This is a genomic window from Polaromonas sp. (genome assembly GCF_039930745.1).
In the GTDB taxonomy this organism is placed as follows: Bacteria; Pseudomonadota; Gammaproteobacteria; order Burkholderiales; family Burkholderiaceae_C; genus Polaromonas.
In genome coordinates, this window is sequence record NZ_JBDTTH010000001.1 from 1 (window position 1) to 57,671 (window position 57,671).

Genomic DNA, 57,671 nt, shown 5'->3' on the forward strand with positions numbered 1-57,671 from the left:
GCGACGTGCCGGTGATGCACCGCCTGGCGCAGGAAGAAGTGTTTGGCCCGGTGCTCTGTGCCATGAGTTTCCGGAACGAAGACCACGCGGTGGAACTCGCCAACGCCACGCAGTTCGGCCTGGTCGCAGGCATCTGGACACGCGACGGCGGGCGCCAGTTCCGCATGGCCAAACGAGTACAGAGCGGCCAGATCTTCATCAACAACTACGGCGCCGGTGGCGGCGTGGAACTGCCCTTCGGCGGCGTCAAGTCATCGGGGTATGGGCGTGAAAAGGGCTTTGAGGCGCTGTATGGATTTACGACGCTGAAGACGGTGGCCATCAAGCACGGTTAGATTCCATACAGATGCCGCGCCATCACACCAAAGAGGAGGCCGTCCTGCCCAAGGCCCCGGCCGAATTACCCCAACACATCCCTGAGTGCGCCCTCGTACAGGCCCGTCAATCTATCCATAACTTCCAGCAGGCGTTCGCTGGCTGTGGCGATATTTTTCAGCCCCGACTCATCGGGTTTGTTGCGTAAGGCCGCCTCAAAAAAGATCCATTGCTGCTCGCCAAGAGTGAGTTCGTTGCGGATGTTTGTGGTGGTGATAGGTAGCTTGACCAGACTGGAAAGGGTCGATTGGAACTCCACTACATCGGCATTCATTTGCTGGCGAGTGCTTGTCTCCTCCAGTTTGGCTGCAACCAGGAAATAGTTTTTCGCCAGCCGCTGGGACAGCATGCGCTGACGCCCTACTGTGTTGATCAGTCTGGCGGGGCCGGCCTTGGAAAGTTTTTCAATCGCCTCGGTGGTGGTGTTCGCGGTGATCAGGATCTTGTCTACCTGCAGAGCCACGGCTCTGACGGATTCGCGTGTAGGCGGCATCGTAAGAACACTGTTGAGAACATCAACATGTTTCTGTATCCCACCGAGCAGGGCAGCAACGTCCGGCGGCCAGGGCCCCGTGTTCAGGCCTCGGGCCAGCTCCTCCCCGCCTGTTGCAACCAGATGTCGGGCTGACAGCAGCACATCGCGGGCCAACGCCGGTTGCACATTGAGGTACAACTGACAATAGGCTTTGGCAATACGCTGCGACAACGCACGGAACCGAGCGGTTCGGTTGATGGCGCTGGCCAGCGCCATCTGGGCTTGGGCCGACGAATGAAAAAGGGACATCAACATCACGCCGGCAACCCCTCGAACGACGGCACGGCGATTTTCTGTGTGGCCCCGGTAGCGTGAGTTGACATGCATAAGCAATAATCCGGATTGATTGAAGTTGCCACGAGTATTGCGCTGCAGCATGCAGCCGACTGTGACGAACATCAACAAACGGTTGAAGAGTCCGGGCAAATGTGCCCGGCCCGGAACCAGAGCGCAAATACGCCACAGCGCCAGGAAAGCCCCCATACCCTGCAAGGAATACAGTCATGCGCCTCAAGGACAAATCCATCATCGTCACCGGCTCCGGCGGTGGCATCGGCGAAGGCATTGCCAAACGGCTGGCTGCTGAAGGCGCAAAAGTCATCGTCAACGACATCAACACCACGCTCGGCGAAAAGGTCGTCGCCGAGATCGTCCAGGCCGGCGGCACCGCCTCCTTCTTCGCGGCCGACGTGACCAAAACCGTCGAGGTCAAAGCACTGGTCGCCGCGGCCGTACAGCGCTACAGCAAGCTCGACGTGATGGTCAACAACGCCGGCTGGACGCACCGTAACCAGCCCGCGCTGGAAACCACCGAAGAAGAATTCGACCGCTGCTACGCGATCAATGTCAAAAGCATCTACCTCTCGACCATCCATGCCACACCGGTGTTCCGCCGCCAGGGCAGCGGCAGCTTCATCAACATCGCATCCACCGCCGGCGTGCGGCCGCGCCCCGGCCTGACCTGGTACAACGGCTCCAAGGGCGCCGTCATCACCACGTCAAAGTCGCTGGCGGCGGAACTAGGCCCGGACAACATCCGCGTGAACTGCATCAACCCGGTGTTCAACCCCGACACGGCACTTTCCGCCCAATTTGCCGGCGGCACGGTCACCGGTCCCGAAGGCGAAGCGCGCCGCGCGAAATTCCTGTCCAGCATTCCCCTCGGGCGGTTTTCAACGGCGCTCGACGTCGCGAACGCCGCGCTCTACCTGGCCAGCGACGAAGCCGCCTTCATCAGTGGTGTGTGTATCGAGGTGGACGGCGGGCGGTGTGTTTGAATAGTGCCCCCACGCTTCCCCACTGCGTGTGGGTCGCTGCCCCCCGAGGGGGCGCTGCGCCTGCGGGCCGGCGGAGCCGGACCCGCGGCCCCTGCTTGAAACCGTGATGCAAGAACGCGCTGCGTTTGGGGACAAAGTCTGCTGATTCCCGCCTCCGCGGCCTGATGGAGTAAATTCAGGAGTTGGACGTCCCATGACCCACAAAGTAATCCCCCTCGCCGACATACGCTACGCAGCGCGCGTGCCGCATATTCCTGCGCAACTGCAGGCGCCCACCGGCCTGTTGGCCGACACGCTGGCGCGGCCGCTGCGCGACCTGCGCATCAGCGTGACTGATCGCTGCAACTTCCGCTGCAGCTACTGCATGCCCAGCGAGGTCTTCAACAAGGACTACGCGTTTTTGCCGCAGACTTCCTTGCTCAGCTTTGAAGAAATCACGCGCCTCACGAAGATTTTTGTTGCCCACGGCGTCGAGAAAATCCGTCTCACTGGTGGCGAGCCCCTGTTGCGCAAACACCTCGAAGTGCTGATTGAAATGCTGGCCAAACTCCAGACGCCGCAGGGCAAGCCGCTGGACATCACCCTGACCACCAATGGTTCGCTGTTGGTCAAAAAGGCCCAGGCCTTGAAAGACGCGGGCCTGCAGCGCGTCACCGTGAGCCTTGACGGACTGGACGACGCAGTGTTCCGGCGCATGAACGATGTGGATTTTCCGGTGGCCGATGTGCTCAAGGGAATTGAGGCCGCCACCAAGGTGGGCCTGGCACCGCTGAAGGTCAACATGGTGGTCAAGCGCGGCACCAACGATGCGGAAATCCTGCCCATGGCCAGGCATTTCCGCAACTCGGGCGTGGTGCTGCGTTTCATCGAATACATGGACGTGGGCGCCACCAACGGCTGGCGCATGGACGAGGTAATGCCCTCGGCCGAGGTGATCCAACGCCTGCAGCAGGAGTTTCCGCTGGAAGCGATCAACGCCAACTACCTGGGCGAAACGGCCGAACGCTGGCGTTATGCCGACGGCGCCGGTGAAATCGGCGTGATCAGCAGCGTCACCAAGGCTTTTTGCGGTGATTGCAACCGGGCCCGGCTCTCGACTGAAGGCAAGCTGTTTTTGTGCCTGTTCGCTAACCAGGGCCACGATTTTCGCGCGCTGCTACGCGATGGGAATTATTCGGACGAACAGATTGCAGGCGCCGTCGCTCACATCTGGCAGGGCCGTGACGACCGTTATTCGGAGCTGCGTGCCGCGCTGCCACCGGACACCTCAGTGCCCGGTGCCGAGGGAAAAAAGCGGGTTGAGATGAGTTACATCGGTGGCTAGAGATTTGGCCCCCACGCTCGTCGCTTCGCGTACTTCGCTGCCCCCCGAGGGGGGCGCTGCGCCTGCGGCCCGGCGGAGCCGGTTCCGCGGCCCTGGCTGGCAGGGGATATCCGTGGCCGTTCGAGACCTCGCCATCAAGATTGGAAGTACATGATTGACACGATAGACGGCGCTGAAATCACCGGGGTCATCCTCGCCGGCGGACGCGGTTCGCGCATGGGCGGTGCCGACAAGGGCCTGCAGAATTTCAATGGCGTGCCGCTGGCGCTGCATACCCTGCTGCGGCTGCAGCCGCAGGTCGGCGAAGTGATGATCAATGCCAATCGCAACCTCGCTGCCTATGAATCCTTTGGCGTGCCGGTCTGGCCCGATGCAGCAGGTCTGGGCGAATTTTCCGGCCCTCTGGCCGGTTTCTTGACAGGCATGGAGCGCTGCGAAACCCCTTACCTGCTGACCGTTCCCTGCGACACGCCGCTGTTCAGCGAAGACCTTGTCGCCCGACTGGCGCAAGCGCTGGGGCGCGATGAGGCCGACATTGCCGTGGTGGCAGCGCCCGAGGAAGACGGCCAGCTGCGCGCGCAACCGGTGTTCTGCCTGCTGCGCACCCGCTTGCTTGAAAGCCTGATGCTCTTTACCACCGGCGGTGGACGCAAGATCGATGCGTGGACGGCGCAGCACAAGACCGTGCAGGTGCCTTTCAACCTGCCGGGCGATGACCCACGCGCTTTCTTTAACGCCAACACGCTGGCGGAACTTCACCAGCTTGAAGCTCTGCGCCCGTGACGCCTGTACGAAAGTCGATTGCCCAGATAGCGGCCGAACTGCAAGGCTACGACCCGCAGGCCCTGCCTGCCAGCGACGTGTTGCGCTTTTTGTCGCAGCTGGTCGAGCCGGTGCAGGACATCCTTGAGCTGCCGTTGTTCGAATCCCTGGGCCGGGTGCTGGCCGTGGATGTAGTCTCGCCTTTCGACGTGCCGCCGCATGACAATTCGGCCATGGACGGCTACGCCTTCGACGGCAGCCAGCTCGCGTCAGGCACGGCATTGACGCTCAAAGTGGTCGGCACGGCGCTGGCCGGCAAAGCCTGGCAGGGGCAAGTAGCGGTGGGCCAATGCGTCAAGATCATGACCGGTGCCATCATGCCGGCCGGGCTGGACACCGTGGTGCCGCAGGAGTTTGTCAGCGTCCAGGCTGACGCCATCGCCCTGCCCGCCAAGCTCCTGCAGCTCGGCGACAACCGCCGGCTGCGCGGCGAAGACCTCATGCAGGGCCGCCCCGCGCTATTGAAAGGCGAGCTGCTCACGCCCGCCCGCCTTGGGCTGGTGGCTTCTTTGGGCCTTGAAACCGTGCGCACGTGGCGGCCGCTGCGGGTCGCCTACTTCTCCACCGGCGATGAAATCCTCTCGCTGGGCGAGCCGCCGCGCGAAGGCGCGGTGTACGACAGCAACCGCTACACCGTGTTCGGCATGCTCAGGCGCCTGGGCTGCGAGGTGATCGACCTGGGCGTGGTGCGCGACGACCCCGCGCTGCTGGAGGCCGCGTTCACCAGCGCAGCCGCGCGGGCCGATGCCATCATCACTTCGGGCGGCGTCAGCGTGGGTGAAGCCGACTACACCAAGGCCATGATGAAAAAACTCGGCGACGTGGCTTTCTGGAAGGTGGCCATGCGCCCCGGCCGTCCCATGGCCGTGGGACGAATTTCTCAAGCCAAATCGGCATCCAGCCCAATAACTGCGGTCGCCAACAGCTCCCAAAACAATAGCAAATCACCGACCATCCTGTTCGGACTGCCCGGCAACCCCGTCGCAGTGATGGTGACCTTTCTCGCCTTTGTGCGCCCGGCGTTGCTGCAGATGATGGGCTGCAGCACAGCCCCGTCGCCGCTGCTGAAAGCGCGCAGCCTCGAGTCCATCCGCAAGAAACCGGGCCGCACCGAGTACCAGCGCGGCACGGTCAGCAGCGCTGCCGACGGCTCGCTGCAGGTCAAAACCACCGGCAACCAGGGCTCGGGCGTGCTCAGCTCCATGGCCCAGGCCAATGGCCTGATCGTGCTGCACCATACCCAAGGCAATGTGGCAGCCGGCGACGAGGTAGACGTGATGATGTTCGAGGGTGTCCTGTGAACCTGTGCAGCTAACTAGCGCGCGTCCATCGACCACGGCGCCGCATCAGGAAAACCCATGTATTCCATACTGCCCGCCATCGTGTCGGCCCTGTTTCTGGCTTACGGGTTGTATGTGGTTGCGGAGAAGGGCTTCACCCGCGTCAGCACCAGCTTTTTCATTCTCTGCATTACCACCGTCGTCTGGCAAGCCACCTGGGCGGTGCTGTTCCAGATGCAGGACCCGCAATGGGCGGGCATCCTCGTCAAATCCGGTTACCTGCTGATTCTTTTCCTGCCGACCAGTCTCTACCAGTTCCTCACCGAAATTTCCGGCCGCAAGAGCGAGCGCCGTTTTGTCTTCGCGTCCTATGCCCTCGCCACCGTGCTGGGCATCCTCGATATCGCAACCAACTGGCTCGTCGACGGCTATCACGACTACTTCTTTGGCTACTACCCCAAGGCCGGCCCCATCCACCCCCTGCATGTATTGCAGACCGTGGTGGTGGTAACGCGGGGCCTGTACATCACCTTCCGGCAGCAGCAGCTTGCACCGCCGGGCCAGCGCCGCCAGTTGCGCTTGTGTATCACCAGCGTATTCATCTACTTTTTTGCGGCGGTGGACTACCTGTGCAACTACGGCGTGGAGTTCTACCCGCCCGGCGTTGTGTTCATCGCGATCAGCCTCGGGTTGATCGCCGTCGCCGTGATGAAGTACGACCTGATGAGCCCGGTGGTGGTTGCCGCCAGCGTGGCTCACGAAATGCGCACGCCGCTGGCCACCATCCGCCTGCAGGCGGAGGCGCTGGCGCAATTCCTTCCGGAGTTGCACAAGGGTTATGAGCTGGCGGTGGCGCATGGGCTGTGCGAATCCACCTTCAGCCCCGGGGCCGCGCAGAAAATGGCCGAATTGTCGCAGGCCATCCGGCACCAGGTAGACCGCTCCAACGCAGTCATCGACATGATGCTGGCTTCGGCCCGGATGGAACAGATAGACACCAGCACCTTCAGGCGCCACCGGGCCAGCGCGTGCGTGGAGGAGGCGCTGGAAACTTATCCCTTTGCCAGGAGAGAACGCGAGCGGGTGGACGTTCATATCGTGGAAGACTTCGAGTTCCATGGCTCCAGTCCCCTGCTTGTTTTTGTGCTCTTCAACTTGCTGAAGAACTCGCTGTATGCACTGAAGGTGGCGGACAAAGGGGCGATCACCATCACCCTCGCTGCTGGTGCGACCATGCACACCCTGAGCTTTGCCGATACCGGCACCGGCATTTCTGCCGCGACCTTGCCGAAAATTTTCGACACCTTCTTCACCACCAAAAGTTCGGCGGGCGCCGGCATCGGGCTGGCCTTCTGCAGGCGTGTCATCACGTCTTTCGGCGGCAGGATGCGCTGCGAATCCGTTGAGGGGCAATACACCCTGTTCGTGATGGAGTTCCCGGCCGCGCTGCCGGAAGCCGAGCCACGCAACACGCGCCCAGGGGCGCTCGCTGCGTGACGGCGGCGGCTGTCAGTTCCTGATGGCGGCAGCGGGCAATTCGTACTCCCTCACCTTGCGCAGGATGTGCTCAGGCAGCCGCTGGATGCGTTTGTCATGGCTGGCAAACACCACCTGCTGGTAGCCGGTGGACACTACGCCGCCGCCCACCATGAACTGGAACAACAGGTAAAACGAGCATTGCTTGACCTCGAAGGTGTTGAGCTGGCAATCCACCTCCTGGAACGGAAACGTCTCGTGCACATATTCCTGGTGGGCACACTTGGTGATGAACACGCCGGCCGTCTGCAGCATGTCGGCGGAAATGCACCGGTGAAACCAGCGCTCGCGGCAGACGCCCTGCCACTCGAAGTAGCGCGAGAAATAGGTGTTGGCATAGGCATTGGAATCCTTGAGATAGATGTCGATGGTGTGGTGGAAGGTCTTTGAAGCCTCCACCAATGGCTGCGGCAGCGGCGTGAGTTTCGGTTGAAGCTGAACCTGCAAGGCGGTTTGTTTAAGCAACATGGTGTTTCCTGGTCTGTAGTACAAATCGGCTGCGAAGGCAACCGGCGCTGTGCCACCCGAAGGGCGGCACAGCCTGAATCTACAGAACAGGTATCTGCAGCATGCGCAGCCGAGAGGCTGCGCGGCAGAAGGCGTGGAAACCGCGCAGGCTCCCGAGCCTATTTGGCGATGAGTTCGCCGTGGTGGCCTTCGGCGGGCTGCTCTTTCGCCACGGCCTTGTTGGCGCCGGGAATGGCCTTGCGGGCAAACAGCGCGTACATCGTGGGCACCACAAACACGGTGAGCAAGGTGCCCAGCGACATGCCGCCCACAATCACCCAGCCGATCTGGATGCGGCTCTCCGCGCCCGCGCCCGTGGCCAGTGCCAGTGGCAAGGCGCCCAGCACCATGGCGCCGGTGGTCATCAGGATCGGCCGCAGGCGCTGCGAAGAGGCCTTGATCAGTGCCTCGAGCATGTCCATGCCCTGCCCGCGCAGCTGGTTGGTGAACTCAACAATCAAAATGCCGTGTTTGGTGATCAGTCCGACCAGCGTGATCAGGCCGATCTGCGAATAGACATTGAGCGAGCCCCCCGACAACTTGAGGGCCAGCAGCGCGCCTATCATGGACAGCGGCACCGACAGCATGATCACCAGTGGATCGACAAAACTTTCAAACTGCGCGGCCAGCACCAGAAAAATGAACACCAGCGCAAGCACAAACACAATGGCCAGCGCCCCCTGCGAATTCTTGAACTCGCGCGAGGTGCCGTTAAGGTCGGTGCTGTAGCCCGGCTTGAGCACCTTGGCCGCCGTCTGGTTCATGAAAGTCAGGGCCTGGCCCAGCGAGTAGTCGGGCGCCAGGTTGGCCGTGATAGAGGCCGCCCGCCGCTGGCCGAAGTGGTTGAGCTCGCGCGGCGAAACTGCCTCACGCACCGAAACAAGGCTGGACAGCGGGATCATGGCGTCGTTGCGGCCGCGTACGTAGATGCCTTCAATGTCTTCGGGCGTGCTGCGGCCACTGGCCTCGGTCTGCACGATCACGTCGTATTGCTCGGCATCCCGTTTGTAGCGCGTCACATTGCGCCCGCCCAGCATGGTCTCAATGGCCTTGGCCACCACTTCCACACTGACGCCCAGATCAGCCGCTTTTTCGCGGTTCATATCAATGCGCAGTTCGGGCTTGTTTAGCCGCAAATCCGAAATGGGGGACTGGATGCCTGGGTTTTTTGCAATCTCGGCAAGCATCTGCTCCACCACGAGGTTGAGGTTTTCGTAGCTGTCCGAGGTCTGGATCACAAAGTTGAGTGGCCGTTCCCGAAAGCCCTGGCCCAGCGACGGCGGCGTGATGGGAAAGGCCGTGACGCCCGGCAGGCTGGCGAATTTTGGTTGCAGTTCGCGCGCCATTTCCAGCGTGCTGCGTTGGCGCTTTTCCCAGTCCACTGTGCGGTAAATCACGCTGGCCTGCGACACGGTGGGGTTGCCGATGCTGGCAAAAATCCGGTCAAACTCCTTATAGGGTTGACCCATTTTTTCGAGCGCCTCGGCATAACGGTTGGTGTAGTCCAGCGTGGCGCCATCGGGCGCATTGACGGTGGCCAGGATGGTGCCGCGGTCTTCCAGCGGCGACAACTCCTGCTTCATCGTCGGGAAAAGCAGCAAAATCGCCAGCGCACTGGCCAGCATCACGCCCACCACAATCCAGCGCGCCTGCAACACCAGCGCCCTGGCCTTTTCGGCTGGCCCTGGAGCAGCACCTTCCGCAGGCCGGTAACGCGTGCTCAGCACCCAGCGCAGCACGCGGCCGTAGCTGTCTGACAACGCTTCGAGAAAACGCTCCATGCTGCGGTCAAACACATTGGGCTTCGGGTTGTGCTTGAGCAGCTTGGCGCAGAGCATAGGCGTGAGTGTCAGCGCCACAAAACCCGACACCACGACAGCGCCGGCCAGCGCCAGCGCAAACTCCACAAACAGCCGCCCGGTGCGTCCCGGCGTGAACGCCAGCGGTGCGTACACGGCCACCAGCGTCGCCGTCATGGTGACCACGGCAAAACCGATTTCCCTGGCCCCCTTGATGGCGGCGGAAAACGGGTCCAGCCCCTCCTCGATATGCCGGAAGATGTTCTCCAGCATCACGATGGCATCATCGACCACCAGGCCGATGGCCAGCACCAGCGCCAGCAAGGTCAGCGTGTTGATGGTGAAGCCTGCCAGCGCCATCAGTGCAAACGTGCCGACCAGGCTCACCGGAATAGTGATGATGGGAATGATGGATGCACGGAAAGTGCGCAAGAACACAAAGATCACCAGCGCCACCAGGGCCACAGCTTCCACGATGGTTCTGTAGACATTGCTGACGGAGCGATCAATAAACACCGAGTTGTCGTTGGCGATGTCGACGTTGACTTCGGGCGGCAGATCGGCCTTGAGCTGCGGAATCATGTCGCGCACGCCCTGCGACAGGTCCAGCGGGTTGGCCGTGGCCTGGCGGATCACGCCGGCGCCAATGGCCGAGCGACCATTCAGCCGCACCCCGCTGCGTTCGTCGGCGGCGCCTTCCTCGACACGGGCCACATCGCGCACCTTCACCGGAAACCCGTTGACGTTTTTGATGACCACCTCGGCAAACTGCCCGGGTTGCATCAGTCCGGTTTCGGACGTCACGCTGAACTCGCGTTGCTGAGACTCGATGCGGCCGGCGGGCACCTCCAGGTTGCTGCGGCGAATGGCGTCCTCGACATCCTGCGTCGTCAAGCGGTACGCGGCCATTTTTGCGGTGTCCAGCCAGACGCGCATCGCATATTTGCGCTCGCCGAAAATTCGTACATCCGCCACACCAGTGACTGTTTGCAGGCGCGGTTTGACGATGCGGGTGACCAGGTCGTTGATCTGGAGCCGGCTCAGGCTGTCGCTGGTAAAGGCCAGCCAGATCACCGGAAACGCGTCGGCCTCGACCTTGGCAATCACCGGTTCTTCAATGGATTGCGGCAGCTTGTTGCGTACGCGCGAGGTCCGGTCGCGTACCTCGGCGGCCGCAGCATCGGCGTCTTTTTCCAGTCGGAAACGCACCGAGATCTGGCTTTGGTCGGCGCGGCTGATGGACGTCAATACGTCCACTGCGTCAATGCCGGCAATCGAGTCTTCCAGAGGTTTGGTAACCTGCGACTCGATCACCTCGGCCGATGCACCCGGGTAACGCACGCTCACGGTCACCACCGGCTCATCGATCTTCGGGTACTCGCGCACGGTCAGGCGCTGGAAGCTGACCGCGCCTACCAGCACAATCAGCAGGGAAAGCACAGTGGCAAACACCGGCCGGCGTATCGAAATTTCTGCCAGTTGCATCAGGTGGTCCTGTCTGGGGTGGCCCGGCCTCAGGCCGGTTTGCGCGTGGCCCGGGCCTTGGCTTCCGGCATGGCGCCGGGTGGCGCAGGCGCGACCCCGCGTCGCGCGGCTGCGGACGCGGTGGACGTAGCGGGCGACGCCACACCGGCCTCGCGCATGTCTGCCAGACAAGGGTTGCCGGCGGCGGCTGATCGTGCCTCTGTTGCCGGTGCGGCAGCATCGGCAGTCGGGGCTGCAGCAACGCCATCAACCGGCCGGGCGCCTGGCTGGCTGAGATCCACCACGCGCACCGACATGCCATCGCGCGTAATGCGTTGCTGGCCTGCGGCGACAACCGTATCCCCGGCCTGCAAACCAGCGACGATTTCGACTTTTCCAGGCCGGCGAATGCCCACCTGCACCGGCACGCGCTGGGTGGTCCAGGTCTGCGCCTCGGCCCCGGGCAGAAGCTTGATGACAAACTGTTTGTCGCCCTGGGGAATCAGCGCCTCTTCGGGAATCACCCGGGCATCGTCCCGTTCGCCAAACACGGTGTTGACGCGGGCAAACATGCCGGGCCGCAGTTTCAACTGCCGGTTGTCGATGCAGGCCCGCACCGCCACAGACCGGCCGTTGGCGTCGATCAGCGGATCAATCGCCTGCACTACCGCGCTGTATTTGAGGCCGGGCAATGCATCAATGTCCACCCGCGCCGCCTGGCCGCGCCTGAGTTTGCTTTGAAAACGCTCAGGCAGGCGGAAATCCACAAACAGGGCGTCGATGTCCTCGATGTTGACAATGTCAGCCCCGTCCTTGAGATAGTCTCCGCTATTGACCAGGCGAATGCCCGCAATGCCATCAAAGGGCGCAACAATCTTGAGCCGTGCGGCCGTGGCCTTGGCCAGCGACAGCTTGGCCTGGGCCACCTGCAGATTCGCGGCGCTTTCATCCAGAGAGCGCTGGCTGACGAAATTCTGTGCGACCAGTTCCTCGTTGCGCTTCTGGTTGGCCTGGGCAATCGACAGTTCGGCCTGGCTTTGCTGCACCTGAGCCAGCGGCAACTGGTCATCAAACTGCACCAGCACCTGCCCCTTGCGAACCCGCTGGCCGTCGGTGAAATTGAGCTGGGTGATGCGGCCGCTGACCTCCGGGCGCAGCACCACGCTGCGGCGCGATCGCAGGCTGCCGACCGCCTGGGCGTCGTCCACGAGTTTCATGAGCACCACCTTGCCGGCTTCGACGGTGGGAGCACCCCCCGCCACGGACCGGGTCTGGCCAGCACCTGCAGGCCGGGCTGGGCTGGGCGTTTTGTTCTGGTACCACCAGGCCGCCCCCGACAGGCCGGCAATGCCAAGCACAGCGACGACTGAATAAATTGCTTTGGAGGCCATGTGGAAAGGCAGTGGGTTTTATGGAAATTCGAACAATTTACCAATGTAACAGCAGGTTGCACCGCTGGCATGAAAGGGGGCTTGCCTCAAGCAATTTACCGGCCGAATTTACGCCGGCTTTACATTAAGCGGCCCGACGGGACCGGCAGCTCAGGCTTTCGACAGCGCCAGCACCACGCCCTTGTTGGCCAGCGCATCGGCCCGCTCGTTGCCGGGATCGCCGGCATGGCCCTTGACCCAGCGCCATTCGATGGTGTGGCCGCTACCGCTGACCAGCGCATCGAGTTTTTGCCAGAGGTCAACGTTTTTCACGGGCTGTTTGGCGGCAGTGCGCCATCCCCGCGCTTTCCAGCCCCCTATCCATTCGGTGATGCCCTTTCGCACGTATTCGCTGTCTAGGTAAAGCGTCACGCTGCACGGACGCTTGAGCGCGGCCAGGGCTTCGATCACCGCCGTCATTTCCATGCGGTTGTTGGTGGTCTCCATTTCTCCACCGAACAGCTCCTTGACCGTACCACCACTGGTCAGCATGGCGCCCCAGCCGCCGGGGCCGGGGTTGCCCTTGCAGGCGCCGTCGGTATAAATCACCACATGTTGTGCTGCGGTTTGCGGAAGATCAGTCATGCGTTGCGGAAGTCCATGGTTGTTGTTCTGGAGAAAGAGGAAGTGATGAAAAAGACCCCGGGTGACGGAGCTGATTGGCAATAGCTGCCGGCGCGGTGGCGGCTGCCCTTTGCGCTTTCCAGTTCGGCTCGAGCAGGCGCATGCCGCGCACCCGCTTGACAGCCACCAGGAAATACAGTGCACCAAAAATCGGCCACCAGCGCTCGCCGGCCTTGTCCATCCAGGCAAAACGTTCCAGCGACGCCGGCCGGCTCACGGCAGGCCGGTAGCAGCCAAACTGCCCCGATTCCACCTCAAAACTCAGCAGCCGCAACCAGTCGCGCAGGCGCCAGTAACCGATGAACTCGCCGGCCTCCGGTAAAAACAGCTCGCCATAGCCGAGGCGCCGGTAGAAATGGGCACGCCGCTGGCGCAGGCCCCACAGGCTCGCGGGGTTCATCCCGCTGATGACCACCCGGCCTTCGGGCACCAGCACACGTTCTACTTCGCGCAATGTGGCATGCGGATCGCTGCTGAGTTCCAGCGTGTGCGGCAGCAACACCAAGTCCAGGCTGTTCTCGGGAAAAGGCAAGGCCGCCGAATCGGTGAGCAGGGCCACGCGCGGGGAACTTGCCAGGGGGTTGGGGGTCGCACTGCCGTCCCCGGCTTCAGGCTGGCCGGCCAGCAGCGCGGCTTCGGGGCCCTGCAGCGCCAGCCATTTGTGCGGCATGCGGTTGCTGCGCAGTGCATCGAGTTCGGGCAAACCCAGCTGCAGCGCGTGGTAGCCGAACATGTCGGCCACGGCCTGGTCGAAGCGCTCACGCTCCCACGCCAGCAAATACTCGCCGGGCGGGGTCTTGAACCAGTTTGTGAAACCTATAATTTGTGAGCCCATCGAGACCGCTGTATGTACTTGATTCCCATCCCCGCGTTTAACGACAACTACCTCTGGCTGTTGCACGATGGCCAGCGCGCCACGGTTGTTGACCCGGGCGATGCCCAGCCTGTGATTCGCGTGCTGCAGGAAAACGGGCTGCAATTAGAGTCGATTCTAGTCACGCATCATCACCCCGACCACATCGGTGGTGTCGACACCCTGCGTGATACGACCGGTGCGAAAGTTTTCGGTCCGGCCCGCGAGCAGATTCCCGAGCCGTTCCGCAAGCTCCGGGAGGGCGACACGGTGCAGGCAATGGGCCTGGACTTTGAAGTGATCGACGTGCCAGGCCACACCGCAGGCCATATTGCTTTTTACACATCGGACATGGACGGGCGGCCGCTGCTGTTTTGCGGTGACACTCTTTTCTCGGGGGGTTGTGGCCGCTTGTTCGAGGGCACGCCCGCGCAGATGCTGGCCTCGCTGGACCGCCTCGCCACCCTTCCAGGCGACACGCGGGTGTGCTGCACCCATGAATACACCATGAGCAACTTGCGTTTTGCCCTGGCGGTAGAACCTGACAACATCGATCTGATTGGTTACCATGCACGCTGTGCCGCCCTGAGGGAAAAAGACCAACCGACCTTGCCAACCTTGATGGCCCAGGAGTTGCTGATTAATCCTTTTTTGCGTACCCGACAGGCCACTGTCATGGCCGCCGCCCGCCGCTTTGATCCAGCGGCGCATGACGACAACTCCGTATTTGCCGCCATCAGGCAGTGGAAGAACCAATTCAAATGACCGAGCCACAGCCAACGTTTCCATCTTCTTCCCCCCCCCTGCTTCCGTCGGTCGCTGCACGGCCGACTTCCCCTCTGAAAATTCTTTTCCTTGCCGCCACAATGGCGCTGCTTGCCGGCTGCGCCAGCACCAGCCCGCCCGGCATGCCCGGCGACCCGGTCCTGAGTACCAGCTCGGCGCCGGTCCCCGCGCTCACGCCGGTTTTTCCCAGCGGCCCCCTCTCGCCCATTGACCCGGCGCAGGCCACATCGCGCACAGTCGTGACCCTGCAGCCACCGGCCGATTTATGGGCCCGCATTCGCAGCGGCTTCGCCATGCCCAACTTGCAAAGCGAGCTGGTCACCGACCGCGAGCAGTGGTACGCCAGCCGGCCGGACTATATCCAGCGCATGACTGAACGATCCAGCAAATACCTTTTTCACATTGTTGAGGAACTCGAGCGGCGCAACATGCCGACTGAGCTGGCGCTGCTGCCCTATATTGAAAGCGCCTTCAATCCGCAGGCGGTCTCCACGGCCAAAGCGGCCGGCATGTGGCAATTCATGCCGGCCACCGGTAAATACTTTGACCTGAAACAAAACGCTTTCCGCGACGACCGCCGCGATGTCCTCGCTTCGACACGGGCCGCGCTCGACTACCTGCAAAAACTCCACGGCATGTTCGGCGACTGGCACCTTGCGCTGGCGGCTTACAACTGGGGCGAAGGCAGCGTGGGCCGTGCCATCGCCAAAAACCAGAAACTGGGGTTGGGCACCAGCTACCTCGACCTGCGCATGCCCGATGAAACACGGCTGTACGTGCCCAAGCTCCAGGCCGTCAAGAACATCGTGGCCAATCCCCAGGCCTTTCAGACCGATCTGCCACTGATTGAAAACCATCCTTATTTCCAGCAGGTCCGGATCACGCGCGATATCGACGTGGCGCTCGCCGCCAGGCTGGCCGACGTCGAGATTGCCGATTTCAAGGCGCTCAATCCTTCCGCACACCGCCCGGTGATCATTGCCGCAGGCACACCGCACATCCTGCTGCCCTGGGACAACGCCAAGATCTTCCAGCGCAACTTTGAGGCCTACACCCAAGGCCAGTATGCGAGCTGGACAGCCTGGACCGCACCCTCCACACTGAGCGTCGGCGATGCCGCCCGGCGCGTCGGCATGAGCGAAGCCGACCTGCGCGGGATCAACAACATCCCCCCGCGCATGCTGATCAAGGCGGGGTCCACCCTGCTCGTGCCGCGCGGCGCCAAAATAGACGATGACGTGGCTGTCCACATTGCCGACAACGCCCAGATGGCCTTTGCCCCTGAAATTGTCACACGCCGCAGTACGGTCAAGGCGCGCAAGGGTGAAACCGTCGGCAGCATCGCCCGGCGTTACGGCCTGAGCGCGGCCAGCGTGGCCGACTGGAACAACGTCAAGGCAACGGCCGCCTTCAAGCCCGGCCAGCACGTGGTGGTGTTCCTGCCGGTGAAGGCCAGCGGTGCCCGCAAGCCGTCCGCGCACAGCAACATCAAGGCCGTGCGGCGAAATCCCGGAAAAACCGTGATCAAGAGCAAAAAGCGCTAGTGCAGCGCTGTACCAACCTGTTAAATCCAAGCCAGATCGTGCTCAAGTCCTTACCACTCCTTCGCTGACAGCTATCGAATCAATAGCAAACCCGATAGCGCACGCCATGGTCACCCGCACGCCAGACAACACGACCCCGCGCAGTACCCGTTATCTGTTTGTGCTGGGGCTGGTGGCCATGGGACTGGGCTTCCTGCTGTTGCTGCTACCGGTCACGGACGCGGCGATGCGGCCCGTGGGTGCGGTGGCACTGCTCTTCGGCATCCTGCTCGTGGGCAGTTATTTCCTGGGCAGGCTGAAAGCCGAGATGTCTGCCGACAACCGGGCAGCTGAACCCACCTGGCGCAAACCCGCGCATGGCTCGGCCGGTTACGGCAGCCTGCCCGTGTCGGACGCGCCTGTGGCGGGAGCGCGCGGCGCCCTGGCCAGACCGGCTGTCGCCGCGCCGGCCCAGGTGCCCCAAGCTGCCTTGCTTCCCCTTCCCCCGGCACCACCGCCAGCCGCGCCGGCTATCGCTGTGCCCGCAAGCTGGACGCTGGCACTGTTTGACCGGATGTCGGCACAGCAATTCGACGCCGTGTGTGAAGCGCTGTTTGCCCAGAGCGGTTTCGAAACCCGCTGCCAGTCTCATGGCGCTACCGGTGGTGTGACCATCTGGCTATATTCGCGCCACGCGCAACAGGGCAAGGACAGCCCGGTCGCCGTGGCGCTGTGCAAGCAGTGGCCGGGCCAGCCGGTGGGCGTGCGGGAGCTACACCCCTTGCTGGAACTGATGGCCTCGCGCCAACTCAAGCGCGGCACCTGTGCAACCTCTGCCATTTGCACGGACAACGCGCGCAAATTTGCGAAGTACAACGGCATCAACCTGCTCGACCGCCAAGCCGTACTGGACCTGATTGCCAGACGCAGCCCGGTGCAGCAGCAAGCCCTGCTGGCGTTGGCGCAGGGAAGCTGACAGGCCGTTTGGCCGCGTGCTGGCGGCCGGCGTCTTACAGTTTCAACGAGCCCGTCCCAAACAGTCCCAGCAAACCGATGATGATCAGGTAGATGGCGACGATGAAGTTGAGCAGGCGCGGCATGATCAGGATCAGGATGCCGGCGATCAGGGACACAACAGGGCCAATGGTGAGGTGAAGATTCATAGGTTTCCTTGCGGTAGTGAGAAGAAATGCCGCCAGCATCTCAAGTGTTGCGGCTGGTCCTGCAACCTGGAAGTAGCGCAACAAGATGAAAGTGATGGCTTCGCGTCCAGGGCAAGGCGCAAGCCGCAGCGAAGGCTGTGCGCCTTCGCAAGGATTGCAACGCCGCCATGGGCGTGAAGACGCGCTTACATGTTTCGATGTTTTCGGGTTGCAGTGTTGGGGCTGGCACCAATGTAGCGAGCGGCCGCCAGCGTGTATGTAGGACGACACGAACAAATGAATCCTCAGGGCTGGCCCGCCAGCAGGGCCAGTCAGCGGGCCGGCAACAGGGCAGCCAGGAACGCTGGCAGCGGCCGGCTCTGCGACAGCAGGTAGACCGCCATGGCCCCGGCCACCTGCCGCACCGCCGGCCTTTGGGAAATCCGCTCGCGCCAGGCCAGCAGGCGCGGCGTAGTCGCATCCATGGCAGCGCCCATGCGCTCGCCGAACAGCTGCGCCATGTAAAAGGCAATGTCTGCAAACGAGTATGGGCCGGCAAGATAGTCGCGGTCGGCCAGCAGGAGATCCATCTTCCGGTAATAGTTCATCGAGGCCTCGCGCGCGGCCACCGCCACCGGATCCTGCGGCTGGTCCTGCAAGCTCATCAGCCGGATGATGGGCGGAAAATACACTTCGTCCGATTGATGCTCGAGCAGCCGCGCCCGCGCTTTCGCCACCCGGCCTGCCGGCCACAGCGGCGGCTCGGGCTGCAGCTCTTCCAGGTATTCGAAGATCTGCGTTGAATCAAAAATTTCCAGCTCGCCATGCACCAGCACCGGCACCTGCTGCTTGGGGTTGATGCGTGCCACCTCGGGATGTTTGGGCTGGTAAAGGCGCGTCATCTCAAAAGGCACCATCACCAGTTCGACGTCCAGGCCTTTTTCGAGCGCGGCAATCTGCACCTTGGCGCCAAACATGCTCAGCGGTCCGGAGTAAAGAATCATGGGTTGAGGATTTCCCATCAGAGTTTCTCGGTTTCACCAGTGCGCGGCTGCCATTTCATGAGCCGCTTCTCGATACGTCCGACGATACCGTCGAGGACGAGCGCAAACGCCGTCAGCACCACAATGCCGGCAAACACCGTGTTGACGTCAAACGTGCCTTCGGCCTGCAGGATCAGGTAACCCACACCGCGTGCGGAACCCAGGTATTCGCCCACCACAGCACCGACAAAAGCCAGGCCCACCGATGTGTGCAGGCTGGAAAAAACCCAACTGGTCGCACTCGGCAAATACACCGTGCGCAGCAGTTGCCTTTGATTCGCGCCCAGCATCCTCGCGTTCGCCAGCACCACCGGGCTGACTTCCTTGACGCCCTGATAGACGTTGAAAAACACGATGAAAAACACCAGCGTGACCGCCAGCGCCACCTTGCTCCAGATGCCCAGGCCGAACCACATGGCAAAGATGGGCGCCAGGATCACGCGCGGCATCGAATTGGCCGCCTTGATGTACGGGTCCATGATCGCGCTGGCCATGGGCGCCAGTGCCAGCCACAGCCCGAAGGCCAGGCCCAGCACCGTGCCTATGCCGAAGGCCAGCACGGTCTCCAGCAGCGTGGTGCCCAGATGCAGATAGATGTCAGCGTTGCCAGCCAAGCCGTCGGGGAAAAACAGGCTGGGGCCGAATCCAAAGGGCATGAACCAGGACCAGATGCGCCCCGCTACCTTGATCGGTTCGCCGAGGAAAAACGCCAGTTGCTGGTCGCGGGAAGCCAGCTGCCACAGGCCGAGAAAAGCCACCAGCAAGCCAAGCTGCCAATAGCGCAGATTGCTGCCGGAAGGTTTGAGGACTCGCCACATGCCGTTCATGCCTTTGTCAGCTGTTGCGCATAACCTTTGAGCACTTCATCGCGCAGCACGTCCCAGATCTGGGTGTGCAGTTCGATGAAACGTGGCTGGGTGCGCACCTCGGCCACATTGCGCGGTCGTGGCAGGTCAATCGCAAACTCACCCATGGGCTGGGTGGCGGGTCCGGCCGACAAAACCACCACGCGGTCGCTCATGGCAATGGCTTCGTCGAGGTCGTGCGTGATGAAGAGCACTGCTTTTTTCTTCGCCGCCCACAATTCGAGCACCTCGTTTTCCATCAGCTGGCGGGTCTGGATGTCGAGCGCCGAAAACGGTTCGTCCATCAGGATGATGTCCGGGTCCAACGCCAGTACTTGCGCCAGCGCCGTGCGCTTACGCATGCCACCCGAAAGTTGATGCGGATAACGGTCACCGAAACCGCTCAGGCCCACGCGCTCCAGCCACGCCTGGGCCTGCGCACGCGCTTCGGCATCCGGCATACCGCGATACTGCAGGCCGACCATGACGTTGTCGATGGCGCTGCGCCAGGGCATCAGTGCCTCGGTCTGGAACATGTAGCCGGCCCGGCTATTGATACCGTTCAACGGCTGGCCGAATACCTTCACGCTGCCCGATGTGGGAGGCAACAGCCCGGCGCCTATGTTAAGCAGGGTGGACTTGCCGCAGCCGGTCGGACCGACGACGGAGACGAACTCGCCAGCGCGTATGCGCAGTGTGGTTTCGCCGACGGCGGTGTAGGCCTCGCCCGCGTCGTCCCGCGACCGGAAGGTACACGTGACGTCCAGCAGTTCGATTGCGTGATCAGCGGCGTGATTTTCGGCGAGGTCCGTCATGGATGCATTGTCGCCGCGAAACTTGACGATCTGCTCTTGGCACCTGCCGGGGCCGCGGAACCGGCTTTGCCGGGCCGCAGGCGCAGCGCCCCCTCCGGGGCAGAGAGCTACGCGAAGCGTAGCGAACGTGGGGGCCCTATTTCTAGGCTTTGAATTTGTCTTTCGCGCGCTGGGAAAACTCGTTCGTGTAGGTTTTGCTGAGGACAATCTTGTCGGCCTTGATGCTGGGGTCAAAACTGGCCAGGGCCTTCAGCGCCGTCCTGGCGCCCTCGTCGGGAATGATGCCGTCCAGGGCAATCGCGTCGCGGACCTTGTTGAACGATGCCAGGTACAAACCGCGGTCACCGAGCAGATAGTTCTCGGGCACGGTCTTGATGATGTCGCCCGGGCCGGCGGTCTGCAGCCACTTCAGGCCATGCACGATGGCATTGGCCAGCGCCTGGCAGGTGTTGGGGTTTTTCTGGATGAAGTCTGCCGGCGCGTACAGGCAAGCCGCAGGCATGGGGCCGCCGAACACATCAATCGTTCCCTTGAGCGTGCGCGTGTCCGATATGATTTTCACCTCGCCTTTTTGCTCCAGCATGGTCATCACCGGATCGGTGTTGCTCATGGCATCGATCTGGCCCGAGCGCAGGGCCGCCAGCGCACCAGCCGACGTGCCGACACCGATGAAACTCACGTCCCCGGGCTTGATCCCTGCGCGTGACAGCACCAGATTGGCCATCATGTTGGTCGATGACCCCGGCGCCGAAACGCCAATTTTCTTGCCACGCAGGTCAGCCACCGATTTGTACTTGGGCATGTTTTTGGTGGACACGCCAAAAGCAATCTGCGGTGCTCTGCCCTGCAACACAAAGGCCTGGAACATCTGGTTTTTTGACTGCAGGTTGATGGTGTGCTCGTAGGCACCAGACACCACATCGGCAGAGCCGCCCACCACCGCCTGCAACGCGCGCGCACCGCCTGCGAAGTCGCTGATTTCCACCTCCAGGCCTTCGGCCTTGAAATAGCCGAGCTGCTCCGTGATGGTCAGCGGAAGGTAATAAAACGCGGCTTTTCCGCCAACAGCCAGGGCCACTTTTGTTTTTTCCAGCTTGCCCTGCGCACGCAGAGCCGGAAAGGCCAGCGTGGCTGCCCCCAGAGCAGCAGCACTGGCGAAAGTTCTTCGATTGATGGTGGTGTGTTTCATGCCTGGTTTCTCACTCTCTGATTTTTTTGATGTCCAAAAAGAGCATAGCCAGCCGATAAAAAACCCGCATCGGTATCATCCCGTGCGGGTTTGTACGGAACGGGTTACCAGACGTTACCGATAACCCAGAAAAAGAATGCCGACATTCACCAGCAGCGCCAGGAACCAGATCACGCTACGGCTTTTGGCCATGTCGGCTACGTACATCATGATGTAGGCGATGCGCAGCACCACAAACACAAACGCAAACACGTCCAGCCGAACCTGGGAGGCATGCAGCTGGTGCGCAATGATGACGGCGGCAAAGAAAAACGGCAGCGCTTCAAACGTGTTGGCCTGCGCGCTGTTGGCGCGTGCCCGCCAGTCGGTCTGGCGCGCCAGCCAGGCGCGTGGGTTCTTGTTGTCGTAACCGCCCTGGCGCGGGGGCACCTGCAACATTCCCCACTTGGCCAGAGCTGCGCAGGCCAGCGGAAGCAGGGCCGCAGCCAGCAGGCACCAGTAAGCCACGGTAAAACGTGCGTATGTCATTGTCCAAATGCCTTTCTGGCTTGCAGTCGTTGATAAAGGGTCGTGGTCAGCTATAAAAAACCATTGAGGGCCGCGTGTTAACGCCGGTCCACCAGCGCGTGCGCGATGGTGCCGAGATCGACGTACTCCAGCTCGCTGCCCACGGGCACGCCGCGCGCGAGCCGCGTGACCTGCACGCCGCGGCTTTTGAGGGCTTGGGCAATCACATGCGCAGTGGCCTCGCCCTCGGCCGTGAAGTTGGTGGCCAGGATCACTTCCTGGACCTCGCGCTCCCCCGCCGGCGCTGGCTCGCCTTGCGCGTCCCTGGGCAGCACGCGGTCAAACAGTTTTTGCAGGCCGATGTCATGCGGGCCAATGCCGTCGAGCGGACTGAGTTTGCCCATCAGCACGAAGTACAAACCGCGGTAAGCCAATGTGCGTTCCAGGGCCGCCTGGTCGGCCGGAGTTTCCACCACGCACAGCTTGCTGCGGTCGCGCCCCGGGTTGGCGCAGGTGCTGCAGATGTCGAGCTCGGTCAGCGTATTGCAGAGCGCGCAGTGTTTGACGCTGTGCACCGCATGCTCCAGCGCGCGCGCAATCTGCAGGGCACCGGGCTTGTCGTGTTGCAGCAGATGAAAGGCCATGCGCGCCGCCGACTTGGCGCCCACACCGGGCAGCCGCCGCAGCGCCTGGGTCAGGCCTTCGAGCGCATTGGAATCAGCCATGCTGGACGGCTAATGCGACGCAGGCGTACGCGGGCAGCAAATCAACCGGGGCCGCGGAACCGGCTTTGCCGGGCCGCAGGCGCAGCGCCCCCTCGGGGGGCAGAGAGCTACGCATAGCGAGCGAACGTGGGGGGCCAAAACTTTTAGAAGGGTAATTTCATGCCGCCGGGAAGGCCGGGCATCCCGGCCGTGAGCTTGCCCATTTTTTCCTGGCTCAGGTCTTCGGCCTTGCGCACGGCGGCGTTGAAAGCAGCGGCCACCAGGTCTTCCAGCATGTCCTTGTCGTCGCCCAGCAGGCTGGGGTCGATCTCGACGCGTTTGACGTCGTGCTTGCAGGTCATGGTGACCTTGACCAGCCCGTTGCCCGACTCCGCCGTGACTTCGATGAAAGCAAGTTCATCCTGGGCTTTTTTCAGGTTGTCCTGCATGGCCTGCGCCTGCTTCATCAGGCCGGCGAGTTGTCCTTTGTTGAACATGTCTTTTTTCCTTTACAACTGGGTGGTGGTGAGGTGCGACACCGCACCGGGAATCATATCGGTTTGCCCGCAGCGGGTGCCAGAGGCTTGATGCTGCCGGGCACGATTTTCGCGCCCCACTCGCGCATCATGTCCTGCACAAACGGGTCGTTGTGAATGGTTTCCTCGGCCTGGCGCTGGCGCTCCTGCGCGGCAGCCGCATTGCGCCGGGCCGGCGAGTCGGCGACGGGTCCCAGCTCCACCGCAAGCCGGGGTGCCTGCCCGCCGTCCTGCAGCGCGGCCTGCAGGGCCAGCTGGAGTTTTTCGCGCGCTGCGGGCTGGTTCAGCGACTCGCGCTCCACGCGCAGGGTCCAGACACCGTCTGCCTGCGAGCGCAGCTCGGACTGCAACGCCAACTCACGCGCCAGCGCACCTATCATCTCCGCGACCACCATGCGGTTGACCAGCGCCGTCCAGGCATCGCCAAGCGGGCTGACACCAGCCGCTGGAACGGGCGCTGCCAAGGGCGCGGGAGCTGCGACAGGCGCCGCAACCGGTACAGCGGCCGGTGCCTGAGCTGCGGCCGGGAACGCATCTTCCCAGGGCTGAGGCATGGATGGCTCCGGGTCCGCTACAAAATCAGGAGCTGGTGGCGCCCGGCCAGCAAGGGCTGGAGGCCGATTTTGTTCAACGGTCGGGCGGCTGACCGGTACCGGCGGCACGGCGGCACGGGCCGCAACAGCAGCCGGGGCCCTGTCAGGCGGCGGCTTTTTTGGAGGCTCGACGGCGCCTCCCGCAGCAGCAGTCGCCGTCGTTGCGCCGGATGGCTTGAAGGCCAGCAGGCGCAGCAGCACCATGGTCAGCGCCGCGTAATCGTCGGGTGCCAGGCCGAGTTCGGCGCGGCCGTGCAGGCACAGGCTGTAAAGCAGCTGGGTTTCGTCGGCCGGCATGGTTTGCGCCAGCCGTGCCGTGGCGGCGATCTCCGGATCGGAATCGTCGTCTCCCGCGCCTATGCCGGGCACGGCCTGCAACACCGCCATGCGCTGCAGCACGGTGGCCATTTCTTCCAGGGTAGATGCGGCGCTCAGGCCATTGAGGCGCAAGACCTCGGAGGTCTCGACCACACTTTTCCCATCGCCGCGCGCCAGCGCATCCAGTAGCTGGAACACATAGCTGCGGTCCACGCTGCCCAGCATCTGGCGCACGCTGGCTTCCTGCAACTGGCCCGAGCCAAAGGCAATCGCCTGGTCGGTCAGCGACAGCGCGTCGCGCATGGAGCCGCGCGCAGCACGTGCCAGCAGGCGCAGGGCCTGCGGTTCGGAAGACACTTTTTCTGCGGCCAGCACCTCGGTCAGGTGTTCAAGAATCGTTTCGGGCGCCATGGGCCGCAGATTGAACTGCAGGCAGCGTGACAGCACGGTGGCCGGCACCTTCTGCGGGTCGGTCGTGGCCAGCACGAACTTCAGGTATTCGGGCGGCTCCTCCAGCGTCTTGAGCATGGCGTTGAACGCCGTGTTCGTGAGCATGTGGACCTCGTCGATCATGAAGACCTTAAAGCGCCCCACCACCGGCTTGTAAACCGCCTGCTCCAGCAATTGTGCAATTTCGTCGACGCCGCGGTTCGATGCCGCATCAAGCTCGGTGTAATCAACAAACCGTCCGCTGTCGATGTCGGTACAGGCTTGGCAGACGCCGCAGGGCGTGGCGGTAATGCCACCCTGCCCGTCCGTGCCCAGGCAATTAAGCGATTTGGCCAGGATGCGCGAGATGGTGGTCTTACCGACGCCACGGGTACCGGTGAACAGGTAGGCATGGTGCAGACGCTGCGTGCCCAGTGCGTTGCTCAGGGCCTGCACCACATGCGACTGCCCAACCATTTCAGAAAAATTCCGGGGGCGGTATTTGCGGGCAAGGACGAGGTAGGACATTCCCCGATTCTACGGTTGCGCCAGAGCCCCTCAGGGCTGGTAATCTGCCGAACCCGGTGCAAAACTGATACGCCGGGTCTCCACCAGGCGCTCGGGCGTACCCGGTGCCTTCAACACACGTCCCTCGACCAGCTCATAGCCCAGCAGGGCAAACACCCGGTTGCGCAAGAAAATGGGGCGGGCATTGCCATACCAGTCCACGCAGGAGACGCGGCAGCCATCGTCCTTGCCGATCCCCCGGCGCGAGGCAAGGCTGCCGACACCGCTGAGCTTCAGGCGGTTGTTGCGCAGGTAAAGCATGCCGGCGGGCTCGTCCCACAGCTGGCGGTAGCCGCCCTGCCCGCTGCCGCGCACCGGCAAGCCGACCAGGCCGGAATCACCGCCCTCGGGTTTGTAGAAAAAACCGTGGCTGCGCGTTTCGCCCTGCGCAGCCTGCGCCTGTACAAAACGCCCGACCACCCGCGCCTTGGCTGCCAGCTGCACGCTGGAAAAATGCAGGTCTTGCCCATCCGTGCCCACCGCAATCGCATCGCTGCCCAGCGCCTCGATACGGTCCAGCCCATGCGGCAACGCCAGCGTTTCGGTCCGGGCGCGGTCGGCAAAATGCACCACCTGCAACTGCCCCAATGTTCCCGGTGCAGGCCGGCGCCAGCCGCTGCCCGCGCCATAAAGCAGGCGCTGGCCGACAAAGCGGTTCTGCAGGCTGCCTTCGCCCGCAGCCGGCAAATGCGCGTAAGCCTGCGCGGGGGCACTGGCCTGGTCATCGCCGAAGTCACGCACCGCAACACGCAGCAGGGACAGGTTGCCGCCGCTGCCTTCGCCGCGCCACATGCCGTCACCATTGCCATTGGCACGCAGCAGCACATTCAGGTACCCATCGTCGCCCTCCAGGAAGGACATCTGGTCGATCGGGCTGCCCTGGGTCTTGAGCATGCTGGGCGCCGCGCCATCGAGCGGCAGGCGGAACACCGCTGATTGCGAAACCACGCGCCCGCTGGCTGCGTCGCGCTGGTTGCGCGTGGTCCAGACATACACCGCCCGGCTCGACACATAAAACACCCGGCCGGCCGGCCCCAGCACGGCGCTGGACCTGCAATCCAGTTCGGGCTGGGCCAGATCGCAACGCACGATGGTGTGCAGGGTGGTGCCTTCCTGCGGATTCAGGGCCTCATCAGTCCGGTAGATGCGCGTGGCGTCGGCAATGCGTTTGAAGTCCGCGGGCGTGGCGCCCGGCTGCCAGCGCCGCAGCGCCGGCAGGCGTGCCGCCGGGTCGGCATGCCAGAGGTTGAGCGGAATGGGGGTGTACAGGATGAGCTGGCTGCCAATCAGGCGGCTCGCATAGTTGCGCGAGGAGTAGTAGTCGCTGGAGCGCAGATGCCAGGTGGCACGGTAGCTGAGCTTGCCCGCTTCGTCGATGTTGAACAGGCCCAGCTCGGTGCCCCCGCGCGCATAGCTGTAGCCGATCACGGCCACCGTGTTGCCGGCCACAATCATCTCGTCGTACCAGGCACCCGATGGGTTGACGTCCGGCGCATAGGCATTGATGGACGACACCGGCAGCAGTTGGTAGCGGTCCACGTCCACCGTGAACAGGCGCCCCCTGCGCAGGATGACCAGGTGTTTGCCGTGCACCTTGACAATGCCGCCTTCGTCCACACCGGCTGTCTGGTTGTTGGTGATGTACTCCGCTGCGCCGGCGGCAGCAGGCGCAGGCGGAGGCGCGGCCATGGCCACCGGGACGGGGTAACTGGGCGCAGGCGCCCAGGTCTTGCCGGGGTTTTCGGCCTCCCATTTTTTTCGGACTTCTTCCTGGCGCAGCCGCCGCTCTTCTTCCTGCTTGCGGCGCTCTTCTTCGCGGCGCTTGCGCTCCACCACAAAGGGTTCGAACCAGGCCTGCAGCGCTGCCTCGTCTGCAAAGGCAGCCAGCGTTTTAGCTGGAACGAAGGCCTCGACATCCGCTTGCGCTTGCGCGGCATTCAACACCATACAGGCCGACACACCCGCTAGGGACTTCAACAACCAGGACATGGCTTTTCCCTTCTTTTTTATGCATGCGCCACTTTCCTGGGCGAGCGGTCCGCGGCCTTCCCCAAACAGAAAGGCCAGACTATTTTTCAGCTATTGGATGATATTCGTCCGGGCCAGCCCGCGCCTCGCATAAAATAGTGAGTGACGGGCCTTCCCGCATGGTGAAGCGGCCAACCGGGTCAGATGGGGAACCAAGCAGCCCTAACTGCCGAGCCAGTGCCGGGGTCGAGGTCCGTCACCTTATTTATGAAACAGGGCATGCGAGCATGCCCTGTTTTTTTTCGCCCGCACCGCACAGGGCAGCACCTCCCTGACACTCAGGGCGGCGTGACGGGCCGGGACGAATCGGGCAACACGACCAGCGTGAGCCAGTAGCCGGCAAGCTGGCTGATCGCCTGGACAAAGTTGTTGAAGTCGATCGGCTTGGTGATGTAGGAGTTGCAGCGAAGGCTGTACATCTGCTCGATGTCCTTGGCTTCATACGACGTGGTGAGAACGACCACGGGCAGGTGCCGGAGCCTGTCGTCCTTGACGATTTCAGCCAGCACCTCGCGTCCGTCCATGATGGGCATGTGCAAGTCCAGCAGGATCAGGTCGGGGGTGGGGGCATTCGCATAGGGACCCTGCCTGCGCAAAAACTGCATGCACTTCTCGCCGTTATCGACATGGTGCAGGTTGACGCGCAGGCGGGCCGCGTCAAAGGCCTCACGGGTCAGGAAAACATCGTCTTCGTTGTCTTCAACCAGCAGGATTTCGGCAACCCTGCTATCGGCAAGCGGTCTGATCATGAGGAACTGCTCTCTCCGGCCGAGGCCGGGATGGTGAAGCGGAACGTACTTCCTTTGCCAGGCGCCGATTCTATCCAGATTCGGCCCCCATGGCTGATGACGACACGGCGGCAAATGGCCAGCCCGATGCCCGTCCCGGTGTATTCCTGCTGCGTGTGCAGGCGCTTGAAGATCTCAAAAACGCGCTCGTGGTGCTTCGGCTCCATGCCTATGCCGTTGTCCTTGACCGAAAACACCCACTCCCGCTCGTGCAACTCCGCAGACACATGCACTACCGGCGGGCCGTCGCAGTACTTGATGCCGTTGGCCACCAGGTTGAGCAGCAGCTGCACCAGCTGCGTCCTGTCGCCTGTGACGGTGGGCAGCGGCCTGGCAGTCACGCTAGCGCCGCTAGCGCTGATCGGGGCGTCAAGCAGTTGCAGCACGTCCTCGAACACTTCGCTGCAGTCAACAGGGGTAAATGCCCGGCTGCCGGAGCTGACCCGTGCATAGGAAAGCAGGTCATCGGTCAGTTGCTCCAGCCTGTTGGCTGCCGCAGCCGTCCGCCGGATCAGGGCAATGGCCCGCTCGTCGAGTTTGTCGGCGTAGTTTTTTTCCAGCAACTGCACGAAGCCGCCTATGGAGCGCAGCGGCGTCTTCAGGTCATGCGAAGCCACATAGGCGAACTGCTGCAGGTCCAGGTTGCTGCGCTCCAGCGCTTCGTGGATGCGCAGCCGCGCCGTGATGTCGCGCAGGATGAGGGTATGGACCTGGCTGCTGCCGGCGAGAACCTGCGGAAACGAGATTTCAACCGCAAACTCGTCGCCGTCCAGGCGCATGGCGGTGGCCACCTCGATGGCGGGAGCCTCCCGATCCTGGAGATCCAATTCCCGCGGCGCCAGCAACTGCGCCGAAAAATCGCCGCGCAGGCGCTCCGGAATAAAGCGGATGAAAGGTGTGCCAATGGCCTCCTCGAGCGGACAGCCGAACATCGTCACCGCGGCAAAGTTGAACAGCACAATGTTCCAGCTGTCGTCCAGGATGACGATGGCGTCCGTGGCCGATTCAACAATGCCGCGCATGCGCGCCTCACTGTCGGTCAGCGCCTTGCTGGCGTCGGTCAGCATCAGCGATGCCCGGTTGATGGCCTGCCCTACCTCGTCAACTTCCCGTATCTCCAGCGCCGGCACGGCCGCCACGCGCCCGTCACCCAGCGACAGCGCGGCCGACCGCAGCGCCCGCACGGACTGCACGATGCGCCCGCCCATCACCCACGCCAGGCCCAGGCTGCTTGCCAGCAGCAAGGTGGCCAGGCCGCCCAGCAGCCACAAGGAGTGGCGCAGTTCCCCGGTCAGCGATGCGATGGGAATGCCGATGGCCACGCCCCAGCGCGAGGTGGGGGAACGCGTGAAAACAGAGAGCACCGGAATGCCCTCGCGCGAAACGGCCTCCAGCGAGGCTTCATCCACTTCTGTCAGGCGCTGCGTCAGGTCCGACCCCAGGGGCTGCCCGATAAATTGGTGGATCTCGTGCGTGCGGGCCACGATGACGCCGGACGCATCAAAAATCGTGGCGATCCGGTCCGACGGGAAGCGGTAGTCCGAGAGGATTTTTTGCAGATGCTCGGGCAGCACTACTGCCACCAGAGAGTGGCTGACGGCATTTCCGCTGTACACCGGAACAGCCACGTTGATCAGCGGCCTCTTGAGGACAGGGCCGATGAAGAGGTCTGAAATATCAGTGCGCCCGTTTTGCAGGACGCGTTCGAGTTGCGCCATGTTGGTGGCCTTGGGCAGCGCCTGGCCGTAGGGCCTGGCCGTATTGATGCGCTGCTGCCCGCTGGCATCGATCAGGACGATGTTGTTGGCATAGTGCCTGTGCAGCAGGGCCGTGGCCTGTGCCTGAAAAGCCGCAAAATCCCGGCTTTGCAGGGACGGCGAAGTCGACAGCGAGCGCAAGGACATCTCGGCCCCTGCAAACTCTCTGTCTACGGCATGCATCAGCGCGCGGGCGTGGGCCACCGTGTCCCGCACAAGCTCGGCTCGCTGGCGCTGGTAGTCGTAAGCCAGCAGCAGGGCCGCCGTCAACGTCGCGGGAAACAGGCAGGCCGCCACCAGCCAGGCCAGGCTGGACCGTATGGAGGTGATGCGTGTTTTTTTCAAAAAACCCTGGCCAGCCTTCTCGTGGTTCGAAGAGCGTCGGGGCAGGGTCTGGCTGCAAAATGAAAGGACTCTGCGCGTGCTTCGGTCGATCATAGGCTGCGCCATGGGCCGCGGCAAGGGGACATTCCATTTCTACATCATCCGTGCACTTTGTCGGCTTCGCTAGCCGTACGTCTGTACTGTCGTCGCTTCGCCTTCGCGTTCACGAATGATGTAGAAATGGAATCAAACCCGCGTCAGGCGCTGGTCAGGAGCTGACCTCTTCCATCGCCATCGTGGTGTTCAGCGCGTGCTCGGCAATCTGCGCAGACGCCAGCGCCAGCGTGGCCAGCGGGTAGGTGCCGCTGATGATGCTGCGGTAAGCAATCTCCGCGCCCACGGCATCGCGGCCCAAGCCCTCGGTCGCGGCGACGATGCAGGCCTCGATGCTGTCCAGGCCGGCGTCGCTGAACAGCTCTTCGCTCTCGTAGCTGACGCGGTACTCGTACTGTCCCTGCTCCAGGGTGTCGATGTGGAAACGCACGATCATGGCAAACCCCTTCCTTCTATGAATGCTTGCGTGACATGGGAGTATGGGAAGCCGGATGCTACAGAATCAATAGCTATCTGCGCCCGTATCCATTGGGCTACAACCCAAAATGATTCAAAACACCCTGCCCGGCCAGGCGCCCGCTGGCAAAACAGGCCGTCAGCAGGTAGCCGCCGGTGGGCGCCTCCCAGTCCAGCATTTCCCCGGCGCAAAACACCGGCTGCGGGATGTCTTTCACGCTGGCCAGCCGCAGCTGCGCGTCCATGGTTTCAAACATCACGCCGCCCGCGCTGCTGATGGCTTCGTCGATCGGCCTGGTGGCCACCACACGTACTGGCAGGCCCTTGATCGCATGAGCCAGCCGGACGGCGTCGTTCATCGCCTCCTTGTCCAGCAGCTCATGCAACATGGCGGCCTTGATGCCCTCCAGGTGCAGGCGGCTCTTGAGGTGGCTGGACAGCGAGCGCGAGCCGCGCGGGTGCCGCACTTCAACCAGCACCTGCTCGAGCGACTTGTCCGGCAGCAGGTCGAGCTGGAAGGTGGCGCTGCCGTGCGCGGCAATCTCGTCACGCAGCAGGGGCGAGGCGGCATAGATCAGGCTGCCTTCAACACCGGTTGCGGTGGCGACAAACTCGCCCTTGCGGCTGAAGCTGCGGCCCTGTGAATCGGTAAAACTGATCGCCACCGACTTGAAAGGCTGACCGGCGAAACGGGTGGCGAAATGTTCGGTCCAGCCCGACTGCTGCGACTTGCCTGTGCCCACCAACTCCTTGAAAAACTCTCGGCGGGTTTCGCCCTGCTCTGCTGCTTCCAGCGCGTGCGGCTCGGGGCCGACGTCGAAGCCACAGTTCGAGGGCTGCAAGGCCGCCACAGCCACGCCGCGTTCGACCAGCAGCGGCGCCCAGGTGCCGTCAGAGCCCAGCCGCGCCCAGCTTCCGCCGCCCAGGGCCAGCACCACGGCATCGGCCTGCACCTGCACCGGGCCGGCCAGCGTTGAAAAACTTAAAGCGCCACCCTCCATCCAGCCCAGCCAGCGGTGCCGCATGAAAAAAGACACCCCGGCGCCGCGCAGGCGATGCAGCCAGGCGCGCAGCAGCGGCGCGGCTTTCATGTCCTTGGGAAACACGCGGCCAGAGCTGCCGACAAAGGTCTCCACACCCAGACCCTGGGCCCATGCACGCAATTCAGCGGGGCCGAAGGCAGCCAGCAACGGCTGCAGTTGCGCGCTGCGCTCGCCGTAGCGGCTGAGGAAGGGCTCGGCAGCCTCGGCATGCGTGAGGTTCAGCCCACCCTTGCCTGCCAGCAGGAATTTGCGCCCCACCGAAGGCATGGCGTCGTAGAGTTCGACTTTCAGCGCGGGACCGACAGTTGCCAGCATCTCGGCGGCCATCAGGCCGGCGGGGCCGCCACCGATGACGGCAACGCGCAGCGTGTGTGACGGGTTTGGAGCAGAAGTTGAATGAGTCAAGGAAAGGTCCGTCTGCACAAAATTGCGAAAGTGGCGAAGTGGCGAATTGGAAAAGCTCAGGAAGCGGGGTTGGGCCGGCAGGCCCATCCGCTCTCATTTTTATAGCTGGTAACGCCCGCTGTTTAAGGGCTAGAAGGCAAAAAGCTTCGAAGAAAGTGTGCAAGCCTGCCTCGGGCGGGTTTGCACATGCCCTGATTATTGCAGCTACATGGGTGGAGCAAACCCGTTGCGGCCGACGATCATGCGAAGCGCTGTCGGCTTGCCGTCCCTCACCTGGGCGGTGATCATCACCCTGGCGCCAGGCACCACGAGTGCGTTTTCATCTTCCTTACCGGGCTTGAAGGTCACCACCGGTGCGGTCGGCGGCACGATGATTGTCTTTTCCCCGTCTTTGTACCGCAGTACCAGCTTCTGGCCACCCGGCACGCTGGCAGGCGCGGCCACCAGATCAGCCACCGTGGCATTGGTCATGGTGCTTTGCGGCTGCAGGTCCCAAGGGTAATGGCCCTCACCCGTGCCGCGGGCGGCTTCGGGGAACACCAACACCTCCAGCGCCAGCTGGGTGCCGTCAGCCTGCGGCATGGCCGCTGTGCCGACGTAACTGCCGGGCTTGATATCGGCCAGCTTGAGCGGCAACACCTCGGACACCGCCATATCGGCCGGCCGTACCAGCGTGATCACTTCGCCGCTGCGCTCCCTCACTGTGATGCTTGCGGGCTCGACTTTTTCAATCGTGCCGCGCACGCGAACGGTGGGGTTGGCCGGCGCGGGCGTTTGCGCCCATGCCAGGGGCAAGACAGCCAGAAAGGCCAGCGAGGCAGCAAGTTGCTTGAACATGGAAATGTCTCCTTGATTGAGGTCAGCGGGTGTCTTCGGGCGTGTGAGATCAGTTCAGCTCGACCACAGTTCCCCGCCCTGTCAGGAAAGCCGCTTTCACCGGCGCGCCGGGGTAGATCAGTTGCACTGCCGCACGGTAGGCCTGGAGTTGCTCCACCAGCGCGGGTTGCAGCTCCGGCGCTACGGCCGATTTGTAGTCGAGTACCCACCAGTGGCCTTCGTGGCCGGTGTCCTTGCGCTGCACGAGACGGTCCAACCGCAGAGCCTGGCCGGCATAAACCAGATCGACCTCGTTGCTCTGCCAGGCCACAGACTCCGGGCTCCAGGCCCAGGCGCCCTCGCCCGCCAGGATGCGCCTGGCCAGCGCAGCAGCCTCGGCCGCCTGCGCTGGGCTCAGGCGAAACTCGCGCGCCGCCGCCGTGACCTGCGGCGCCGACAAGGCACCGCCCCACTCCAGCAGGCGGTGCATGGCCTTGCCGATGCGCGCCTTCAGCGAATCTTCATCCACCCGCTCCACGGCAGGCACAGCGGGCGCCAGGGCTTCGGGCAAGGCCGGCAACTCGGGCAGGTAAAAAATGCCGGTGTCCACCAGGTCCGGCCGCGCCGCGGCGGATTCGTCGGCCACCGGCGCGGGCAGCTCGCCCACCAGTGCGTACAGGCGCTGCCACCAGCTTTCGGTGGTCACGCGGTGCGGCTCGATGGAAGAGATCACCAGCGTATGGCGGGCGCGTGTCAGCGCCACATACAGGGCGTTGAGTTCTTCGCGCTTGCGCGCGGCCTGCTCACTGGCCAGCGTCTCGGCAGCGCAGGCCGGCGGCCGGCTTTCGCTAACCAGAAAGACGAACTTGCGCGGCTCGGTCGCCTCGCCGGGCCAGTCGACCAGCACGCCCATGCTGTCGGCGTTGCGCTCCACCGTGTCGGTATCCAGCAGCAGCACGGCTTCGGCCTCCAAGCCCTTGGCCCCGTGAATCGTCAGCAGCCGGACGGCCTCGCTACTGACCGCTGCCGGCGCCTGCGTGCCCCCAGCCTTGAGCGCGCGCACAAAACCGTAAGGCGTGGCGTAACGCCCGCCGTCCAGCGCCAGCGACACACCGAGCAACGCGCGCAAATTGGCAAGCACCGCGCTGCGCTGCGCCGCCGGGGCGGCCGCGCCAAAGCGTGCCAGCACGTCGCCGTCGTCATAAATACCCTGCAGCGCATCGTGCGGCGGCAGGCGGTCCAGCCAGCGCTTCCATTTGGCAAAAACAGCCCCCAGCCCTTTCAGGCCGGGCGCAAGCAGCTCCTCTTTTTGTAGCAATCTGTACCACGGTAGGTGGTGCTCGCGCTGCAGCAGGGCCAGTTGCACCAGGCTTTCGTCGGCCAAGCCAAACAGCGGCGAGCGCAGTGCCCGCGCCAAAGAAAGGTCATGCTGCGGTGACACCAGCACGTCAAGCAGGGCCACGATGTCCAGCACTTCGCAGCAGTCGATCAGCTCCGTTTTCTCACCCACCTGCGCAGGGATATGCAGTGCGCGCAGCTCGTCTTGCAGCGGCAGCAGACCAGCGCGTTTGCGCGAGAGCACCATCACATCCTGCGGCCGCAAGCCGGCGGCGATTTGTTCGGATATCCACGCTGCGGCCTGCCGGGCTTCGCGCGTGCGCAGGGTTTCTTCGGGCAGCTCGCGCGGCATGGTCAGACTGTCACGCCAGCCTGCGGCCAGCGGCGAAGCTTCTTCTTCGTCCTTGTTGCGCGCAATGGGCGGCAGGCGGCCGACAGCGCCGGCCAGGCCCGAGGCCGTGGTGTGCTCGCGAAAGCCGTCATAGCCGTCGGCCTCACGCGCGGTGGCCATAGCCGAGTTGACGGTGTCGATCACCGCTTCGGCGTTGCGGCGCGTGTGGTCGCAGCTGAGCAAATCGCCGCCCAGGCCGTGCACCACAAAAGCCTGCGCGGCGCGAAACACCTGCGGCTCGGCACGGCGGAAGCGGTAAATGCTTTGTTTGGGGTCACCCACCAGGAACACGCTGGGCGCCGTACCCGCACCCGAATAGCCGATGAGCCAGGCATACAGCGCCTGCCACTGCAGCGGATTGGTATCCTGGAACTCGTCGATCATCAGGTGGCGGATGCGCGCGTCCAGCCGCTCCTGCACCCAGCCCGACAACACGGGGTCGGCCAGCATCAGCAGTGCCGCACGCTCGACATCGTTCATGTCGACCCAGCCGCAGTCACGCTTCAAGGCGGTGAACTGGGCGATCAGCACGCGTGTGAGCCGCGCCATGCGTTGCTGGTACAGCCAGGCGTCGTGCTGCTGGCGCGCCGCCACCACGCGCAGCACCAGGTCCTGGGCAATGCGCACCTGCTCAATGCCGACGATTTTTTCGCCGAACTTGCGCGGCGTGCCTTTTTCGGTCAGCAGGGCCGCGATGGCCGCCGGGAAGTCGCCGGCCGTCAACGCCTGTTCGAGCTCCACGCCCTTGGCTGAGAAAGTCGGCGCGCTGGCGCGGCCCAGCGCCAGGGCGGCGTCCCTCAGCGTTTGCCTGTGAAAGCGGTTGGTGCTGAGAAGCTCTTCCGGTTCATCAAGGCCGCCAAATTCGGTGAACTGCGCGCTGAAGGCTTGCACCGAGGTGTCGATCACGCCTTTTTCATCGGCCAGCGTGAACTCGGTGCGCTTGTCGAGCGCCGCCTGCAAGGCCTTTTCGGCCTGAAAACGGCCATACGCCAGCACCACCGCTTCAAAGTCCGCCTTGAGCGAGGCATCAACCGAAACCGCCGCATAAAACCGCCGCCACACCAGCGCGCGGGCCGGCGCGTCGTCTTCCAGCAGCTCGTAGTTCACCGGCAGCTCCAGGCGCTGGAGCACCGCCACTGGCGCGCTGCGCAGCAAGGCCGCAAACCAGCTGTGGAAGGTGCGGATCTGCACCGAGCGGCCGCTGGCCAAAATGGAGCGGTATAAATTTGATAGCTGCTCGCGCACGGCCTGTGCGGACTTCAGACCTTTTTGGCTTGCAAAATCGACGCTGACGCCGCGCATTTCGAGTTCGCGCTGCAGGGTCTCGTCGTCGGCATGGGCAAAGGCCTTGAGCCAGTCGTCCAGCCGCTCGCGCATTTCGCCGGCAGCTTTTTTAGTGAACGTGATGGCCAGGATCTCATGCGGCAAGACCTGCTGCCCCGGCACGGCCGTGGCCCCGTCAAGCAAGGCCCGCACAATGCGCGACACCAGCATCCAGGTTTTGCCCGCGCCAGCGCAGGCCTCCACCGCCACGCTGCGCCGCGGGTCACAGGCAATGGCGTAAAACGCATCGGCCGAAACCGGCTCGCCGTTGCATTCGTAGGCTGCGGTGTGGGCGATCAATCTGTTGACCGGTGGGTTCATGCGCCCTCCTCCCCGGCCGTGGCTTGTTCGCCCAGACTCCAGAAGTCCTTTCTGCAGAGACCTCGGGCGGCGCAGTAGTCACAAGCCTTGCCTTCACCCAGCGCCGGCAGTTTGGCTCCGCGGTCGATACGCGCCATGTCGGTCACGATGCTGTCGATCAGTTCGTCGCGCAGGCCGACGATGTCGGGCTGCTCGTAGGTTTTGGTGGGCTCTTTTTCGCCCAGGTTGACATACGCCGCGCCCAGCGTGTCGTCGCTCATCAGCGCGGCATAAAACGCCAGTTGCGTGTCTTCCTGGCCGTTCTTGATGCGCTCGGCCGTGGTGGTGCGCGGCTCGGCCTTGTAGTCGATCACCAGGGCGTGCCCGTCGGGCTGGCGGTCGATGCGGTCCAGCTTGCCGAGCAGCGTGAGCGTGCCGACGGGCACTTCGCGCCAGACTTCGGCTTCGTCAAATACCGCGCCGGTGGCTTCATGGTCGGCCAGCCATTTCAGGTAGCCCTCGCGCACGCCGGGCCAGGCCGCGGCAAAGGGCAAAAACTCGCTGTCGCTGAGCGCCAGCTCCTGCGTGGCACGCTCGGCCGCCGTATTGATCATCGCTATTCGCGCTGTTGCATCGGGCGTTGGCGCCGCCTTGAGCGCTTCGTGGAAGTACCGCAGCAGGCTGTGCAGCCAATTGCCAAAGTCGCGCTTGCCCAGTTCGCTTTCGAGCTCTTCGGGCTCCTGCAGCCGGAGCTGGCGCAGCGCAAAAAAGCGGTAGGGGCAACGCCGCAGGTCTTCATAGGCGCTGGCCGAAAGCCGGTTGACAGGCAAGGCCTCGCCGGTTGGAAAGGGATGCGGCGTGGGCTGCGTGGCCACGGCTCGCAGGCTGCGCGGGTCGGTGGCCATGCCGGGTGCGGCCTCCTCGCCCTGGTCATGATTCTGGTCCAGCAGCAGTTCCTGCACGAAGCCGCTGGGAATCAGGTGTTCGCCGGATTCACTGGTGCGCCAGAGCACATCGAGATGCGGCATTTGCAAAGCGTATTGCCAGGCCTGGCGTTGGGCGGCGGCGAGCGTTTCCCGCGACGGCAGGCCGAGCAGCTCACGCTGGCCTGGCGTCCAGGGGCCGGCAGGCTCCGGCGACACCGGCAGGCGGATTTCATCGCAACCGGGCAGCACCACGGCCTGCATGGGACGGCCGAGCAGTTGCGCCAGGGGCAGGATCACCACCTGCTCCGCAGGGGGATGCAGCGGGGAAAACTTGCCGCCTTCGAGTGCCTGGTTGGCCCACTGCGTGAAGTCATGCTGCCGCATCACCGGCGTTGCCTCGAATTCGGTCTCGGCGCCTTCGTGCAGGCGCAGCACGTCCAGCACGGTCTGCCCGGCCTCGTCCTGCGCCAGCGCGTCCCACTGTCCGGCCGATTGCAGAAGGCTGCGCAGGTCGCGCAGCCACATCGCCAGCGGACGGGCACGGCCGAATGGGCTGCGCAATGCGTTCACTTCTCGCGCTAGGGGGCCCGTGGCCGCAAATGCGGGCGGCAAAATATCTTCTTCCGGAAAGTCCGGCAGGTCGCGCCAGGCGCGCACGCCGGTCTTGCGCAGTTCGGTTTCGGCAGCGGTGACCAGGGCGGCATCAAACGCCGGTGCGTTTTTCAGCCAGTCCAGCACAGCATCCGTCGATGCGTCCCAGGGCATGGCGCGCAGCAGGGTCATCAGGCTGGCGGCCGCGCGCGTGGTCGAAAGCTTCCAGCCGGTTTCATCGCGCATGGCAACACCGCGCTCGGCCAGCATGGCGCCGACACGGCGCGTGAGCTGCCGGTCCTGCGCAATCAACGCGACCGGGCTGCGGCCTTGCGCCAGGTGCGCCAGCACGCAGGCAGCGGCGCGGCCGGCTTCGTCTTCGGCGTCCTGTGCGATGTGCAGCGCAGGCGGCGCCGAGGGTCCGTCCAGCTTCAGGCTCAGGGGGATGGACACCGACCGGTCGCCGAAGTGCGCCTTGAGGGCTTCGGTGAGCGGGTCAGCCTGAAAGCCCTCCAGCACGGCAAACAACTGGGGCTTGGCCTGGAAAAGACGGTCGGTGGGATAAGTTGAAGCCGCAGCCCATGCCAGCGCAATGCGCCCCACGGCAGCTTCGAGTGCCAGCACCGGCGAATCCAGACCAGCTGCCAGCGTCAGCGCCAGCTGTTCACTCCAGGCCCAGCGCCCGGCCGGCACGACGGCAGCGGCAACACCGGCCAGGCTCCAGGTCGCTTCGACCAGCCGGCCGGCCAGCGCATCTTGCTGCGCCCCCAGCCCCGCGCGCCCCAGCAGCGAAGCGGCCGTCAGCATGTCCACCGCCATATCCATGCGCAAGTCATCGCCTGAAGGGACATGCAGGCCCAGCGTACCGCCCAGGCCGCTGGCCCAGTTCATGGTGGTTTCAAAGCGGGGAACAAAGAAAGTCTCGCCCGCCTGCACGGCCCAGGCGCGCCGCCCCTGTTGGATCAATTGGGCATAAGGCAGCAGCACCACCGCCTCGGCGGGATGGACACTGCGCGCCTGCACCACCGCGGCCAGCTGGCCGATGGCCTGCTGCCAGCACAAGGCGTCTGGCGTAAGCAATGCGGCGTCAACGGTCAAGGCGGGCGACATGGAGGAATTTGGGAAAGGCTGTTCGCAAAAAGGAATGTGCAAAGTCCGTGAAAACGAAAGGGGCGCGGTGGCCGAAAGCCGCAAATTGAATAATCGCTATCAGAGCCATAGCCCCTGCGCGCCCGACCCGTCCACTTGCTTTCTGCCACAATGACTGCAACTTCAGCCTTACCGTATCGTAACCATCCTAACCAGACAAAGGAGCCGCCATGGCGAGCGAACTGATCAAACATACCACTGATGCCACCTTCGAAGCCGACGTGTTGCAAGCCTCCAAACCGGTGCTGGTGGACTACTGGGCCGAGTGGTGCGGTCCGTGCAAGATGATTGCGCCGATTCTGGACGAAGTGGCCACCGGTTACGACGGCCGTCTGCAGATCGCCAAGATGAATGTGGACGAAAACCGCGACATCCCCGCCAAGTTCGGCATCCGCGGCATCCCCACCTTGATGCTGTTCAAGGACGGGCAGCTGGCCGCCACGAAGGTTGGCGCCATGAGCAAGGCCCAGCTGACCGCTTTCATCGACCAGCAACTGGCCTGACACGGCCATGCCTGCAGCCGCGAAGAACCCTGTCCCTGTACAGGTTTTTCGTGCGCCGTTTCGCCTGAAGTGAACCGGACAGCCCTGTGCCCAGGCCCCTGCCGGATCGCATAAACCCCCAGAATTTCCTGTCATAATGGCCTTGTTCGCTGACTGGCTGCTGCCGGTTGGTTCGAGTTCCCGGTTTGTGAAGCCCTTCTAGCTTCCATTCAAACCTCCCCCGTTTTTAAATGACTCCGCGAGGAGTTCACTTCACGCAAGGTTTCCCCATGCATTTAAACGAACTCAAGGCACTGCACGTGTCTGAAGTCCTCAAGCAGGCCGAGGAGCTTGAGATTGAAAACACCGGCCGCATGCGCAAGCAGGAGCTGATGTTCGCGATCATCAAGAAGCGCTCCAAAACCGGGGAAACCATCGTGGCGGACGGCGTGCTGGAAGTGCTGCCCGACGGCTTCGGCTTTTTGCGGGCACCGGACTCCAGCTACACCGCGTCCACCGACGACATCTACATCAGCCCGAGCCAGATCCGCCGCTTCAACCTGCACACCGGCGACATGATCGAAGGCGAAGTACGCACCCCCAAAGACGGCGAGCGCTACTTTGCACTGAACAAGCTCGACAAGGTCAATGACGGCGCGCCCGAGGCGAACAAACACAAGGTGATGTTCGAGAACCTGACGCCGCTGTTTCCCCGCGAGCAGTTCAAGCTCGAACGCGACATCAAGGCCGAAGAAAACCTGACCAGCCGCATCATCGACATCATTGCCCCCATCGGCAAAGGCCAGCGCGCGCTGCTGGTCGCGCCGCCCAAATCCGGCAAGACCGTGATGATGCAGAACATCGCCCATGCCATCACCGCCAACTACCCCGAAGTGGTCATGATGGTGCTGCTGGTTGACGAGCGCCCCGAAGAAGTGACGGAAATGCAGCGCAGCGTGCGCGGCGAGGTGATCTCCTCCACTTTCGACGAACCCGCCGCGCGCCACGTGCACGTCGCTGAAATGGTCATCGAGCGCGCCAAGCGCCTGGTTGAACTCGGCAAGGACGTGGTGATCCTGCTGGACTCCATCACCCGCCTGGCCCGCGCCTACAACAATGTGCTGCCCTCTTCCGGCAAGGTGCTGACAGGTGGCGTGGATGCAAATGCATTGCAGCGCCCCAAGCGTTTTTTCGGCGCAGCGCGCAAGATCGAGGAAGGCGGCAGCCTGACCATCATCGGCACCGCGCTGGTCGATACCGGCAGCCGCATGGACGAGGTGATCTTTGAAGAGTTCAAGGGTACCGGCAACTGCGAAATCCACCTGGACCGCCGCCTGTACGAAAAACGCGTGTTCCCGGCCATCCACCTGAACCGTAGCGGCACCCGCAAGGAAGAACTGCTGCTGGCACCGGAAATCCTGCAAAAATCGCGGATTTTGCGCCAATTCATGTACAACATGGACGAAATCGAGTCCATGGAGCTGATGCTCAAGAACATGAAAGCGACCAAAAACAACCATGAGTTCTTCGACATGATGAGGCGCGGCGGCTGACGCCGCCACGCCAAATATGGCCCCCACGGTTGCTCGCTTCGCGTAGCGCCCTTCCCCCCGAGGGGGCAGCTGCGCCTGCGGACCGGCAAAGCCGGATCCGCGGCCCTGGCTGGCAAATACGTCCCACGGAGCGCAAAGCACGCTATAATGCGAGGCTTCACGGAAAGTGCTCGAAACTGGTTTGAGTGGCTCCCGAAACGAACAAGGAAAGATCATGAAAGAAGGCATTCACCCCAATTACCGCGAAGTTTGTTTCCTGGACATGTCCAACAACTTCAAGTTTGTGACCCGCTCCTGCGCAAACACCAAAGAAATGGTGAAGATGGAAGACGGTCGCGAACTGCCCCTGTACAAGCTTGATACTTCCAGCGAGTCGCATCCCTTCTACACCGGCACACAGAAATCCGTGGACAACATGGGCGGCCGCGTCGAGAAATTCCGCAACCGTTTTGGCAAGACACCTGCCAAGGACGCTGCTGCACCTGCTGCCGAGTAAGCTTCCAAGCTTCTTCCAGCCATAAAAAAAGCAGCCTGACATTCAGGCTGCTTTTTTTTGCCCCAAAATCGGGCCTTCCGCCCAGCTTGACCTCCCTTGAACAAACCATCCCCAGCCATCATTGCCCAGTCTGCAGTCCGCCGGTTGCCACGGCTCGCGCTGCTGCTGTTCTGCGTGGCTTATGTATTACCCGGTTTTCTAGGCCGCGGCCCCTGGAAAAATGCCGATATCGCGGCCTTCGGCACCATGCAGGCCCTGGCCTCGGGCGCGACCAACTGGCTGCACCCGCAACTGCTGGGGCAAGCCGGCGAATTTGAAGCACTGCTGCCTTATTGGTTAGGCGCGCTGGCCATCAAGGCCATGCCTTTTCTCGATCCTGCTTTCGCGGCGCGCATCCCTTTCGTCCTGCTGCTGGCGCTGACCCTGCTAACCACCTGGTATGCGGTCTATTACCTGGCGCGCAGCCCGCAAGCCCAGCCCGTGGCTTTTGCCTTTGGCGGGGAAGCCAGTCCGGTCGACTACGCCCGCGCCATTGCGGACGCCGCCCTGCTGGCCTTGATCGCCAGTCTGGGGCTGGCCCAGCTTTCGCATGAAACCACACCTGCGCTGGCGCAGCTTGGCTTCATGGCACTGGTTTTTTATGCGGTGGCCGCCAGTGCCTACCGGAACGCCTGGAAAGTGATGGGGCCTGCACTGGGCCTTGCAACCGGACTGGCCGGACTGGCCCTGAGCGGCGCGCCTGCCGTGGCTACCTTGCTGGGTGCGGGCAGCACGCTGGTGGCGCTTGGCAGCACGCGACACAGCCAAGGCGAAAAAGACACGGCCCATGTCTGGCGCTGGGTGCTCCTGACAGGAACACTGACCCTGGCCGTGGCGGGCCTGGCCCATGCGCTGGACCTGTGGCGCTGGCGCATCGAGATCCCCGGCCTGGAAACCCCGGCGGACCGCAAGGAGTGGCGCAGCGTGGCACGCCTGCTGATCTGGTTCACCTGGCCCACCTGGCCGCTGGCCGCCTGGACCCTGTGGCGCTGGCGTCGACAGCTGACGAGCCGGCACGTCGCGCTGCCCTTGTGGTTTGCGCTGGTGGCACTGGCTGCCACGGTGACCACCACCGCCTCGGACCGCAGCCTGCTGCTGAGCCTGCCGCCGCTGGCCGCCCTCGCCGCTTTTGCCCTGCCCACCCTCAAACGCAGCGTGGCCTCGCTGATCGACTGGTTCACGCTGCTGTTTTTCACCGGTTGCGCCATCATCATCTGGGTGATCTGGATCGCCATGCAGACCGGCATGCCCAGGCAGCCGGCGGCCAATGTGGCCAAGCTGGCACCCGGGTTCGAGCCCAGTTTTTCATGGCTGGCCTTTCTGGCCGCGGCGCTGGCCACTCTGGCCTGGGCCTGGCTGGTCAAGTGGCGCGCTGGCCGCCAGCGTGCGGCGGTCTGGAAATCCATGGTGCTGCCGGCCGGCGGTGCCACGCTGTGCTGGCTGCTGCTGATGACGCTGTGGTTGCCCCTGCTGGACTACGCACGCAGCTACGCGCCCTTGTCGCGGCAGGTGGCAGCCCGGGTAGACACCGAGGCCTGTGTCGAAGTTTTTGGCCTGAACAGCGCCCAGGCGGCCGCCTTCCAGTACCACGGGCATCTGAACTTGCGCCAGGCCGGTGCCAGGGCGGCGTGCCCCTACCTGGTGGTGGATGCCGACGCGCAAGACAGGCTCAGCAGCACCGTCGATATGCCCGAGTGGGCATTCCTGGCCACCGTGCGCCGGCCAACCGACAAGACCGAAAATGTGCTGCTGTTCAAACGCGTCAGCCGGCCGTGAGCGGCCGCGCCTGACTTCTTCCCATCCCGCCTTCCTGGACGCCGCTTGCCCGCCGGCGAACGGACTCTGCCTGATTTCCAGCGCTTCATATGCCAAAACTCATCGTACGAAACACCACAGTCCACGACATCGAGGCGCTGGTGCGCCTGCAGCGCGAGGTTTATCCCAGCATCCCGGCATGGCAATACGACCGTGTGGCACATCAGATCGAGCTGTTCCCCGAGGGCCAGTTTGTCGCCTTCTACGACGACAAGCTGGTCGGCTGCGCCAGTTCGCTGGTGATCCAGTGGGACGAATGGTCGGAGCCCCATACCTGGGACGAAATCACCGCCAAGGGAACGTTTGACACCCACGATACCGCGGGTTACACGCTGTATGGTGCCGAGGTATTTGTCGCGCCACTGCTGCGCGGAAAACGCCTGGGTCACGCGCTGTATGAAGCCCGGCGGCGAGTCTGCAAGACCTTGAACCTGCGCCGCGTCATTGCCTGCGGCCGCCTGCCGGGCTACCACAAGGTCGCTGACCAGATGCCGGTGGACCTGTACGCGCGCAAGGTTCTGTGGGGAGACATCACAGACCCGGTGCTGAGTTTTCAGCTGCGCGAGGGATTCAGGTACTGTGGCATCATGAAAAACTACCTGGCCGATGACCAGGAATCGAGGGGTTATGCGTCGCTGATCGTCTGGCTCAATCCGGACTACGACGCCTCCAGACCTTCTGGCCTGCAACTGGCGCAAGGCGCTACAAAGGACTTGCCACGATGACCGCCACCAGCCCCCCGACCGGCATTCACGAACCCAAGCTCATCACGGTGCGAATTGCAGCGGTACAGTACCTGCTGCGCTCCATCCATGACTGGAACGGCTTTGAAAACCAGGTTCGTTTTGTCATGAAGGCCGCGGGCGACTACAAACCCCAGTTTGTCCTGCTGCCTGAGATCTTCACCACGCAACTGCTTTCGTTCATGGATACCAGCGACCTGCGCCAGGCCGTGCGCAATATGAACGACTACACCACGCGTTACATCGACCTGTTCCAGGAGCTCGCGGCGCAGTGGAAGGTGCACGTGATCGGCGGCAGCCACCCAACCATACGCGACGGCGAGTTGCTGAACACGGCCTATCTTTTCACGCCTGAGGGAAAGGTGTTCACCCAGGACAAGATCCATCTGACGCGCTGGGAGAAAGAAAAATGGAAAGGCGACCCGGGCCACCACCTGCGCGTATTCGACACACCGCATGGACGGATCTCCATCCTGATCTGCTACGACATCGAATTTCCCGAGCTCAGCCGCAAGGTCTGTGAAATGGGTGCCGACATTATTTTTGTACCTTCATGCACCGATGATCGCCAGGGCTTCCTGCGCGTGCGTTATTGCTGCCATGCCCGGGCCATTGAAAACCAGGTTTACGTGGCAGTTACCGGCACCGTGGGCAACCTCCCGGTTGAAGGGCTGGGCCTGCACTATGGCCAGGCGGCCATCATCACCCCGTCGGACTTCCCGTTTGCGCGTGATGGCATTGCCGCGGAAGGCGTGCCCAACATGGAGCAAATCGTCATCGCCGACGTCGACCTTGGCAAGCTGGTCATGAACCGCGTTGCCGGCACTACCATTCCGCTGTACGACAAGCGCGTTGATGTTTACAGCAACGACGTGGAAATCGTGGCCACTGCCTGAAGCTGGCGCACCCTGGCGGCAGGGAAAACCATAGAAAACCGGGAGCCCTGGCCTGGCTGGCTTTCGATGTGCAGCTCGGCACCATGGCGCTGGGCGACGTGTTTGACAATCGCCAGGCCGAGGCCGGTACCGCCGGTCTCGCGTGAGCGGCTGCTGTCAACGCGGTAGAAGCGTTCGGTCAGGCGGGGAATATGCTCCGGCGCAATGCCCGGCCCGGAATCTCTCACGGAAAACTCGGCACGGCTGTCGGCCAGCCGCTCCCACCTGACCTCAATGCGGCCACCTGTAAGCGTGTAGCGGATGGCATTGTTCAGCAGGTTGGACATGGCGCTGAGCAACTCTGCCTGTGAGCCGGCAATCTCCGCATCTTCTGCCTCCTCGACCAGGAGGTCATGTTTTTTCTCGCCCTGCCCGGTGAGCAAGGCCGACAAGGCGCGCCCCTCCTGTTCGCAAAGCGCCAGCAGTGCACGCACGGACACCCATTCCTTGCCCCCCGGCGGCGGGCTACCCTCCAGCCGGGACAGGGTCAACAGGTCATTGACCAGTGTCTGCATGCGGCCAGCCTGAGTGGCCATCAGGCTGAGGTAGCGGGCGCGCTCTTCTTCATTGAGTGGCAGGGTCTGCAGCGTCTCCACAAACCCCGTTAGCACGGTCAGTGGCGTGCGGATTTCGTGCGACACATTGGCCACGAAATCCCGCCGCATGGCTTCAGCCTGCTCCAGCGCGGTAACGTCGCGCGAGAGCAGCAGCTTGCGCCCTTCGCCATAACGATGCAGATGCACGGCCAGTCTGACCGGTCGGCTCGCTTTGCTGCGGGGGCCGAGGATGACGATTTCATGCAGGTAGTCCTCGCCTGCGAGGTAGCCCGCGAAAATCGGGTCGCGCAAAAGGTTGCCAATATGCTGCATCACGTCCTTCTTCGGATCAAATCCGAAATGGACTGCAGCGGTTTCGTTGCACCATTCGATGCGGTGGTTTCCATCGAGCAGGATCACCCCGTTCGGCGAAGCCTGGATGGCTGCGAGGAATTCCTGCAGACGGGCTTCGCTGTCAGCGGCTTTCCGCTCTCTGGACTTCAGCAGACGCCAGGCCCGGTCAGCCACTTCCCCCCACAGGCCATCGACCTTCGCGGGAGTCTCGGTCTCGCCGCGTTTGAGCCAGAGTAGAAACTTGGCGCCGCGCCGGAGGTCGATCAGCACCCACAGCAAGCTGGCCGCCAGCAACCCCAGGATGGCGCCCTGCGAAGGGCTGCTGCCGCGAAGCAGAAACCGGCCCAACAGGGCACCGGCCAACTGGAACAGGAAAAAACGGAAAAGGCGCCACGTCATGCGCGAATTGTGGAGGAAAAACCCTCCATCACTGCGGCCGGGGATGGGCCGTCAGGCGATAACCCGTACCACGCACAGTTTCCACCAGGGACCCGGCGGGCCCCAGGGCTTCGCGCAAGCGCTTGACATGAACATCCACCGTCCGCTCCTCAATGAACACATGGTCGCCCCAGACCTTGTCGAGCAGCTGGCCCCGGCTGTGCACGCGCTCCACATGTTTCATCAGGTAGTGCAGCAGCTTGAACTCTGTCGGGCCGAGCTTGAGCTCCTGGTTCTGGAATGAGATGCGATGGGTAGCCGCATCGAGCACTAGTGCGCCGACGGCCACGCTGTCATTCACCGTCTCGGGCGCCCGGCGCCTGAGCACGGCCCGAATTCGCGCCAGCAGTTCCTGAGTGGAAAAAGGCTTGGTGATGTAGTCGTCTGCGCCGGCGTCGAGGCCGGCGATCTTGTCAGGTTCATCCCCCCTGGCGGTGATCATCAGGATGGGAACCGCCTTGGTGCGCGCATCGGCACGCCATTTCTTGGCCAGTTGCAAACCACTGTGGGCTGGCAGCATCCAGTCCAGCAGGATGACATCCGGCAACACGGCATCGAGCTCGCGCTGCGCGGCATCACCGTCGGCGGCCCAGATGGGCTGGAAACCGTTGTGCCGCAGGTTAACGGCCACCAACTCGGCAATCGAGGGTTCATCTTCCACCACCAGAACGCGGGGTACTGTCTTCATAGGTTTCTATCCAGGGTCAGCGGACCACGGACTCGATCGCCTCCATGGAGGTGTGGCGTACGTCCGCGCCCTTGACCACGTAAATGATGAACTCGGCGATATTTTTGGCATGGTCGCCGATGCGCTCTATGGCCTTGGCCACGAACAGCAGGTCCAGGCTGGACGAAATCGTGCGGGGATCTTCCATCATGTAGGTGATCAGTTTTCGCACGAATCCGTCGAACTCCTTATCGATGGCGTCGTCCTCCTTGAGAATAGACACGGCCACGTTCACATCGAGCCTGGCGAATGCATCGAGCGCCTTGCGCAGCAGCCCCGATGCCAGGTCAGCAGCGATGCGCAGCTCGGAAGATGGCAAGGTGCGGGCGGCTCCACTGTTGATGATGGACCTCACCATGCGCGCTATTTTTTCCGCCTCGTCGCCTGCGCGTTCCAGGTTGGCCGTGGTTTTGGAAATGGCGATCAGCAGGCGCAGGTCGCGAGCCGTGGGCTGGCGGCGCGCAATGATGGAGGAAAGCTCCTTGTCAATGTCCACTTCCATGGCGTTGACACGGGGCTCCATGTCGGTGACCTCGGCAGCAGCTTCGGCGCTGAACTGGGCGAGCGCATAGACGGCGTTACGGATCTGGGATTCCACCAGCCCGCCCATTTCCATGACCCGGGTGGAGACGCTGGTCAGTTCGCTGTCGAACTGGCTGGACAAATGTTTGTCACTCATGATCAACCAAACCTTCCTGTGATGTAGTCTTCTGTTTCCTGCCGCTTGGGCTTGAGGAATATCTGATCGGTCGAGCCGAATTCGATCAGCTCGCCCAGGTACATGTAGGCGGTGTAGTCACTGCAGCGCGCGGCCTGCTGCATGTTGTGTGTGACGATGGCAATGGTGTAATCCCGCTTGAGCTCATGCACCAGTTCCTCCACCTTGCCAGTGGAGATCGGGTCCAGCGCGGAGGTGGGCTCATCGAGCAACAGCACGGAAGGCTTGACGGCCACGCTGCGTGCAATGCAAAGACGCTGTTGCTGGCCTCCTGAGAGCGAGAGGCCACTCTGGCTCAGCTTGTCCTTAACTTCGTTCCAAAGTGCGGCCTTGGACAAGGCCCACTCCACGCGATCGTCCATCTCGCCCTTGCTCAGATTTTCATACAGCTTCACACCAAAGGCGATGTTGTCGTAGATCGACATCGGAAACGGCGTGGGCTTCTGGAACACCATGCCGATGCGCGCGCGCAAGAGATTGATGTCCTGCTTGGCATCCAGAATGTTCTGGCCGTAGAAATTGATCTGGCCTTCGGCGCGCTGGCCGGGGTAAAGGCTGTACATGCGATTGAGCGTGCGCAGCAATGTGGACTTGCCACAACCCGACGGTCCAATGAACGCGGTGACCTTGCGTTCCTCGATGTTCATGTTGACATTCTTCAGGCCCTGAAACTTGCCATAGAAGAAGTACAGGTTGCGCAGCTCAAGGGCATTTTTGGCCTGAGCGGCAGTGTCGGTAGCGATATCGGGCATGGTCTGTTCCAAGTCTTGAAAAGGCAAGGTTTGAATAAATGGAAGGCTCTTCAACCCGGCGCCTTTTCGCGCAGGAACACACGAGCGACAACGTTGAGGATCAGCACCGACAGGGTGATGAGCAGTGCCCCACCCCACGCCAGACGGATCCAGTTGTCGTAAGGGCTGAGCGCAAATTGAAAGATCACGACCGGCAGGTTGGCCATGGGTGAGCCCATATTGGTACTGAAAAACTGGTTGTTGAGCGCAGTGAACAGGAGCGGCGCCGTCTCCCCGCTGATGCGGGCGACAGCCAGCAGCAGCCCGGTCAGCACACCGCTTCTGGCAGCGCGCAAGGTCACCAGGGTCGCCACCTTCCAGCGCGGCGCGCCAAGGGCAAAGGCCGCTTCACGCAAGCTGCCCGGCACCAGGCGCAACATGTTTTCGGTGGTGCGCACCACCACGGGCACGGCAATCAGCGACAAAGCCAGGCTGCCGGCCCAACCCGAAAAGTTGCCCACGGTGGCCACGGCGATGGCATACACAAAGAGACCCAGCACGATGGAAGGCGCCGACAGCATGATGTCCGTGACGAAGCGCGTCAGCTCAGCCGTTTTGCTCTGGTCCCCATACTCTGCAAGATACACGCCGGCAAGCACGCCGATGGGCGTGGAAACCAGCACCGAAAAGCCCACCATCATCAGGCTTCCCACGATGGCATTGGCCAGACCGCCGCCGTCGTTACCAGGAGCCGGCGTGGACTGGGTAAACATGTTCCAGTCAAGCGCGGCAAAACCCTTGGCAAACAGCACGCTCAGAATCCAGAGCAGCACGATCAAACCGAGCACCATGGCCCCCATGGACAGGGACAGGCCCATTGCATTGGAACGCTGGCGGCGTTTGTAGAGTTGCTGGTTGAATTCCATTCTGGTTTTCCGGTGGGGTTGGTGAGGCGAAAGCGGGGCTCACAGGCCCTTGGCTTTCTCGGCGCGCAACATCAGTATCTTGGCAAGCGAAAGCACGATGAACGTGATGACAAAGAGCAGAAAACCCAGCGCAAACAGCGTGGAAAGATGGAAGTCGGCGGCCTCGCCAAACTCATTGGCCAGGGTAGAGGCAATCGAGGTACCGGGCGAAAACAGCGAAGTCGGCATGCGGTTGGCGTTGCCGATCACAAATGTCACGGCCATCGTCTCGCCCAAAGCCCTGCCCAGACCGAGCATGATCCCGCCAACGACACCCTTTTGCGTGTAAGGCAGCACCACCCGGCGTACCACCTCCCAGGTGGTGCAGCCCAGGCCATAGGCCGACTCACGCAGGATGGGCGGCACAATCTCGAACACGTCGCGCATCACCGCAGCCACAAAAGGCAGCACCATGAAGGCCAGCACGATGCCGGCGGCCAGGATACCAAAGCCATTGGTACTGCCGCCGAAAAGAAAGCCGACCAAAGGCATGCCGCCCAGTATCTTCTGCACCGGCATCTGGAAGTAGTCGGCAAACAGGGGCGCAAACACGAACAGGCCGAACATGCCGTAGATGATGGACGGCACCGCCGCCAGCAGCTCCACTGCGGTACCGAGCGGACGACGCAGCCATACGGGGCAGGTTTCGGTGAGAAACAGCGCAATGCCAAAGGCCAGGGGCACCGCAATCAGCATGGCAATAGCCGCGCTGGCGATGGTACCGACGATGGCAATGGCCGCACCAAATTCTTCGTTGATGATGTCCCACTCGACGCGCCAGATGAAGTTGAAGCCAAACTTCTGGAAGGTGGGCCAGGCGTTGATGAACAGGGAGACGATGATGCCCAGCAACGCGACCAGCACGAGCAGTGAAAAACCCTGCGTGACGCGGTGAAACAGGACGTCCTGCAAGCGCTGGCGGCCGGCAATCGACGCCATGTTGGGGTTGACTGCCTCGACCCGGACAGGTTGCGAATTCATGGTGATTCCCACGCTGCTCATATTGATTTCCATGTGGGTTCTTACGACCCCATCAACCAACATTCGCCCGCCGGCATCTGCCGGCCAGCGAATGTCACTTCTGGAGCCGACTGACTTACTTGGCGATTTGCGACCAGACTTTGGCGCGAATCTGGGAGGTCAGCGCATCGGGCAGCGCCACGTAATCAAGCTCGGAAGCCATGCCCTTGCCATTTTTGAAGGCCCAGTCGAAGAACTTTAGCACTTCAGCAGACTGCGCCTTGTCGGCTGGGTCCTTGTACATCAGGATGAAGGAGGCCGTACTCACGGGCCAGCTTTCCGCACCTTTGGCGTTCACCATGGAGACACCCATGCCTGGCACGCTGAACCAGTCGGCGCCGGCGGCGGCAGAGGCGAATGCGGTGTCATCCGGGCTCACATACTTGCCGGCAGCGTTTTGCAGCTGCAGGAAGTTCATGTTGTTCTTCTTGACGTAAGCGTATTCCACATAGCCCAGCGCTCCCTTGACACGGTTGACATTGGCGGCCACGCCTTCGTTGCCTTTGCCGCCCACGGAGGAAGCTGCAGGCCACTTGACGGCCGCGCCCTTGCCCACGGTATCGGCCCAGTCCTTGCTGACGGCAGTCAGGTAGTCGGTCCAGTTGTAGGTGGTGCCCGAGCCGTCAGCGCGGTGCACCACGGTGATGTTCTGATCAGGCAGTGCCTTGCCGGGGTTCAGTGCGGCAAGCTTGGGATCGTTCCACTTGACGACCTTGCCGAGAAACATGTCGGCCAACACGGGGCCGGTCACGCGCAGCTCGCCGGGCTTGAACCCTTCCAGGTTGATCACGGGGACGGTACCGCCAATGATGGCCGGGAACTGGACCATGCCATCCTTGTCCAGGTCCGCGCCAGGCACGGGAGCGTCTGACGCGCCGAAAGCCACGGTCTTGGCGCGGATCTGGCGAATACCGCCCGACGAACCGATCGACTGGTAATTCAGGCCAACCCCGGTCGCTTTTTTGTAGGCTTCAGCCCATTTGGCATAGATGGGGAAAGGGAAGGTAGCACCCGCGCCGGTGATGTCGGCGGCCATGGCAGAACCCATGCCCAAAGTGGCAAATGCGGCTACAGCCAAAGTTTTGAGAAAAATTCGTTTGTCGTTCATGGGATCTCCTTACGGTTGGATAAACATTCAGCAACCCGAACTTTAAAGACCGAATGTGACGAAAGCGTGACAATCGTGTGAAGCCCTGAGCCGCGCGTTGATCGTGCTTTTCATCGCTTTGTCACATGGCTGCGGCACCCCCCCAACTTTGTCGCGCACCGCGCCGACCGCCAACGCTCTTCCTGGCATGACCTGACGCGCGAATGCTATGCTGAGCTTTCCTCTCAGACGCTCACACATGCAAAATGGAACCCGCCTGGCTGCCGTGGACCTTGGGTCCAACAGCTATCGCCTCGAAATAGGCCGCCTCGACCACGGCCAGATCCACCGTACCGAATACCTCAAGGAAACCGTGCGCCAGGGCAACGGCCTGGACGCCGAGCGAAACCTCACACCGGAGGCCATGCAACGCGGCTGGGACTGCCTGGCACGTTTTGGCGAACGCCTGGCCGGGTTCAAAAAAGGGGAGGTGCGCGCCGTCGCCACCCAGACGCTGCGCGAAGCCCGCAACCGCGACGTTTTCCTGCAGCGCGCCCACAAGGTGCTTGGGTTTCCCATTGATGTGATCTCCGGCCGCGAAGAAGCCCGCCTGATCTACCAGGGCGTGGCGCATCTGCTGCCTCAGTCTGACGAGCGGCGTCTGGTGGTTGACATCGGCGGCAGGTCCACCGAGATGATTCTGGGCAAGGACTTGGAAGCCAAAACCATGGAGTCCTACCGGGTGGGCAGCGTGGGCTGGTCGATGAAGTATTTTCCCGACGGCCAGTTCAGCGCCCGCGCTTTCCAGACCGCCGAAGTGGCCGCCAAGGCCGTGCTGGACGAAGCCATCAATACCTACCGCAATGACAGCTGGGATGTGGCTTACGGCTCCTCGGGCACAGTGGGTGCCGTCAGCGACGTTCTGCTTGCCGCCGGCTGGCCGCGGGGGCTGGTCACGCGCGACGGACTGGACTGGCTGCTGGACCGCCTGCTCAAGGCCCAGAGCGCAGAGCGGCTCAAACTCGACGGCATGAAGGAAGACCGGCGCGCGGTGATTGGTGGTGGCGTCAGCGTGTTGCGCGCGGTTTTCGAACTGATGGGCATCGTGCAGATGCAGACCGCCCAGGGAGCCCTGCGCCATGGTGTTTTGTATGACCTGCTGGACCGCGAAGGAGAAGCGACCGACCTGCGCTCGACCACGGTGCAGCGGCTGGCCCGCAAGTTCGATGTCGAGGCCACGCAGGCCCAGCGTGTCAGCAAAGTCGCCCAGACCCTTTTTGCGCAAGTCGGCAGCGGCCTCTCGCCGGCGGAGCTGGGGCGGATACAGCGCAAGCTTGATTGGGCCGCCCAGTTGCATGAAATCGGCAGCCACATCTCGCACAGCGACTATCACAAGCATGGCGCCTACATCCTGGACAACGCCGACGCGCCTGGCTTCTCCCTGCCGGAATTGCATCGCCTGAGCCTGCTGGTACTGGGCCACCGCGGCAAGCTGCGCAAGCTCGAGGCCGATTTCGAAGACGAAATTTTTGTGCAGCAGCTGCTCTGCCTGCGCCTGGCCGTGATCCTGTGCCATGCCCGCCGCGAGCCTGACACCAGAGACCTGCGGATCAGCGAAAACGCCGGCGGCCACCAGTTCCTGCTCGGTTGTCGCCCTGGCTGGGCCGACGCCTTTCCCCAGTCAGCACACCTGCTGCGCGAAGAAGCGCTGGCCTGGCAGAAAACGCCTTGGACCGTGATCGTCACCAGTCCCTGAAGTGCAAGGTTTGGCGTGTGATGCTGGACGAACTCAAGCTGGTCCGCCCAGCCTGGAGGGCGGAAGTACCATGGCCGCCAAAGCCAACATTGGGTTACCATCCGCCAGCCAAAGCACCGGGACTCACCAATGAACTCAGCCCCCCTTGACCCCTACCGAGTCAACTCACTCATTCTGGATCCGCAGGTGGACCCGGTAGCCGGCGTCGTTCGCTGGGCTCCGGAACGCTCGCTTTGGAACGGCTTCATGTTGATCGGCGCCTTGGTGCTCGGCTCGATGTACTTCAGCTGGAGTGCGGTTGCGGTGTTTCTGGCATTGACTGCAGTCACGCTGTGTACAGGCCACTCGGTCGGTTTTCATCGGCGCTTGGTCCACAGGAGCTTCAAATGTCCGAAGTGGCTTGAACGAACACTCGTATGGTCGGGCGCAATTGTCGGGATGGGCGGCCCATTGTGGACCATTCGCACACACGACACCCGCGATTGGGCGCAACGGCAGCCGCAATGCCACGACTTTCTTGCGCATCGGCATGGACTTTTGAAAGACGGTTGGTGGAACCTGCATTGCCGGCTGATATTTGACAATCCGCCCGGCTTCGATCCTGGTCCGGGTATTGGTGATGATCCTTTCTACCGGTTTCTCGAACGTACCTGGATGCTGCACCAGATTCCCATTGGGCTCGCACTGTATCTGGTCGGCGGCATGCCGTGGGTCGCATGGGGCGTGTTTGTGCGCGTGGCGTCCTGCACCACCATGCACTGGTTTATTTCTTACTTTGCGCACACGCACGGACCGCAAAGCTGGCTTGTCGACAACGCAGGCGTGCAGGCGCACGATGTCCCCATCGCTGCAATTCCCACCATGGGAGAGAGTTGGCACAACAATCATCATGCTTTTCCCGCTTCCGCCAGACACGGGCTTTATCCCGGGCAAGCCGATCCAGGATACCGTTTTATCCAACTGCTGGAAGTCCTGGGACTAGCCTGGGACGTACAAACGCCTGCCAATCTGCCGCCTCGCCCGGGCATCACGGCAGTAAGCGCCGATGCGGTGAAGATGCTGCATGCCCTCAAACCATGAACAACGCAGAATCACCGACTGTTCGCGAGGCGCAAGCCCAGTTCTACCTGGAAAATCAACTCCCTCGCGACAGCGCCAGCACGTCGCGGTATTGGACAATGGGGTTCGCTGGAATGTCGCTCCCGATGCCCAACTTTGCGTGGCGCCGCAAGGCACTGCCCATGCACGACTTGCATCATCTGCTGACCGGTTATCCATGCTCCCCGGCTGGCGAGTTCGAGATGGCTGCGTGGGAGTTTGCGGCAGGGCGATACCGGAACCTGTTTGCGACTGCCTTCTGCCTCCCGCTTGTGGGAATAGGCGGCATTGTCTGCCCCCGACGCACATTCAACGCTTTTATACGGGGCAGAGCGAGTCGCACCTTGTATGCACAAGGCGAGCCAGGGATTGCCGTGCTTGACGCTCCACTGGATGACCTGAGAGCCACGCTTTTACCCGCCTCTGCCCCACGGCCGCGGCTTTACGACGGCTTCGCCTATGCCGGCCTGGTACTCATCTCCCTCGCGTGGACGCTGGCCCCACTTGCAGCGGTGTGCGGCTGGATCCTGTTCCTGTGACTGAGGCCCCGCCCGACGCAGGCCCGCTGCGCGTTCTGCCCTATTCACGCTGGTGGCCGCTTGCTGCCGGTGTGCTTGCAGGATTGCTTTTACGCCTGGTCTTTTCAGGCAAACCCGGCAACGCCTATGCGGCGATGATGGGTTCCTTCATCTATCTTTCACCTGTCGTCGTCGGCGCCGTCACGGTCTATGTGGCCGAAAAGGCAAGCCGGCGCAGCTGGGCCTACTACTTCTGGGCCCCCTTCGTCGCTAACATCTTCTTCGTGCTGGGCACTTTGCTGATCATGGTCGAAGGGCTGATCTGCGCGGTAGTGATCATTCCGATGTTTGCGCTCGTCGGCTCCATTGGCGGCCTCACCATGGGACTGGTCTGCCGCGCGACCAACTGGCCCAGGCCCACGCTCTACGGGCTCTGGGCGCTACCACTGATTCTCGGAGCGGTAGAGACCCACATCCCCGTGCCGCAACGCGAACACGCCGTGGAGCAAACGATGTTGATCCAGGCTACGCCAGAGCGGATATGGCAGGAAATTCACGATGCCCGCGCGATCCAGCCCGGTGAAGTGGACGCTGCATGGTTTTTCCGAATAGGCGTTCCGCTGCCGCATGCAGGAATTTCACAAACATCGCCATCGGACAACATCCGCGTGATCACCATGGGCAAGGACATCCATTTCGAACAGGTTGTCACCGATTGGCAGGAGAACCGCCATGTCCGCTGGACCCATCGTTATGCGGCGGACTCGTTTCCCAAATATGCACTTGACGACCATGTGGTCCTGGGTGGGCACTACTTCGACATCACCAGTACAGCCTATAGCCTCACGCCACGGGGTAACGCAACCGAGCTGCATGTCCGCATGGACTACCGCGTAAGCACGCCTTTCAACTGGTATGCTGATCCAGTCTCGAAATTTCTGTTAACCAACTTCGAGAGCGTCCTGCTCCGGTTCTACCAGCATCGGAGCGAGGTAAGTCACCCCATGCAGCAAACCGGCAAGAATCGTTGACCCGGCTCTTGCTCTGCTTGACATTGCGGCCGTTAGAGCACTTCGGGCGACTGCACGGTGACCACCACGGTCTGCAGGCTGCCCTCGCGTTCGCGGGTACGCAGCCACCAGAGTGCCCCTTTTTTCACGGGGCAATCGGTTTCCTGCAGGCCCAGCAATTGTGCAATCGTTTGCCCGAGGGTGGGCTGGTGGCCTATCACCAGGATGGGCAGCTTGTTCACCGGCCATTGAACCAGTTCCAGCAGTTGCGATGGCGGCGCGTCGGGGCCAAGCTCTGCGCGGACCTTGTACTTTCTCCCCAGGGCCAGGGCCGTCTGCTCGCAGCGGCGCGCCGGACTCACGAGAATGCGCGCCCGCTCCGGCAACTGGCGGTCCAGCCAGCCGGCCATGCGGGCCGCCTGCTTTTCGCCGCGCGAAGTCAGTGAACGTTCAAGGTCACTGACATCGTGCACGTCGGCCGGCAACTCTTCGGCTTCCGCATGGCGCCAAAGGATCAGGTCCATCTCAGAGCTCCATCACTGCAGCGGCTGCCGAATAACGTGCCATCAACGCTGCCTGCGCGCCATGCTGCTCCTCCTGCCCGGCCGCTGCAACCCGTAAATAACTACCGTCGGGCTGCAGGTCCCAGGCGTCCTGGCTGTCATGCAGGTAGGCCACCAGGCATTCGTCGATGATGCGCTGGCGCAGCACAGGGTCGGTCACTGACCAGGCCAGTTCCACCCGCCGCAGCATGTTGCGGTTCATCCAGTCGGCGCTGGAAAGGTAAAGCGTTTCCTCCCCCTCGCAGCGGAAATAAAACACGCGTGAGTGTTCCAGGAAGCGGCCAATCACCGAGCGCACCCGGATGTTGTCCGTCACCCCGGGTACCCCGGCGGGCAGCATGCAGGCGCCGCGCACCACCAGGTCAATTTTCACGCCGCTCTGCCCTGCCCTGACCAGGGCCAGCATCAGGCCTTCGTCGGTCAGCGCATTCATCTTGGCAACGATGCGCGTTTCCTTCCCCCGCGCGGCCGCTTCGGCCAACTGGTCGACTCTTTCAATCAGCTTGCGGTGCAACTGGAACGGTGCCACCAGCAGGCGGTTCAGCTTGGGCAATTTGCTCTGGCTGGCCAGGTGCACAAAAACATTGTCGATGTCCGCGGTCAGGTCCGCATCGGCGGTGAGGTAACTCACGTCGGTGTACAGGCGCGCGGTGGTCGGGTTGTAGTTGCCGGTGGACAGGTGGGCATAACGCACCAGTTCCCGGCCCTCACGCCGCGTCACCAGCAGCATCTTGGCGTGGGTCTTCAGGCCCACCACGCCATAGACCACCTGCGCGCCGATGGACTCCAGCATCTCGGCCCAGTTGATGTTGGCTTCCTCGTCAAAGCGGGCCTTGAGCTCCAGCACCACCGTGACTTCCTTGCCGCGCCGTACTGCCTCGCGCAGCAGCACCATGAGCTCGGAATCCGGGCCGGTGCGGTAGATCGTCTGGCGGATGGCCAGCACCTGCGGGTCGTTCACCGCCTCGCGCAGGAAATCGAGCACGCCGTCAAAACTCTCGAAAGGCTGGTGGATGGACACGTCCCCCTGCTTGAGGCGATCAAAAAATGACTGTCCCGGCACCAGTTGCGTCGGGTAGCAGGCCTTGTATGGCGGAAAAAGCAGCTTCGGGTCATTGACCAGGTCCACCAGCTGATTCAGGCGCACCAGGTTGACCGGGCCATGTACGCGGTACAACGCTTCTGTCGGCAGGCTGAACTGGCCGAGCAGGAAATCCGACAGGTGTTTGGAGCAGCCCGCCGACACCTCTAGGCGAACCGCCTGCCCGTAGTGGCGCTGCTCCAGGCCCAGGCGCAGCGCGGTGCGCAGGTTTTTCACATCGTCTTCGTCCACCGCCAGGTCGGAATGGCGCGTCACGCGGAATTGTGAAAACTCCCCCACCTCGCGCCCCGGGAACAGGTCGGTGAGATGCGCCCGGATGATGCTGGACAGGGAAACAAACAAGGACTTCTTCTGCGAGCCCTTGCTGTCGGGCATATGAATCACCCGCGGCAGAACCCGGGGCACCTTGACGA

Annotated in this window: 51 protein-coding genes and 1 other RNA gene (1 of these 52 running past the window's edge); 20 read left to right on the forward strand and 32 right to left on the reverse strand. The window is 62.7% G+C overall.

The features are described 5' to 3' along the window. Window positions 1-335 (forward strand): aldehyde dehydrogenase family protein (locus ABI660_RS00005; protein ID WP_348063674.1); only part of this gene is annotated, 335 nt, incomplete at its 5' end. A gap of 65 nt (window positions 336-400) precedes the next feature. On the opposite strand, the gene ABI660_RS00010 is transcribed toward ABI660_RS00005, so the two are convergent. Next, a complete protein-coding gene (locus ABI660_RS00010; protein WP_348063676.1) occupies window positions 401-1,393 on the reverse strand; it encodes a type IV pili methyl-accepting chemotaxis transducer N-terminal domain-containing protein in 993 nt (330 codons plus the stop codon). Between the two features lie 20 nt (window positions 1,394-1,413). Here ABI660_RS00010 and ABI660_RS00015 point away from each other — a divergent pair, with 20 nt between their 5' ends. The 5 genes from ABI660_RS00015 (at window position 1,414) to ABI660_RS00035 (ending at window position 7,110) form a co-directional block, all read left to right on the forward strand. Beyond that, entirely contained in the window at window positions 1,414-2,187 is a 774-nt protein-coding gene (locus ABI660_RS00015; protein WP_348063678.1) for an SDR family oxidoreductase, read from the forward strand. A 193-nt stretch (window positions 2,188-2,380) separates the two neighbouring features. Continuing rightward, on the forward strand, window positions 2,381-3,511 hold the full coding sequence (gene moaA, locus ABI660_RS00020) for a GTP 3',8-cyclase MoaA (protein ID WP_348063680.1): 1,131 nt from the start codon (window positions 2,381-2,383) through the stop codon (window positions 3,509-3,511). A 150-nt stretch (window positions 3,512-3,661) separates the two neighbouring features. Further along, complete coding sequence (mobA, locus tag ABI660_RS00025) at window positions 3,662-4,294, forward strand: molybdenum cofactor guanylyltransferase MobA (protein WP_348063682.1); 633 nt, start codon at window positions 3,662-3,664, stop codon at window positions 4,292-4,294. After that, window positions 4,291-5,634 (forward strand): gephyrin-like molybdotransferase Glp, encoded by a 1,344-nt coding sequence (glp, locus tag ABI660_RS00030; RefSeq protein ID WP_348063684.1) that lies wholly within the window; start codon window positions 4,291-4,293, stop codon window positions 5,632-5,634. Before mobA ends, glp begins: the two co-directional genes overlap by 4 nt. A gap of 57 nt (window positions 5,635-5,691) precedes the next feature. After that, complete coding sequence (locus ABI660_RS00035) at window positions 5,692-7,110, forward strand: ATP-binding protein (RefSeq protein WP_348063686.1); 1,419 nt, start codon at window positions 5,692-5,694, stop codon at window positions 7,108-7,110. A gap of 12 nt (window positions 7,111-7,122) precedes the next feature. Here the strand turns inward: ABI660_RS00035 and ABI660_RS00040 are convergent, their stop codons facing one another. The 5 genes from ABI660_RS00040 to ABI660_RS00060 all read right to left on the reverse strand — a co-directional run bounded on the left by ABI660_RS00040 (window position 7,123) and on the right by ABI660_RS00060 (window position 13,808). Beyond that, a complete protein-coding gene (locus tag ABI660_RS00040) occupies window positions 7,123-7,617 on the reverse strand; it encodes a thioesterase family protein (protein WP_348063688.1) in 495 nt (164 codons plus the stop codon). Window positions 7,618-7,775: 158 nt separating this feature from the next. Then, window positions 7,776-10,940, reverse strand: coding sequence for an efflux RND transporter permease subunit (locus tag ABI660_RS00045; RefSeq protein WP_348063690.1), 3,165 nt, complete (start codon window positions 10,938-10,940; stop codon window positions 7,776-7,778). A gap of 29 nt (window positions 10,941-10,969) precedes the next feature. After that, complete coding sequence (locus ABI660_RS00050) at window positions 10,970-12,310, reverse strand: efflux RND transporter periplasmic adaptor subunit (RefSeq protein WP_348063692.1); 1,341 nt, start codon at window positions 12,308-12,310, stop codon at window positions 10,970-10,972. Window positions 12,311-12,460: 150 nt separating this feature from the next. Continuing rightward, complete coding sequence (rnhA, locus tag ABI660_RS00055) at window positions 12,461-12,934, reverse strand: ribonuclease HI (RefSeq protein ID WP_348063694.1); 474 nt, start codon at window positions 12,932-12,934, stop codon at window positions 12,461-12,463. Then, the gene (locus tag ABI660_RS00060) at window positions 12,927-13,808 is read right to left on the reverse strand and encodes a methyltransferase domain-containing protein (protein ID WP_348063696.1); all 882 of its coding nucleotides are present in this window, start codon (window positions 13,806-13,808) and stop codon (window positions 12,927-12,929) included. Before ABI660_RS00060 ends, rnhA begins: the two co-directional genes overlap by 8 nt. A gap of 12 nt (window positions 13,809-13,820) precedes the next feature. Here ABI660_RS00060 and gloB point away from each other — a divergent pair, with 12 nt between their 5' ends. From gloB to ABI660_RS00075, 3 genes are all read left to right on the forward strand, one after another. Beyond that, window positions 13,821-14,591 carry a hydroxyacylglutathione hydrolase gene (gene gloB, locus ABI660_RS00065; protein ID WP_348063698.1) on the forward strand — a complete coding sequence of 257 codons (771 nt, stop codon included), beginning with the start codon at window positions 13,821-13,823 and terminating at the stop codon, window positions 14,589-14,591. 74 nt (window positions 14,592-14,665) lie between these two features. After that, on the forward strand, window positions 14,666-16,156 hold the full coding sequence (locus ABI660_RS00070) for a transglycosylase SLT domain-containing protein (protein WP_348064077.1): 1,491 nt from the start codon (window positions 14,666-14,668) through the stop codon (window positions 16,154-16,156). Between the two features lie 106 nt (window positions 16,157-16,262). After that, window positions 16,263-17,111 carry a restriction endonuclease gene (locus ABI660_RS00075; RefSeq protein ID WP_348063700.1) on the forward strand — a complete coding sequence of 283 codons (849 nt, stop codon included), beginning with the start codon at window positions 16,263-16,265 and terminating at the stop codon, window positions 17,109-17,111. Window positions 17,112-17,145: 34 nt separating this feature from the next. Here the strand turns inward: ABI660_RS00075 and ABI660_RS00080 are convergent, their stop codons facing one another. From ABI660_RS00080 to ABI660_RS00125, 10 genes are all read right to left on the reverse strand, one after another. Continuing rightward, entirely contained in the window at window positions 17,146-17,298 is a 153-nt protein-coding gene (locus tag ABI660_RS00080) for a DUF3096 domain-containing protein (protein ID WP_348063702.1), read from the reverse strand. A 311-nt stretch (window positions 17,299-17,609) separates the two neighbouring features. Then, window positions 17,610-18,299, reverse strand: coding sequence for a glutathione S-transferase family protein (locus ABI660_RS00085; RefSeq protein WP_348063704.1), 690 nt, complete (start codon window positions 18,297-18,299; stop codon window positions 17,610-17,612). Then, entirely contained in the window at window positions 18,299-19,138 is an 840-nt protein-coding gene (locus ABI660_RS00090) for an ABC transporter permease (RefSeq protein ID WP_348064079.1), read from the reverse strand. Before ABI660_RS00090 ends, ABI660_RS00085 begins: the two co-directional genes overlap by 1 nt. A 5-nt stretch (window positions 19,139-19,143) precedes the next feature. After that, window positions 19,144-19,980, reverse strand: a complete 837-nt coding sequence (locus ABI660_RS00095; protein ID WP_348063706.1) for an ABC transporter ATP-binding protein — start codon at window positions 19,978-19,980, stop codon at window positions 19,144-19,146. 142 nt (window positions 19,981-20,122) lie between these two features. Continuing rightward, complete coding sequence (locus ABI660_RS00100) at window positions 20,123-21,169, reverse strand: ABC transporter substrate-binding protein (protein ID WP_348063708.1); 1,047 nt, start codon at window positions 21,167-21,169, stop codon at window positions 20,123-20,125. 114 nt (window positions 21,170-21,283) lie between these two features. Then, the gene (locus tag ABI660_RS00105; protein WP_348063710.1) at window positions 21,284-21,697 is read right to left on the reverse strand and encodes an MAPEG family protein; all 414 of its coding nucleotides are present in this window, start codon (window positions 21,695-21,697) and stop codon (window positions 21,284-21,286) included. 77 nt (window positions 21,698-21,774) lie between these two features. Next, window positions 21,775-22,401, reverse strand: coding sequence for a recombination mediator RecR (gene recR, locus ABI660_RS00110; RefSeq protein ID WP_348063712.1), 627 nt, complete (start codon window positions 22,399-22,401; stop codon window positions 21,775-21,777). Between the two features lie 143 nt (window positions 22,402-22,544). Further along, the gene (locus ABI660_RS00115) at window positions 22,545-22,877 is read right to left on the reverse strand and encodes a YbaB/EbfC family nucleoid-associated protein (RefSeq protein ID WP_077594521.1); all 333 of its coding nucleotides are present in this window, start codon (window positions 22,875-22,877) and stop codon (window positions 22,545-22,547) included. A gap of 53 nt (window positions 22,878-22,930) precedes the next feature. Beyond that, window positions 22,931-24,784: a DNA polymerase III subunit gamma/tau gene (dnaX, locus tag ABI660_RS00120; RefSeq protein ID WP_348063714.1), complete on the reverse strand. Its 1,854-nt coding sequence runs from the start codon at window positions 24,782-24,784 to the stop codon at window positions 22,931-22,933. A 30-nt stretch (window positions 24,785-24,814) separates the two neighbouring features. Further along, complete coding sequence (locus ABI660_RS00125; protein ID WP_348063716.1) at window positions 24,815-26,812, reverse strand: beta-propeller domain-containing protein; 1,998 nt, start codon at window positions 26,810-26,812, stop codon at window positions 24,815-24,817. Window positions 26,813-26,955: 143 nt separating this feature from the next. Here ABI660_RS00125 and ffs point away from each other — a divergent pair. Further along, an RNA gene (ffs, locus tag ABI660_RS00130) (signal recognition particle sRNA small type) lies at window positions 26,956-27,052 on the forward strand. Window positions 27,053-27,129: 77 nt separating this feature from the next. On the opposite strand, the gene ABI660_RS00135 is transcribed toward ffs, so the two are convergent. The 7 genes from ABI660_RS00135 to ABI660_RS00165 all read right to left on the reverse strand — a co-directional run bounded on the left by ABI660_RS00135 (window position 27,130) and on the right by ABI660_RS00165 (window position 38,533). Next, on the reverse strand, window positions 27,130-27,600 hold the full coding sequence (locus ABI660_RS00135; RefSeq protein WP_348063718.1) for a response regulator: 471 nt from the start codon (window positions 27,598-27,600) through the stop codon (window positions 27,130-27,132). Next, window positions 27,597-29,741, reverse strand: a complete 2,145-nt coding sequence (locus tag ABI660_RS00140) for an ATP-binding protein (protein ID WP_348063720.1) — start codon at window positions 29,739-29,741, stop codon at window positions 27,597-27,599. The genes ABI660_RS00135 and ABI660_RS00140 overlap by 4 nt, the downstream gene beginning before the upstream one ends. A gap of 247 nt (window positions 29,742-29,988) precedes the next feature. Further along, window positions 29,989-30,270 carry a hypothetical protein gene (locus tag ABI660_RS00145; protein WP_348063722.1) on the reverse strand — a complete coding sequence of 94 codons (282 nt, stop codon included), beginning with the start codon at window positions 30,268-30,270 and terminating at the stop codon, window positions 29,989-29,991. A 97-nt stretch (window positions 30,271-30,367) separates the two neighbouring features. Beyond that, entirely contained in the window at window positions 30,368-31,738 is a 1,371-nt protein-coding gene (locus tag ABI660_RS00150; RefSeq protein ID WP_348063724.1) for a TIGR03862 family flavoprotein, read from the reverse strand. Window positions 31,739-31,942: 204 nt separating this feature from the next. Then, entirely contained in the window at window positions 31,943-32,575 is a 633-nt protein-coding gene (locus ABI660_RS00155) for a hypothetical protein (RefSeq protein WP_348063726.1), read from the reverse strand. A 49-nt stretch (window positions 32,576-32,624) separates the two neighbouring features. Beyond that, window positions 32,625-35,927 carry a UvrD-helicase domain-containing protein gene (locus tag ABI660_RS00160; protein WP_348063728.1) on the reverse strand — a complete coding sequence of 1,101 codons (3,303 nt, stop codon included), beginning with the start codon at window positions 35,925-35,927 and terminating at the stop codon, window positions 32,625-32,627. Continuing rightward, complete coding sequence (locus ABI660_RS00165) at window positions 35,924-38,533, reverse strand: PD-(D/E)XK nuclease family protein (protein ID WP_348063730.1); 2,610 nt, start codon at window positions 38,531-38,533, stop codon at window positions 35,924-35,926. The genes ABI660_RS00160 and ABI660_RS00165 overlap by 4 nt, the downstream gene beginning before the upstream one ends. A 209-nt stretch (window positions 38,534-38,742) precedes the next feature. On the opposite strand from ABI660_RS00165, the gene trxA reads away from it, so the two are divergent. The 6 genes from trxA to ABI660_RS00195 all read left to right on the forward strand — a co-directional run bounded on the left by trxA (window position 38,743) and on the right by ABI660_RS00195 (window position 44,596). Beyond that, window positions 38,743-39,075: a thioredoxin TrxA gene (trxA, locus tag ABI660_RS00170; RefSeq protein ID WP_077594529.1), complete on the forward strand. Its 333-nt coding sequence runs from the start codon at window positions 38,743-38,745 to the stop codon at window positions 39,073-39,075. Window positions 39,076-39,344: 269 nt separating this feature from the next. Beyond that, complete coding sequence (gene rho, locus ABI660_RS00175) at window positions 39,345-40,607, forward strand: transcription termination factor Rho (protein ID WP_348063732.1); 1,263 nt, start codon at window positions 39,345-39,347, stop codon at window positions 40,605-40,607. A 214-nt stretch (window positions 40,608-40,821) separates the two neighbouring features. Beyond that, the gene (locus ABI660_RS00180; protein ID WP_348063734.1) at window positions 40,822-41,103 is read left to right on the forward strand and encodes a type B 50S ribosomal protein L31; all 282 of its coding nucleotides are present in this window, start codon (window positions 40,822-40,824) and stop codon (window positions 41,101-41,103) included. A gap of 96 nt (window positions 41,104-41,199) precedes the next feature. Then, a complete protein-coding gene (locus ABI660_RS00185) occupies window positions 41,200-42,918 on the forward strand; it encodes a hypothetical protein (protein WP_348063736.1) in 1,719 nt (572 codons plus the stop codon). Between the two features lie 89 nt (window positions 42,919-43,007). Next, entirely contained in the window at window positions 43,008-43,682 is a 675-nt protein-coding gene (locus tag ABI660_RS00190; protein ID WP_348063738.1) for a GNAT family N-acetyltransferase, read from the forward strand. Beyond that, window positions 43,679-44,596, forward strand: a complete 918-nt coding sequence (locus ABI660_RS00195) for a carbon-nitrogen hydrolase family protein (protein ID WP_348063740.1) — start codon at window positions 43,679-43,681, stop codon at window positions 44,594-44,596. Before ABI660_RS00190 ends, ABI660_RS00195 begins: the two co-directional genes overlap by 4 nt. Here the strand turns inward: ABI660_RS00195 and phoR are convergent. From phoR to pstS, 7 genes are all read right to left on the reverse strand, one after another. Then, window positions 44,560-45,924 carry a phosphate regulon sensor histidine kinase PhoR gene (phoR, locus tag ABI660_RS00200; protein ID WP_348063742.1) on the reverse strand — a complete coding sequence of 455 codons (1,365 nt, stop codon included), beginning with the start codon at window positions 45,922-45,924 and terminating at the stop codon, window positions 44,560-44,562. The genes ABI660_RS00195 and phoR overlap by 37 nt on opposite strands. A 28-nt stretch (window positions 45,925-45,952) precedes the next feature. Further along, window positions 45,953-46,651, reverse strand: coding sequence for a phosphate regulon transcriptional regulator PhoB (phoB, locus tag ABI660_RS00205; RefSeq protein WP_348063744.1), 699 nt, complete (start codon window positions 46,649-46,651; stop codon window positions 45,953-45,955). A gap of 16 nt (window positions 46,652-46,667) precedes the next feature. Next, window positions 46,668-47,369 (reverse strand): phosphate signaling complex protein PhoU, encoded by a 702-nt coding sequence (gene phoU / locus ABI660_RS00210; protein WP_348063746.1) that lies wholly within the window; start codon window positions 47,367-47,369, stop codon window positions 46,668-46,670. A 2-nt stretch (window positions 47,370-47,371) separates the two neighbouring features. Next, the gene (pstB, locus tag ABI660_RS00215) at window positions 47,372-48,160 is read right to left on the reverse strand and encodes a phosphate ABC transporter ATP-binding protein PstB (RefSeq protein ID WP_348063748.1); all 789 of its coding nucleotides are present in this window, start codon (window positions 48,158-48,160) and stop codon (window positions 47,372-47,374) included. Window positions 48,161-48,210: 50 nt separating this feature from the next. Next, window positions 48,211-49,065, reverse strand: coding sequence for a phosphate ABC transporter permease PstA (gene pstA, locus ABI660_RS00220; protein ID WP_348063749.1), 855 nt, complete (start codon window positions 49,063-49,065; stop codon window positions 48,211-48,213). A 39-nt stretch (window positions 49,066-49,104) separates the two neighbouring features. Continuing rightward, window positions 49,105-50,085 carry a phosphate ABC transporter permease subunit PstC gene (gene pstC, locus ABI660_RS00225; protein ID WP_348064081.1) on the reverse strand — a complete coding sequence of 327 codons (981 nt, stop codon included), beginning with the start codon at window positions 50,083-50,085 and terminating at the stop codon, window positions 49,105-49,107. Between the two features lie 115 nt (window positions 50,086-50,200). After that, window positions 50,201-51,232, reverse strand: coding sequence for a phosphate ABC transporter substrate-binding protein PstS (gene pstS / locus ABI660_RS00230; protein ID WP_348063751.1), 1,032 nt, complete (start codon window positions 51,230-51,232; stop codon window positions 50,201-50,203). Between the two features lie 238 nt (window positions 51,233-51,470). On the opposite strand from pstS, the gene ppx reads away from it, so the two are divergent. The 4 genes from ppx (at window position 51,471) to ABI660_RS00250 (ending at window position 55,614) form a co-directional block, all read left to right on the forward strand. Next, complete coding sequence (ppx, locus tag ABI660_RS00235) at window positions 51,471-52,967, forward strand: exopolyphosphatase (RefSeq protein WP_348063753.1); 1,497 nt, start codon at window positions 51,471-51,473, stop codon at window positions 52,965-52,967. Between the two features lie 246 nt (window positions 52,968-53,213). Further along, window positions 53,214-54,047 (forward strand): acyl-CoA desaturase, encoded by an 834-nt coding sequence (locus ABI660_RS00240; protein WP_348063755.1) that lies wholly within the window; start codon window positions 53,214-53,216, stop codon window positions 54,045-54,047. A gap of 392 nt (window positions 54,048-54,439) precedes the next feature. Then, entirely contained in the window at window positions 54,440-54,604 is a 165-nt protein-coding gene (locus tag ABI660_RS00245; protein ID WP_348063757.1) for a hypothetical protein, read from the forward strand. Beyond that, the gene (locus ABI660_RS00250) at window positions 54,601-55,614 is read left to right on the forward strand and encodes an SRPBCC domain-containing protein (RefSeq protein WP_348063759.1); all 1,014 of its coding nucleotides are present in this window, start codon (window positions 54,601-54,603) and stop codon (window positions 55,612-55,614) included. Before ABI660_RS00245 ends, ABI660_RS00250 begins: the two co-directional genes overlap by 4 nt. 32 nt (window positions 55,615-55,646) lie before the next feature. On the opposite strand, the gene ABI660_RS00255 is transcribed toward ABI660_RS00250, so the two are convergent. Further along, a complete protein-coding gene (locus tag ABI660_RS00255) occupies window positions 55,647-56,117 on the reverse strand; it encodes a histidine phosphatase family protein (protein ID WP_348063761.1) in 471 nt (156 codons plus the stop codon). Window position 56,118: 1 nt separating this feature from the next. Then, window positions 56,119-57,671, reverse strand: partial view of a polyphosphate kinase 1 gene (gene ppk1 / locus ABI660_RS00260; RefSeq protein WP_348063763.1) — the 3' portion only. The gene runs 553 nt beyond the window's last position; 1,553 of the gene's 2,106 nt are visible here — the last part of the coding sequence; its start codon lies beyond the right edge, outside the window; its stop codon occupies window positions 56,119-56,121.

Coding starts and splice junctions, on each gene's coding strand:
- ABI660_RS00010 (WP_348063676.1), bottom strand. CDS start 1,393: ATGGGGGCTTTCCTGGCGCTGTGGCGTATTTGCGCTCTGGTTCCGGGC.
- ABI660_RS00015 (WP_348063678.1), top strand. CDS start 1,414: ATGCGCCTCAAGGACAAATCCATCATCGTCACCGGCTCCGGCGGTGGC.
- moaA (WP_348063680.1), top strand. CDS start 2,381: ATGACCCACAAAGTAATCCCCCTCGCCGACATACGCTACGCAGCGCGC.
- mobA (WP_348063682.1), top strand. CDS start 3,662: ATGATTGACACGATAGACGGCGCTGAAATCACCGGGGTCATCCTCGCC.
- ABI660_RS00035 (WP_348063686.1), top strand. CDS start 5,692: ATGTATTCCATACTGCCCGCCATCGTGTCGGCCCTGTTTCTGGCTTAC.
- ABI660_RS00040 (WP_348063688.1), bottom strand. CDS start 7,617: ATGTTGCTTAAACAAACCGCCTTGCAGGTTCAGCTTCAACCGAAACTC.
- ABI660_RS00045 (WP_348063690.1), bottom strand. CDS start 10,940: ATGCAACTGGCAGAAATTTCGATACGCCGGCCGGTGTTTGCCACTGTG.
- ABI660_RS00050 (WP_348063692.1), bottom strand. CDS start 12,310: ATGGCCTCCAAAGCAATTTATTCAGTCGTCGCTGTGCTTGGCATTGCC.
- rnhA (WP_348063694.1), bottom strand. CDS start 12,934: ATGACTGATCTTCCGCAAACCGCAGCACAACATGTGGTGATTTATACC.
- ABI660_RS00060 (WP_348063696.1), bottom strand. CDS start 13,808: ATGGGCTCACAAATTATAGGTTTCACAAACTGGTTCAAGACCCCGCCC.
- gloB (WP_348063698.1), top strand. CDS start 13,821: ATGTACTTGATTCCCATCCCCGCGTTTAACGACAACTACCTCTGGCTG.
- ABI660_RS00075 (WP_348063700.1), top strand. CDS start 16,263: ATGGTCACCCGCACGCCAGACAACACGACCCCGCGCAGTACCCGTTAT.
- ABI660_RS00080 (WP_348063702.1), bottom strand. CDS start 17,298: ATGAATCTTCACCTCACCATTGGCCCTGTTGTGTCCCTGATCGCCGGC.
- ABI660_RS00085 (WP_348063704.1), bottom strand. CDS start 18,299: ATGGGAAATCCTCAACCCATGATTCTTTACTCCGGACCGCTGAGCATG.
- ABI660_RS00090 (WP_348064079.1), bottom strand. CDS start 19,138: ATGTGGCGAGTCCTCAAACCTTCCGGCAGCAATCTGCGCTATTGGCAG.
- ABI660_RS00095 (WP_348063706.1), bottom strand. CDS start 19,980: ATGACGGACCTCGCCGAAAATCACGCCGCTGATCACGCAATCGAACTG.
- ABI660_RS00100 (WP_348063708.1), bottom strand. CDS start 21,169: ATGAAACACACCACCATCAATCGAAGAACTTTCGCCAGTGCTGCTGCT.
- ABI660_RS00105 (WP_348063710.1), bottom strand. CDS start 21,697: ATGACATACGCACGTTTTACCGTGGCTTACTGGTGCCTGCTGGCTGCG.
- recR (WP_348063712.1), bottom strand. CDS start 22,401: ATGGCTGATTCCAATGCGCTCGAAGGCCTGACCCAGGCGCTGCGGCGG.
- ABI660_RS00115 (WP_077594521.1), bottom strand. CDS start 22,877: ATGTTCAACAAAGGACAACTCGCCGGCCTGATGAAGCAGGCGCAGGCC.
- dnaX (WP_348063714.1), bottom strand. CDS start 24,784: ATGTCCTACCTCGTCCTTGCCCGCAAATACCGCCCCCGGAATTTTTCT.
- ABI660_RS00125 (WP_348063716.1), bottom strand. CDS start 26,812: ATGTCCTGGTTGTTGAAGTCCCTAGCGGGTGTGTCGGCCTGTATGGTG.
- ABI660_RS00135 (WP_348063718.1), bottom strand. CDS start 27,600: ATGATCAGACCGCTTGCCGATAGCAGGGTTGCCGAAATCCTGCTGGTT.
- ABI660_RS00145 (WP_348063722.1), bottom strand. CDS start 30,270: ATGATCGTGCGTTTCCACATCGACACCCTGGAGCAGGGACAGTACGAG.
- ABI660_RS00155 (WP_348063726.1), bottom strand. CDS start 32,575: ATGTTCAAGCAACTTGCTGCCTCGCTGGCCTTTCTGGCTGTCTTGCCC.
- ABI660_RS00160 (WP_348063728.1), bottom strand. CDS start 35,927: ATGAACCCACCGGTCAACAGATTGATCGCCCACACCGCAGCCTACGAA.
- ABI660_RS00165 (WP_348063730.1), bottom strand. CDS start 38,533: ATGTCGCCCGCCTTGACCGTTGACGCCGCATTGCTTACGCCAGACGCC.
- trxA (WP_077594529.1), top strand. CDS start 38,743: ATGGCGAGCGAACTGATCAAACATACCACTGATGCCACCTTCGAAGCC.
- rho (WP_348063732.1), top strand. CDS start 39,345: ATGCATTTAAACGAACTCAAGGCACTGCACGTGTCTGAAGTCCTCAAG.
- ABI660_RS00180 (WP_348063734.1), top strand. CDS start 40,822: ATGAAAGAAGGCATTCACCCCAATTACCGCGAAGTTTGTTTCCTGGAC.
- ABI660_RS00190 (WP_348063738.1), top strand. CDS start 43,008: ATGCCAAAACTCATCGTACGAAACACCACAGTCCACGACATCGAGGCG.
- ABI660_RS00195 (WP_348063740.1), top strand. CDS start 43,679: ATGACCGCCACCAGCCCCCCGACCGGCATTCACGAACCCAAGCTCATC.
- phoR (WP_348063742.1), bottom strand. CDS start 45,924: ATGACGTGGCGCCTTTTCCGTTTTTTCCTGTTCCAGTTGGCCGGTGCC.
- phoB (WP_348063744.1), bottom strand. CDS start 46,651: ATGAAGACAGTACCCCGCGTTCTGGTGGTGGAAGATGAACCCTCGATT.
- phoU (WP_348063746.1), bottom strand. CDS start 47,369: ATGAGTGACAAACATTTGTCCAGCCAGTTCGACAGCGAACTGACCAGC.
- pstB (WP_348063748.1), bottom strand. CDS start 48,160: ATGCCCGATATCGCTACCGACACTGCCGCTCAGGCCAAAAATGCCCTT.
- pstA (WP_348063749.1), bottom strand. CDS start 49,065: ATGGAATTCAACCAGCAACTCTACAAACGCCGCCAGCGTTCCAATGCA.
- pstC (WP_348064081.1), bottom strand. CDS start 50,085: ATGAATTCGCAACCTGTCCGGGTCGAGGCAGTCAACCCCAACATGGCG.
- pstS (WP_348063751.1), bottom strand. CDS start 51,232: ATGAACGACAAACGAATTTTTCTCAAAACTTTGGCTGTAGCCGCATTT.
- ppx (WP_348063753.1), top strand. CDS start 51,471: ATGCAAAATGGAACCCGCCTGGCTGCCGTGGACCTTGGGTCCAACAGC.
- ABI660_RS00240 (WP_348063755.1), top strand. CDS start 53,214: ATGTTGATCGGCGCCTTGGTGCTCGGCTCGATGTACTTCAGCTGGAGT.
- ABI660_RS00255 (WP_348063761.1), bottom strand. CDS start 56,117: ATGGACCTGATCCTTTGGCGCCATGCGGAAGCCGAAGAGTTGCCGGCC.